Below are 57,671 nucleotides of genomic sequence, written 5' to 3' on the forward strand. Positions count from 1 at the left end.
GCTACACTGAACGGCAGCAACCAGTTACAGATAGATATCGAGGGCGGAACCTCGGCCACGGTCGACCTATCGAGTTTGGTGGGTACGGACGACCAGACGGCAGGCGAGGTGACCTATGACAACTCTACCTCCGGCCTAACGGCAGGTGACGTACAGTCTGCAATCGACGAGGTCGCCGCTGGAAGCACCGACGATCAGAACCTTACGGGAGCTACACTGAACGGCAGCAACCAGTTACAGATTGATATCGAGGGCGGGACTTCGGCCACGGTCGACCTATCAAGTTTGGTAGGCACCGACGACCAGAACATAAGCGGTTCCAGCTTTAACGGCGCTACGAACGAACTTACCATCGGCATCGAGGGAGGTACTTCCGAGACAGTTGATTTATCCGGACTTGTCGGCACGGACGACCAGACGGCTTCGGAGGTGACCTATGACAACTCCACTTCGGGTCTAACGGCAGGTGACGTACAGTCTGCAATCGACGAGGTTGCCGCTGGAAGCACCGACGACCAGAATTTAACGGGAGCTACACTGAACGGCAGCAACCAGTTACAGATAGATATCGAGGGCGGAACCTCGGCCACGGTCGACCTATCAAGTTTAGTAGGTACAGACGACCAGACGGCCTCCGAGGTGAATATCGCGGATGCCGGAGGCAATTTCACGGCTACTGACGTAGAGGGTGCTTTGTCGGAACTTGCTGCGGGTAGCACCGACGACCAGAACCTAACAGGGGCCACTTTGAACGGCAGCAACCAGTTACAGATAGATATCGAGGGCGGAACCTCGGCCACTGTCGACCTATCGAGTTTGGTGGGCACAGACGACCAGAACATAAGCGGTTCCAGCTTTAACGGCGCTACGAACGAACTTACCATCGGCATCGAGGGAGGTACTTCCGAGACTGTGGATTTATCCGGACTTATCGGCACAGACGACCAGACAGCAGCTGAAGTAACCGTTGCAGATGTAGGAGGAAACTTCGCAAATAACCAGGTAGAGGGAGTACTCGAAGAAATTGATGCACGTATAGATGCGCTTGTACTTGCAGGTGGTTCAGATGGGAACGACTTCGTTACTGGAGGTTCTTTATCAGGTACCGACCTTACATTGAACGTTCCAAACCAAATAGATCCTGTAATTGATCTGTCGGGACTTCAAGATGGTACCGGAACCGACGACCAGAATATCAGTGGTTCGAGTTTCAACGGCGCTACGAACGAACTTACAATCGGCATCGAGGGAGGTACTTCCGAGACAGTTGATTTATCCGGACTTGTGGGCACGGACGACCAGACGGCCGGTGAGGTGACCTATGACAACTCCACTTCGGGTCTAACGGCAGGTGACGTGCAGTCGGCCATCGACGAGGTAGCTGCTGGAAGCACCGACGACCAGAACCTTACGGGAGCTACCCTGAACGGCAGCAACCAGTTACAGATTGATATCGAGGGCGGGACTTCGGCCACTGTTGACCTATCAAGTTTGGTAGGCACCGACGACCAGAACATAAGCGGTTCCAGTTTTAACGGCGCTACGAACGAACTTACCATCGGCATCGAGGGAGGTACTTCCGAGACTGTGGATTTATCCGGACTTGTCGGCACGGACGACCAGACGGCCGGTGAGGTGACCTATGACAACTCCACTTCGGGTCTAACGGCAGGTGACGTGCAGTCGGCCATCGACGAGGTAGCTGCTGGAAGCACCGACGACCAGAACCTTACGGGAGCTACCCTGAACGGCAGCAACCAGTTACAGATTGATATCGAGGGCGGGACTTCGGCCACTGTTGACCTATCAAGTTTGGTAGGCACCGACGACCAGAACATAAGCGGTTCCAGTTTTAACGGCGCTACGAACGAACTTACCATCGGCATCGAGGGAGGTACTTCCGAGACTGTGGATTTATCCGGACTTGTCGGCACGGACGACCAGACGGCCGGTGAGGTGACCTATGACAACTCCACTTCGGGTCTAACGGCAGGTGACGTGCAGTCGGCCATCGACGAGGTCGCTGCTGGAAGCACCGACGATCAGAACCTAACAGGGGCTACTTTGAACGGCAGCAACCAGTTACAGATAGATATCGAGGGCGGAACCTCTGCCACTGTTGACCTATCGAGTTTGGTGGGCACGGACGACCAGACGGCTTCCGAGGTTAACATTACGGATGCCGGAGGCAATTTCACCGCTACTGACGTAGAGGGCGCTTTGTCGGAACTTGCGGCAGGCAGCACAGATGACCAGAACCTGACGGGAGCTACCCTGAACGGCAGCAACCAGTTACAGATAGATATCGAGGGCGGAACCTCGGCCACCGTTGACCTATCGAGTTTAGTAGGTACCGACGATCAGAATATCAGTGGTTCGAGTTTCAACGGCGCTACGAACGAACTTACCATAGGCATCGAGGGAGGTACCTCCGAGACAGTTGATTTATCCGGACTTGTCGGCACTGACGACCAGACGGCTTCCGAGGTTAACATTACGGACGCTGGCGGCAACTTTACGGCAACTGACGTAGAGGGCGCTTTGTCGGAACTTGCCGCGGGCAGCACGGACGACCAGAATTTAACGGGAGCTACCCTGAACGGCAGCAACCAGTTACAGATAGACATCGAGGGCGGAACCTCGGCCACGGTCGACCTATCGAGTTTGGTGGGCACAGACGACCAGAACATAAGCGGTTCCAGCTTTAACGGCGCTACGAACGAACTTACTATCGGCATCGAGGGAGGTACTTCCGAGACAGTTGATTTATCCGGACTTGTCGGCACTGACGACCAGACGGCTTCCGAGGTTAACATTACGGACGCTGGCGGCAACTTTACGGCAACTGACGTAGAGGGCGCTTTGTCGGAACTTGCCGCGGGCAGCACGGACGACCAGAATTTAACGGGAGCTACCCTGAACGGCAGCAACCAGTTACAGATAGACATCGAGGGCGGAACCTCGGCCACGGTCGACCTATCGAGTTTGGTGGGCACGGACGACCAATTAGCTTCTGAAGTGGATTCCGATACTCCTGTGGATGTAGACGGTGACGGGGTTACAGATGATACTGTAGAAGATGTAATTCAGGCTATTGCACCTATAACCTCAAAAGCAGCTAGGATTTTCTATCCACCATCTATAGCAATTGATGCTTCCGTTTTAGTGAATAATGTAACGGTGGACCTTTATCAGGAATATTTAGACCAGTACGGAGGTTCGGCTGCAAACTTTACGGCGAGTGCGGGTGCACCAGGGACTGTTCCAACCTATGGTAGAACAGAACTATATTACTACGTGACCTTTGCAGATCCGGCAGTTTTGAACATCGATTTTATTGATGCGAACGGTAACATGCAATACGATGTAATTGGTACACCTCCGGATTACAACTCTTTGATCAACGTGGTATTCGTAGTAAAGTAATCAGATAAAGACCCATATCGGTTTGAAAAAAATCAATCAATATAAATCCATACTCCTGGGCCTTGTTTTTACAATGTTCGGGATATTGGTATCCAATGCCCAGTTTTTACTACAGGCACCCAATTCCACCGATGAAAACAATTATCGCTGGTACGAGGCTTCGGATACCGGTACCGTTTTGGGAACGGATTTTTTCTACGAAGTAACCGCACCTGGTATTTACTTTGCCACCTATGATGGTACGCTTTGTGGATCTAATGCCACTGGTTATTTCATCGTTACAGATTGTAATAACCCGGATAATCAGGTAACCCTGGATATCACCAACAACGTAAGCGGAGGGGCTACGGTTAGCTGGTCTCCCGCAGTAAGTGGAGACCCCACAAGGCCTACCGTTACTGCTACGGATGCAGTAGTTAGGTATACGGCAACGGTGACCAAAGCTGGTAATGATTTTGCCTTGCCCAACTTTACCGTTGTTTGTTTGCCGCAGGCAGCGACCTTGGTAGACGATGTTGTCTCCCTGGATGAGGATACATCGGTCATTGTGGATATCTATGCAAATGATTCGGATTTACCCAATCCGGGTACTTTGACCACGACTTCACCATCCAACGGTACAATCACCATAGATGACAATGGCACACCCAATAATCCATTGGACGATGTGTTAACCTATACCCCGAACCCAGATTTTAATGGTGCGGACAGTTTTGATTACACAATCTGCAATAGTTTTGGCGACTGTAGTACGGCGACCGTGAGTATAGATGTGCTGCCTATTGTTGATACTTTTGACGATAGTATTGCCATTTTGGTGAACGAAATTAGGGTCATCGATGAGTGGACGTTGAACGATAACGATATACCAACAATAGGAACCTTCAGTATTACACAGCCAACAAACGGATCTGCTACCATTGATGATAATGGTACGCCCAATGATCCATCGGACGATACTATTACTTATTTCCCCAACAATGATTTTATAGGTTCGGATGCTTTCGAATATACACTATGTGACGATGCAGGAAACTGTAGTACGTCAACGATTACCATGATCGTGAGTCCGTCCAATACCGATTTGGATAGTGATAACGACGGCATACTCGATAGTTTTGAGGACCTTAACTTGGATGCGGACAACGATCCCGCAACAAATCCGACTGATACGGATTTGGACGGCTACCCGGATTATCTAGACATCGATAGCGATAATGATGGTATTCCCGATAATGTGGAGGCACAGACAACCTCTGGTTATATTGCTCCTAGCGGTACCGATGCCAATGGAAACGGTGTGGACGATGCTTATGAAGGTGGTGGTAATATTGGACTGTTCCCGATAGATACCGATGGCGATAGCCTTCCTGATTATTTGGATGAGGACAGTGACAATGATAACGTACCCGATAGCATCGAAGCGCACGATCAGAACCATGATGGTATAGCAGATTTCACCTTGTTCGGGTCCGATCAGGATGGAGACGGTCTGGACGACGGCTACGAAGGAAGCAATGTCAATGATATCGATGTGAACGATGAGCTTGATGATCCTTATGGCCAATTACCCAATACGGATAGTGATCTGGAATCCGATTACAGGGATACCGATGACGATGATGATGGCATAGAGACCATCGATGAGGATTTGAACGGTGACGGTGATTATAGCAATGATGATTCGGACGGCGACGGTACGCCAAACTATTTGGATTCCGATTTGGGCGAACTATCGGAACAGATAGAAGTCTTTAACGTTATCACACCTAACGGCGACGGTGTTCATGATGTACTGCGAATCGATGGTCTGGAAAATTATCCGAACAATACTATCAGGATTTACAACAGATGGGGCGTATCCGTCTTTACCACAAGGGCCTACAATACGGAGGGCAATGTTTTTGACGGAACTTCCCAAGGTAGGGTGACCGTTGATCAGAGCAACAAACTGCCGGTTGGAACGTATTTCTACATCTTGGATTACGAGGAGCCCAACGGTACTATGAAACAGCTTTCAGGGTATATATATATTAATAGATAGAAGGATGTTAGACATAAAATTTTTAAAACCGAACAGTGACTTTTTAATTAAAGTTCTATGCATCCTTGTAGTCTTTTGGGCCGGAACATCATTGTTTGCGCAACAGGATGCCCAGTATACCCAATATATGTACAATACGGTAAGCGTGAACCCTGGTTATGCGGGTTCTAGGGGGCAAGTAAGTATTGCAGCGTTACACCGATCCCAATGGTTGGGTCTGGAGGGCGCACCCACTACGCAAACATTCAATATCCATTCACCCATTGGTTATAAGGGAGTAGGTTTGGGACTTTCTATTGTAAACGATAGAATAGGTCCAACTTCTGAAACAAATTTTGATGTCGATTTTTCCTATACGTTGACATTAGCGGAGGAAAGTCGGTTGAGTTTCGGTTTGAAGGCAAGTGCCAATTTATTGGATATTCGTTTTTCGGAACTCAACCAGTTTACGACGGACCAAACCCTTCAGCAGGATATAGACAACAGACTTTCTCCCAATGTAGGTGCTGGGGTATATTATCATACCGATAAATTCTATGCCGGACTTTCGGTTCCCAGAATTTTGGAGACCTCCCATTTTCAGGAATCTTCATTGAGTACAGCCAAGGAACAAATGAATTTTTACTTCATAACCGGTTATGTATGGGATTTAAACCCTATGTTGAAATTTAAACCAACCTTGCTTACCAAGGTCGTACAAGGCGCTCCTTTGCAGGTCGATCTTTCGGCCAATTTTATGCTAAATGAACGATTCATTTTAGGGGCGGCCTATCGTTGGGATGCTGCCTTTAGTGGGATGGTAGGTTTTAATGTTAATGGCAACTTCTTGATAGGACTCGCTTACGATAGGGAAACCACGGAGTTGGGAAGTGCCGCATTCAATGATGGTTCTTTCGAGGTCATACTTCGATATGATTTTATATCCATTAAAAACAACCTAAAATCACCAAGGTTCTTTTAAGAATTATTTTTTCATTCATTCTTTCATCTGTTTATTTTATTGTTTTTCATAGGTCAGATGTAATTCGCTATCCCGATAGCTATCTGGAAATCTTGGTGGGCATCACGACTTTTGATGACTCATTTCTTATTTTTTTCATAAAGCCTTCGATTAAAATTGCCCAAAGGCCTTATTTTTACGTGATGAAGGAAGAAGAAGTAATTCTCGTAGACAAAAACGATATTCCAAGGGGAACCATGCCTAAAATGGAAGCCCATGAAAAGGCCGAGTTGCACCGGGCTTTTTCCGTTTTTGTCCTCAATGACAAAAATGAGATCATGTTGCAACAAAGGGCGGCCCATAAATACCATTCCCCGTTGCTATGGACTAACACCTGCTGTAGTCATCAAAGGGTAGGGGAGGCCAATTTGGAAGCAGGTAAGCGAAGGCTTCAAGAGGAAATGGGTTTTGAAACCGATTTAAAGGAACTTTTTTCATTTATCTACAAAGCGCCTTTTGATAATGGGTTGACGGAGCATGAACTTGATCATGTAATGATCGGATATTTCAATGATGTTCCAAATATCAATAAGGATGAAGTTGAAGATTGGAAATGGATGACTCCCAAGGCCATCAAATTGGATATGGAGGTGCACCCGGAAAACTATACGGCTTGGTTCAAAATAATATTTGAAAAATTTTATCAGCACTTAATCGATAATCTGGTAGAAAATGAGAGTTAAGGTAAGCAGAAAGGCACATTTTAATGCGGCCCATAGGCTTTATAGGCCGGATTGGGAAGATTCCAAAAACTGGGAAGTCTTTGGAAAATGTAACAACCCCAACTTTCATGGGCACAATTATGAATTGATCGTTAGTGTTACCGGTGAAATCGACCCGGAAACGGGTTTTGTAATGGATGTAAAGGTGTTGAAAGATCTTATCAAGGAAAAGATAGAAGATGCGTTCGACCACAAAAACTTGAACAAGGAAGTACCTGAATTCCAAGAATTAAATCCAACTGCTGAAAATATTGCCGTCGTTATTTGGAACAAGCTAAGGCCCAGTATTGAAAACAATAAGGAATTGGAGGTTGTGCTATATGAAACCCCCCGAAATTTTGTCACCTACAGTGGTTAATGGCCAAATATCTTGACAATTGATCGATTATCCGTTTTTGCACTAATTAGATATTTCCAATTGTTTGAAATATTATAGTTATTGCTTCCGTTAGGTAAATGACATGTTTATAAACAAAAAATGAATTTATACCCCTTAAAATTTAACCCGATACTCAAAGAACGACTTTGGGGAGGAACCAAACTAAAGGACCTTTTTGGAAAGCCAAGCACGAGTGAAATAACAGGGGAAAGTTGGGAACTTTCTACAGTTAAAGATGATATTTCAATCGTTTCGAACGGTGAACTGGCAAGTACTTCTCTACAGGAACTAATTGACAAATATCCAGTAGAATTATTGGGCAAGAGCGTGGTGGATAGATTTGGAACGGAATTTCCAATACTTATCAAATTCATTGATGCCAAACAGGATCTTTCCATACAGGTGCACCCTAATGATGCATTGGCAAAGGAAAGACATAATTCTTTCGGTAAAACGGAGATGTGGTACATTATGGACGCCGATCCCGGGGCCGAACTTGTCGTAGGCTTTAACAAGGATGTTTCAAAAACGGATTACAGGCAAAGTTTGACAAACGATACCTTGCTGGAGTTGTTGCATCATGAAAAAGTACATGAAGGGGATACATTTTTCATCAATACGGGTAAAATCCATGCCATAGGTGCTGGGGTTTTACTAGCGGAAATACAGCAAACTTCAGATATTACCTATCGTGTATTTGATTTTAACAGAAAGGACAAGGAAGGAAACTTAAGGGAATTGCATACTGAACTGGCATTGGAAGCCATAGATTACAAGAAGAAAGATGATTTTAAGGTGGGCTATTCGAAAAAAATGAACTCGGTCAATACCATGGTAGACTGTCCGTATTTCAAAACAAATTTTTTGGAATTGGACAAGAACTTTACTATCGATACCAATAATAGGGATTCCTTTACAATCTATATGTGTGTGGACGGTAGGGCTCTTATTGAAAACGAGTTTGGAAAAGTAAGCCTACAAAAAGGCGAAACGACCTTGATTGCGGCCATGTCACAAAAAATAATTATAGATACGGAGGGTGCCAAATTACTGGAAGTAACTATTTAGGCAGTATACATATTCAATGGTTTAATTGTACTTTTGTTCAAAATATAAAATATGGCAAGTATTAGAAATTTAAAAAAGGATATAAATAACGTCCTGGGTGATATTATTGAAGGGGTATATATAGTAGAAGCCACTAATGGAGGAGGTTCCTCAAAAGAAGGAACTGCCATTATCGATGGTGCTATCGAAACGTTTGATGAGTTAATCTCCAAGGTGAACCAAGATGGTGTCGAAAACAAAAGGGCCCATTTCAATGGTATTAGGACGGAACTTGAAACTAAGGCCAATAAATTGGTCGACCAATTGAACAACATGGCTGAATAAGTTTCTTCTAACTTAAATAAAAAAGCATCCTTAAAGGATGCTTTTTTTATTCATTCTCTTCCAATAATTGTTTTAAGTCCTTTCCGTATTTGGAATTGGCAACCTCTGGAGCAAGGCCCTTGTATATGGAGTCCAGATATTTAAGGTTGGCATCTGGAATTTCTTTTACCGCTATGTAGGGAGCAATATAGGAATCCTTATTGTTCAACGCATAATTTATGGAATAGGCGTATGCTCTTTGGGTATTTCTGGTTCCTATCCTTTCCAAGGAATCAATGGTGGCTGGATCCGAGTTTGCTTGCAATTGGGAAGCCTTGAGCATAATTTCCATATTCCTTAGATTGATGTTGGATAAGGCCTTCTGGTATTCTTCAAGCTTTTCCTGTGTAGGCGATCCCTTGATTTCTGCGGTTGTATCAAAAGTGTTCCAGTCTGTATTGATGGTTATGGTTCCCGGTTCCGCAAAAAAGGTAATCCGGTCATTGATTGCGTTGTTGTCCTTTTTATTCAAGTACAGATAAAATATTTCCGGACTTTCCAACTGGGCCGAAAGGCTAAACGTTCCGTCTCCGTCGATTTCTAGGGAATCTACAGTGATGAGGGTAGTGTCCATCAAATGCTGTAGATAGAGCGTTCCTTTTTTTAAACCTCGAACCTTGCCATTTACGACCAAGTTATCTTCTCTGTCGCTTCCGCAAGAAACTATTAAAAGTATAGTAAGGATAAAAGCTACTTTTTTCATTCAAATAATTTAGGGGGCAAATATCATTAAATTTTTAAAAAAAATACAATTCAAAAAATAAATACTATAAACTGGAGGCTACCTCCATGAGGTACGCACAAAATAAGGCCCCTGCCGTACCAACCACATAGCCTAAAACAGCCAATAATACACCAACCGATGTTAAGGAGGGATGGAATTCCGCCGCTACCACGGGAGCCGAAGCCGCACCACCCACATTGGCCTGGCTGCCTACGGCCAAAAAGAAGTAAGGGGCCTTTATGAGTTTGGCCACCAGGATAAGCAGCAAGGCGTGAATGCTAATCCAAACAAAACCTATCGCGATGAGACCCGGATTTTCCAAAACCTTTCCAAGGTCCATTTTCATACCAATGGTGGCCACAAGTATGTAAATGAAAACCCCGCCAATTTTACTCGCTCCCGCACCTTCATAATTTTTAGCCTTGGTGAATGACATGGCAATGCCCGCACAGGTTGCGAGTACCACCATCCAAAAGAATCCGGATCCCAAAAAGGAGAGAAAACTCTTTTTATCGCTGACCGCTTCAAAGTTTAGGTTCAGGTACTCACTTATATAATCCCCTAAAAAATGTGAAAGGCCTACTGCTGAAAAGGCCAGGCATAGCATGATCATATAATCTTGGAGCGTAGGTACCCTTGTGATTTTTTCAGTGAACTGGGTTACTTTAACTTTTAAGGTCTCAATGGCCGAGTTGTCTGCCTTGAGCCATTTATCGATTCTTTTTGTTTTACCTACACCCAAAAGAATAATGGCCATCCAAATATTGGCTACTACGATATCAATAAGAACCATTCCTCCATATTTTTCAGGATTGTATTTGAAAATTTCGAGCATTGCAGCCTGATTAGCCCCCCCACCGATCCAACTACCCGCAATGGTGGCCAATCCCCGCCAAACGGCATCGAAATCATTCCCCCCAACGGTTTCCGGAGAAATAAAAGAAACCAATAATATAGCAATTGGACCTCCAATAATGATTCCGAAACTTCCTGTCAAAAACATGATCAGGGCCTTTGAACCCAAGTTGCTTATGGCTTTTAGGTCAATACTAAGCGTCATTAATACCAAGGCGGCGGGCAAGAGATACCTACTGGCCATAAAATATAGGTTTGAGGTATCGTCCGATATCAATCCCGCACTTGCCATCAACGCCGGCAATAAATAACACATGAGTACTGCTGGAACAATGGAATAGAATTTTGTCCAAAAACCAGTTTTTAAACTGGAGGTATAAAATATAAAACCAAGGGCGAGGGCCAAAAGACCAAAAACTACAGTATCGTTTACGATCAATGGCTGGTTGACGGGGTTGTCCATATTGCTAGGTTTTCCTTTGAAACCAAATATACTTAAATAAGTAGATGTTGTTCAATATATAGGGCAACTCCGTGTTCTGTATTACTTGAGGTAATGGATTGGGCTATTTGTTTCACTTCTTCCCTGGCATTGGAGACCGCCACGCCCCAACCAACGTTGCTTAACATATCTATATCATTAAAATTGTCTCCAAAGGCAATGACATCCTGCAGGGCTTCCCCGGGACCCATTAGTTTTTGTATGGCCGTAAGTTTGGACACGGATTTAGGTGCAATTTCTATGAGTGTGTCGTTGGAACGGTACAAATTAACTTCATTTCCAAATTTCTTGTTAAGTAAGGGCATTAATTGATCCGCAGAGGCTTTGGTCCCCATAAGCATAACCTTATGTGCTCCGATTTTTCTTCCTTCCCATTCCTCCAACGTTCGTAAGGTCGATTTAAAAACCGGGTTCGTCTTGGTGTATTTTATTTCTTTCTCGACCCTTTCCGATGCTTTGGGTACATGCCATTCATCAAATGCGTATAGGCCCATATCCGTTTTAAAACCTTCACATACTTCATGGATTTGCTGAACGACCTTCAATGGAACGGTCACGGATAGTAGTTCCTTGGTACCATCCAGGACCAGTGCGCCATTATAACAAACAATGGGTTGGTCCAAGATTCCCAGGTCTCTCTGGATATAGTACATACCGTTGGGCATTCTGGCAGATACAAGAATGATTCGGGTGCTTTGCTTTATTCTATTGATCTGAGCAATGGTGTATGCTGAAACATCACTTTTAGTCGAGAGAAGTGTGCCATCCAGGTCTGAGCAGAGTAATTTGTATTTCATATTAAATATTCAGCCAATATGAAAGTTTCAGGTTGATAGATCGGAATCTTGGGGCAAATACATTTACCGAATAATTGTCATTATAAACAATGAATAGATCGGAAAGTGGAGCAAACCGCCATTGTAATCTAGAATTGATGCCCAAGTTATCCCGTTGGTTGCTGTATTGGACCAACGTGGACCAGAAGATGGATTTGCTAAAGGTAAGGTCCATTCTTGGGCTTACCAACCATATATTGGCACTTGAATAGGGTTCGGGGAGGTCTATTTGGTCATAATTAAACTGAAGTGAGATGGACGCTTTAGGTTGAAACCGCATGGTCATCGAACCTTCCATAGAAAATCGGTTTCCATTAAAAAAATGACCCAATGTGGACCGGATATCATAAGAAAAAAGCTTTCGCTGATCAGACCTATACCCGGCTTGGACGCTATTGTAATGATAATTTTGATCAGCTGGGAGGGGTACCGCCCCTTCAGTGCGTGTCGGGTCAAAAGAATCGAACAGGAAGGTGTAAGTATTTGTGTATTCTATTCGCGCCTGCGATTGATTATTGAATTGAACTTCATAACTGTATTGAAGGTCATAATCCGTATTTTTAAAATCCATGCTGGGGCTCCAGCGTATATTGGTAAAAGACCTAAGCGCGTGGTTTTGGACAATTCCTTTTCTTGGCCAGAAAACCCGTTCCAAGCTTAGGAGTGTTTTAAAAAGATCTGTTCTTCGCACAAAGCCTAAATCTGAACGAAAATCTTCATCTATAAAGGTTCCTTTTGCAAATACGTTGAGTTTTCTTGTGTTATATCGAATCAACGCGCTTGAGGCAAAGTTTCCCACATTATCGTCCGGTTGAAAGGATTTGTGGGTGATGAACGATCCATTCCATGTGTTATCCTTAGAGGCCAAGTTATAATCAACACCTACAACGCGATTGTATTCATCTTCCCGATCTACAAAATCATAATTTTTGAAAGATTCCTTGTTGATAAAAAAAACACCAATGTTGGACCGTGAGAAAACACGCTGCTGAACTGCCAACATAGTATTATTATTCGATGGGATCCTATTATCCAAATCCTCTGCCGTCTGGATGTTCAGCAAGCCAATCCTGGTATCATTGGTTAGCTTGCCACTTAGGCGAACGCCACCAATTATATTATTTTCAATGGTATTCCCTACGGTGTCCCTCGCGATGCCAATACGTCTTGAGAAAAATGGACTAAAATCAAAGCCGTTGCCAAAACTTGCAAAAAGATCATTGTTATCTATGAAAAATTGACGGCGCTCCGGCAATGCAATTTCAAAACGGGTTAGGTTGGTGATGAAATTATCTACTTCTACAGTAGAAAAATCTGGATTTAATGTAAGGTCAAGATTTAAACTGTTGCCTATAGAAATCTTGGCATCTGCACCTACTTTAAAATTATCCAGATTTTCATTATTGTCAAAGTCCCTGGCGTTAATTCCGTTTACGTATGGTATAATCGCGAAAGGGGTTCTAGATTTGCCAAGAGGCTTCTCAAAAAGGATGTCACCCATAAAGGCAAGATTATAAATGAGCTGATTTTGAGGTATCCTTGTCCAGGTACTACGTTCGTTAGATTGAGTTTCAATGCGATAGCTATTAAAGCGCCATTTGGTACCACCCTCCTCGAATTTTAAGGAGGTAAGGGGAATGATCATTTCAGCGGTGAAGTAGTCGTCATATATTTTGGCATCCCCTTTCCACTTTACGTCCCAAGAAAGTGTAAAGTCATCCTCGCCGGCGCCGCCGTTTGCAATCAGTGCTTCACGGCGAACGCCATAAGGGTTTATCCCAAATAAAAAAGCATTGGTGCCATCGTTAAAGGTGTCAAAAACAAGGGAGAAACTATCACTTCCACTACCTCTAAAATCCCGTTGAAGTGATTGGGTAGCATAATTTTTTCCGCTAGAATAGGCCTTAATACCTACATACAAATTTTTGTCATCATAAAGAATTTTTATTTCGGATTGCTTTCGGGCTTGAACGGAATCCAATGGAAAATATTCCCAATAATCTTTAGCACTTTCGGCTGTTTCCCAAGCACTTTCGTCCAAAATTCCGTCCGCCATTATTTTTTCGGTAGTAAATTTTACAGTGAAGGATTTTTTTTCTGCCTGGGCCTTCCCCAAAAAATGAGAGAACAGGCAGAGCACCAACAAATGATATGCTAAGAAAGGGGTAAATGTAATTTTTTGTTGATGGAGCTTATGGGGCATTGCTTTTGACTTCTGGTTTTAAATATTTAACCAATAGGTGAATTTAAGGTTTATGGACCTGTATTTGGGCTCAAACTGATTTACCGCATAGTTATCATTGTAAACTATAAAAAGGTCGGATAGTGGTGCAAAACGCCATTGTAACCTAGAATTAATTCCAAGATTATCCCTTTGATTACTATACTGAAAGAGTGTTGTCCAAAAAACGGACTTACTGAAAGTAAAGCCAAACCTGGGACTTACCAACCAAAGATTTGCACTTGGATAGGGGTCAGGTAAGCTAATTTTATCATAATTCACATTGAGGCTTATCCTTACTTTGGGCTGAAGTCTCAGCGTAGCCTCACCACCAATCGAAAACCGTTGCCCATTAAAAAAATTACCAATGGAGGTTTCGCCTTCAAAGGCAAAAACGTTGGCCAAATTGGATTGATATCCCATGGTAAAGGTGCCAAACCTGTATTCTTGGTTTCCTGGCAGTTCAACGGCACCTTCCGTACCCGTAGGATCAAAGGGTTCAAAGAGGTATACATAGCTGGTAGAATATTCCGCACCAAACTCCGTAAAGTCCTTGAGTATAAAATTGTATCGGCCACGTACATCATAGTCTGCCAACTGATAATCCAATGAGGTTCTCCAATTTGAAATACCAAATACTTCAACTCCATGGTTGTTGATGTTTCCATTTTTTGGCCAAAACAAGCGTTGTACCGAACCTACCGTTTTCACGATATCCGTCCTTGGTATAAAACCTAGGTCTGACTGAAAATCCTCATTGATATACGCAAGATCAACAAAGGAATTCCAGTATCTTGAATTATAGCTCAATAATGCTCCTGCCGATATATTTCCTTCCGTATCACCTGGCTGAAAGGATTTATGCAGATAGTACTTTCCGGACCAAACGTTATCCGCACTCGCTAAATAATAGTCCAAACCCAAAACTCGGTTGTATTCTTCATCCGCAGTAGCGAAGGGTTCATCTCCAAAAGCCTGTCTATTTATGAAGAACATGCCAATATTGGAACGGGCAAATACCTTATGCTGTAGGGCCAACATTAGATTATTGTTGGATGCTACCTCCTGATCCTCATTTTTGGCCGTTTGGATATCCAAAAAGCCCAACCGTAGGTTTTTGTTCAGTTTTCCACTTAGGCGGAGTCCACCTAAGATATCGTTCTGAACGGAGTTTCCAAGTCGATCCGTTGCAATGCCTATTCGTCTAGAAAAGAAGGGATTGGAATGCCTTATACTTCCAAAGCTTCCAAAGAGGTCGTTGTTGTCTATAAAAAATTGCCGCCTTTCGGGCAGGGAAACCTCAAAACGGGTCAAGTTGGTGATAATAGCATCCACCTCCACATTTGAAAAATCCGGATTGATGGTGACATCCAAGTTCATACCGTTACCAATGGCAATTTTAGCATCGCCCCCTACTTTAAGTTTGTTGTTAGTTTCGTCCGTAGTAAAATCCTTATCGGATATGGCATTGATGTAAGGAATCAGTGCCACAGGTGTTCTGGACCTACCCAAGGGTTTTTCAAAATACATATCTCCCATGAAGGCCAAATTGATCACACTTTGGTTTTGAGGGATGACAAACCAATTGCTACGCTCATTGGATTGCATATCAAACCGGTAGCTCTGGAATCGCCATTTGGTTTCTCCTTCGGCGAATTTTAGGGAGGTCAGGGGTATGGCTATTTCTGCAGTGTAGTACTTATCATAGATTTTGGTTTCGGCCTTCCATTTGACGTCCCATGAAGTCGTGAAACCGCTTTCAACATCCTGTCCGCCCCCAGATATAAGTACTTCCCTTCTAACGCCGTAGGGATTGATTCCAAACAAAAAGGCATTGGTACCATCATTAAAAGTGTCAAATACCAAACTGATGTTATCATTGCCACTCGCCCTAAAATCCCGTTCCAGGGAGGGTATTATGTAATTTGGGCCGGGTGTATGCACGGTCATACCAATGTATAACGTAGTATCATCGGTGAGCATACGGATATCCGTTTGATACTGAGCTGGGACCTTATCCGATGGAAAATACTGTTGAAATTCCCCTGCGCTTTGGGCAAAGGTCCATACAGGCTCGTCCAAAACACCATCCAAAAGGATTTTTTCAGTGGTATATTTTACGGTAAAGGATTTTTCAGGTATTTGAGCGTAAAGGGAACAGCCTGCAAGAAACAGTACTACAATACTGATTAATTTGGTCATTTTGGATTGGAAACTTTAACCAACAAAGTTAGAGTTTTGTTCCGTTAAAAAAACCTTAAAAGACTATTCCTTTTTGTTTTTGGGTTCTCTTTTGGCATCTTTCAGACTTTTCATCAACATCCATTCAATTTGGCCATTAGTGCTGCGGAATTCATCCGCGGCCCATTTTTCAATGGCCTTCAACATGTCTTCACTGACCCGCAATGCAAACGCTTTTTTCTTACCCATAGTCGTGTTTCCTCTCCCTCTGTTATGGTAGTAATGAAATACGAAATTTCATTATTTATCGGTTTCTGTCCCTTTCGAATACGATACGGTTCCGATCATGGTCCAAATCTATGGCCTTCCATCCCTGTCTGCCATATTCGTTCAATGTGTCCTCCAGCCGTTGGTTGTTATTGGTGAGGCCTACGGTCCAACTGACTACCTTATATTCTTTCATCTTCCTTTAAATATCTGTTGATGGTTTGTTGTGCTTCCTTGGGTCTTTGGGTGCCAATTAAGAGCATGTTTCCTGTTTTAAGCGCAATTTGTATACCCTTGTTGCCACGTATGTTATACGCTTTTTTCTTTCGGCCGATACCCCTGTAGCCCCATCCACCGAATTCTTTAATAGGGCTATACGTTTTAGTATAGCACTTATCCATATCGGTCCAAAGAATAACCTTATAGTTTATTTGAAAAGGAAAAAATCTAAAATGAATGCCCTTTTCATCTATTTGGGTTGTAAGCCTTATGGAATAAACCACACCGAGAACAATCAAAACGGTTATAAAGGTCAAAATTAGGATATTTCTTTCTGGGGTATCCAAATTTTTGGTGGCAAAGGCTTTATATGTGGAGAAAACCGAAATACCCAGAACAATCAAATTCAGCAGGTGAAGCCACCACTGGTCAAATCGCTGTGTTTCCTTAAAAAAACGCATATCAATGGTTTAAAGTACCTGCATTGACAATGGGAGATGCATCTTTATCGGAACACAATACAACCATCAAATTACTTACCATGGCCGCTTTGCGTTCCTCGTCCAAATCTACCAATTCCTTTTTGCTCAACTCGTGCAAAGCCATTTCTACCATGCTTACCGCCCCTTCCACGATTTTGTGCCTTGCCGCTACAATGGCCGTTGCCTGTTGTCTTTTTAGCATGGCATTGGCAATTTCCTGGGCGTAGGCCAGGTAACCGATACGTGCCTCCAACACCTCGATACCGGCCATGGCAAGACGTTCCTGGACCTCGGCCTCTAGGGCTTCGCTTACTTCGTTCACGCTTGACCGCAGGGTGATATCCTCGTCCAAACCTTCATCGGCAAAGTTGTCATAGGGATACATACTGGCCAATTTCCGTACGGCGGCATCGGTCTGTACCCTAACAAAGTTTTGATAATCGTCCACATCAAATGCGGCCTTGTAGGTGTTCGTTACCCGCCATACCAAAATTGTGCTAATCATAATGGGATTCCCTAGTTTGTCGTTGACCTTTAATCGCTCGCTATCGAAATTACTTGCCCGTAACGAAATCTTTTTCTTGGTGAAAAAAGGATTTACCCAAAAAAAGCCATTCTTTTTTATGGTCCCAACGTATTTTCCGAATAGCAACAATACCCTTGAACCATTGGGGTTGACCAGAACAAATCCGGCGAGACTTATAACTCCCAAAAGAATCAAAAAAATACCCAAGTAAATTCTCAATAGGGCAACACCGCCTATAATAAGCCCTAGAACAACTAAAATCATCACGTAGCCATTGATCGGGCTATAGTTTTTTTCGTTTGACATGGTATATGATATTAAAATGATATCATAAATATATCAATAAAAAATTAAAACTTACCAGAAAATGAGGATATTAGTTCTGACTTTTAAATTTTCGGGTCTTTTTCTTATTCGGGTTTTTGAAAAGTCTTTTGAAGAAGCCATCCCTTTTTATCGGTTCACAATCCAACATTTCTTGAACCCGATCGCTTGGTGCGGGAAATCTTGCTCGGGTTATGTAGTTGAATTGTTCGTCCTTGTTCATTTTTTGCAATAATAGGGCGTACATGGGCAATGCCGCATTGGCACCTTGGCCGATCGATGTATTTCTGAACCCAATTTCATGGTTGTCCAAACCTACCCAGGTTATATGCAGTAGGTTTGGGGAAAGGGCTACAAACCAAGCATCCTTATTGTTTTGGGTGGTTCCTGTCTTTCCCGCAATGTCATTGGGCAATTTATAGGTAGACCGAATCCGTGAGGCGGTCCCGGAATTTATGGTCGATTTCATCATTTCCAACATAATTTGTCCGTTTTCCGCAGAAAATGCGGCATTTTCACTTTTTCTAGGTTCAAATGTTGCCAAAAGGGAATCATTTTTTGTGGTAATATATTTTATAAGAAAAGGTTCTACCGACCTACCTTCGTTTAAATAGCTTGTATAAGCTTTTGCTAATTCGGTCATTTTTATTTCCCCTGTACCCAAGGCAATGGAGGGTTCCATTGGGAGTACTTCCTCAATTCCCATTTTTTTCGCAAGGTCAAGTACTTCATCGATACCTGTTTTTTCCATAACCTTAACCGCAATGGTATTTACGGATTTGCTAAGTCCTTCCTCCATGGAATAGTTGAGGTAGGCTTCATCCTTATCTCCTGAATTACTTGGGGACCAACCTTCCAAATTTTCATACGCAACTTCTTCCGCGGAAAAATAAGTACAAGGTTCAATTCCCCGTTCCAAGGCTGCCGTGTAGACGATAGGTTTAAAGGTAGAACCAACTTGACGTTTGCTTTGGGATATATGGTCATATTTGAACTGTTTAAAATCCACCCCGCCGATCCAGGTCAGTACTTCACCGGTTTTGGGATCAAGGGATATGGAGCCTGTGTTTAAAAACTTCATGAAGTGCTGTATGCTGTCCATGATACTTAGTTCCCGTTCCTCTTCTTCATCCCATGATTTTAAAATCATTTTTCGTTTGGTTCGTTGCAGGCTGTCAAAAATATCATCATCGCTTAGGCCAATTTTTTTAAGGTTTTGATATGCCGGACTTCTTCTTGCCACTGTTTTAATAAGATTTTTATTGATAAGCCATGGTGCGTTTTTTCCATAGCTTTTTTCAAAGTCCCTTTGTAGCTTACCCATATGCTCTACCATACTCTGCTCCGCCAATTGTTGCATTTTATAATTTAGGGTGGTATATACTTTTAGGCCCGATGTGTAAATATTATATGACTCGCCTTTCTCATTTAGTTTTTTGGTCCATTCCAATAATTGTTTTCGCACTTCTTCCCTGAAATAAGGGGCAAGCCCCGAATTATAATCGTAATCCCTATAATCCAACTCGATTTCTGTTATTTTTAAAGAATCATATTCGGCTTGCTCCAAAAAACCGTTGTTTACCATCGTGAACAATACCAAATTCCTACGTTCCTTACTTTTTTCCGGGAATATCCTAGGGTTGTAACCGTATGTGGCCTTGAGCATCCCGACCAAGGTGGCGGCCTGCGCCACAGTAAGATTTTTTGTTCTTGTATTGAAAAATTTTAAAGCCGCACTTTCAATGCCAAAGGTGTTGTCGCCAAAGGAAACTGTGTTGAGGTAATGGGTAAGTATTTCGTTTTTATCGTAGATATCCTCTAATCTACCGGCAATAATCATTTCTTTGATTTTATCGACCACGATATTTGTTTGCTTCCTGTCCCTCCTAGGATACAGGTTTTTCGCCAATTGCTGACTGATGGTACTTCCTCCTCCGGACGATTCGTCCCCCATAAGTATGGTCTTTAGACCCACCCTGAACAGACTTGGGTAGTCCACGCCGGAATGCTCGTAAAAGCGCTGGTCCTCAATGGATATTAAGGCCTGTATCAGGTGTTCCGGGAAGTCTTTAAAAGTAATAGGTTGTCGGTCGTTGAGGTAGTATTTTCCTATCAATACACTATCGGCCGTAAACACCTCGGAGGCTACTTGATACTGGAAATTGGAGAGTTCCTGTTTATTGGGGATTTTCCCCCAGGCACCTATGTATATGGTGCCTACAAAAACTATCAGTAATAAAAGGAGCCCAACGATTCCCACGGTGAAATACCTGAGAAGAGGTGGTTTGATTTTACTAAGTATCCTTTTTATTTTTTGCATATGCGCAAGTTCCTATTAATATTTAAGCTGACCTGAGTTTTAACAATACCTTAAAACTTGTTGTCCTATTTTTGTCCAAAACCTTTTCCATGAAGAAACTTACACTGATTTTCCTACTTATAGTTCAATGTTCCTTTGCTAATGATGAAATCTGGTCAAAAACTGGTCATCGGGTCATAGGTGATGTAGCCCAAGAGTATTTAAGTAGAAAGACACGGAAGGCGATAGGGGAACTATTGGACGGACAAAGTTTGGCATCGGTCTCCAATTTTGCCGATGAAATAAAGGCCGATAGAAAATACAGTGAATTCAGTGCTTGGCATTATGTCAATTTTCCAGCCGATAAGGATTACAAGGATGTGGAACCCAGTGAATATGGCGATCTGGTTATTGGAATCAACAAATGCATCGAAATAATCACCGCAACGGAAAGTTCCAAGGAGGACAAGGCATTCTACCTAAAGTTTTTGGTACACCTCATTGGGGATTTGCATCAGCCCATGCATATTGGTCGGCTGGAAGACAAAGGAGGGAACGACATCCAATTACAGTGGTTTGGAAGGGGCAGTAACCTGCATCGGGTATGGGATTCCAATATGATCGATGATTATGGTATGAGTTTTACCGAACTTTCAAACTCCCTACCAAAGCTTACCAAGCAGCAAGTAAAACAAATTCAGCAGGGCGATATTTATGATTGGATCGAGGAAACCCAGGAAATCACCAATGAGGTTTATGATTCCGTGGAAGTTGGGGAGAAACTGGGGTATCAATATAGTTATAGATGGTGGGGTACGGTTGAAAACCAATTATTAAAAGGGGGCATACGGTTGGCTGCGGTGCTGAATGATATTTTCAAATAGAACTAAACTATCTTTTTGAAATCTTGTTCCCGCTGATATTTTTCTGTCGGGAGCACTTGAACCTTCCGGAAACATTTTCGCGTAAATTTCTGTGCTTGGTAGCTCTTCCTTGAACCCTTTTCCGCCACATTCGAAAACTGCTGGGCTTCATTTCCCTTCGCATGATCTCTATGGTTTCCTGTTCGCTGATACCAAACTGAAAGGTTATGGCTTCAAAAGGGGTTCTGTCCTCCCAGGCCATTTCTATGATTCGGTCCAGTTCCCTTTCTGTAAATTCTTTTGTCATAACAATACAAATATACAAAGCTTAGAGTAAAAAGAGTTTGGCATGACCTTTGAAAATATGTTGCTAACGTAGAATCCCGACAAGCAGATTATTATTGGTGTGCCCTGGTAATAAAGATGGTCGGACTACAAAAAGGCATAAAAAATCGGTTCTAACGACCGATTTTTTTTATTTGATTATCCTAAACGTCAGGTTTATCCGTTCCCCTACCGGCTTTGCCGTTTTTGGAACCTGATGCTTCCAAGTATGTTGGGTCTCACCCTGCATCACTAACAAACTGCCATGCTCCAATATCATTTTGTGCTTTGCTAATGGGTTTGTATTGTGTTTGAGATGGAACATACGTTCCACTCCCAAACTTACGGAAGCAATTACAGGGTTTATGCCTAGTTCCTTTTCATTATCTGCGTGCCAACCATTACTATCCCTTCCGTCTCTATATAGATTTAAAAGGCAGGTGGTAAATTCGTTAGGAACATACTTTTCTATTTCCGATTTAATTTCCAGGAGAACCCCGTTAAACACATTTGGCCACATGGTAATGTTGGAATAGGAGTAGGGTTTGTCATTGTTTGCGTATAAAGCCGTAAGTCTTGGCTGGGCATACACTTTTCCGAAAACCTTTATGTCATCCTGTTGCCAATGTGTTTTGGTCCTTAGCTTTTCAAAATAGGCATCAGCAACCTCTTGAGAAAAAAAATTAGGATAATATCGTATGTCACAATCGGGCAAATCCAATTGTTTAAAATTCTTTTCTTCAGGCATTAGACCAACACGGCTTTTAGCTCATTCCTGTATTCACTGGGGTTTTGTCCTGTAAACGCTTTGAACGACTTGTTAAAGTGGGAAAAGTTGTTGAAACCACATTCAAAACAGACTTCCGTGATACTCATGGGTTTTTCCGCCAATAGTTTAGATGCATGCACCAATCGGTACTCGTTTACAAATTGGACAAAGGTTTTATTGGTCAGCTTTTTGAAGTATCTGCAGAAGGATGGAATGGTCATACTTACCATGGATGAGATTTCCTCCAAGGTAATCTCCTCCTTAAAGTTGTTTTTTACATGATTGAAGACGATATTGATCCGGTCATTGTCCTTGACATCGGTAGCCAACGAAAAACCATCCGCATTTAGAAGTTTCATTTCTTGTGAACCTCCCAACTCGTTCAGGATGTTCAAAATGCTCAAAAGGCGCTGGAAATCGGTTTGGTATTCCAGCACTTCCATTTTATCGCCTATTTTTCTTTTGGTTTTTCCATAAAAGGCGATTCCACCACTGGCGATTTCAAAAAGTTTTTTGATTTTCTTCATTTCAGGAATGGTGAAAAAGTCGGTTCCCAAAAAATCGAGCTTCATTTGTACGACCGTTTCGCTTGTGTTTCCCGTAAGTGCATCGGTAAATCCGCAATGGGGCAGGTTACTACCTATTAATATAAGGTCGCCATCGGTATAATACGAAACATGGCTTCCTATTTGCCGTTTACCAGAACCGCCGTTTACATAGACCAATTCCAGTTCTGGATGGTAGTGCCAAACATTGTTCTTGTTCACCCTGTGCTCATCAAATCTTTGATAGGTGAAGGAATGCCCAAAATCCGGTTCAATGGCTTCAAACGTAGGTTTTTGTGTAATCATCTTTGTGGTGTTTACTTATGTAAAGTTAGATAACCTTTTTTGGAGGTCACTTTGCAAAATTAACCCAATTATGTGGAATATTAACATAGCTGCCTTAAAAGTGTGTTGAGGTTGGTAAAATAGCACATAAATTGGAAAAATCAGCTGTAGTGGTGGCGACAAAACGGGAGTATGTTTGTAATGTAAGTTATTAATTAATCCTTTAAAGTAATTTATTATGAAAACAATTGTAAAAATCACAACAGTAGTTGCCTTTATGTTCGCTACAGTAGCGGGTATGGCAAGAGAGCCTAAATTGGACGTTGTTACCCTTGGCAATTCCAAAAGTGTCCTTTTGACCTTGGATGCACCAGATCAAATCGTAACAATCCAGCTTTTGGACTCAGATTCTAATAGCATCTATTTCGAAAAACTTTCAAAAGGTCGTTTCAGTAAAAAACTGAACATGAAAGACTTGGTAGATGGGTATTATTATTTGGTGGCCGAAAGTGGTCTAAAAAGTAACATGTACACCATTTCCTTGAAGGACGGTGTCATCAACATCATTGATTCTGAGGTAGATGCAAAACCATTCTTTAGAAAGACTGAAACTAGGGTTTTCATGAATTTTTTAAACTTGGATAAATCCGAAATAACCTTAAAAGTTTATGATCAAAACTATAGATTGGTGTTTTCCGAGACCGTATCCGATGAAATGATTATAGAGAAGGCCTTCAACTTTGAAGGGGCTTACTCAGGAAGTTATATGGTTGTAGTATCCGATGATACCAAAACCTACAGTGAAGAATTTGTTGTTAATTAAGTTGGTTTAAGTTAATTTCAAGAAAAGGGGGCTGGAGAGCCTCCTTTTTGCATTTATAGGGGTAGGTAAACATAGGCCCAATACATCAACAGAAATTGGAGCGGAATACGCAAGATCAATATCCATTTTGGAATACCCGCAGATTCCTTTTCTCCCTTGAGCATATAAAAGTGCACCAACAAAAACACGGACAACATAGCTATGATTCCATAAATAGCTTCATTTTTGGTTTCCTGAAAGCATAGCCCAATGCCTAAAAGAATTTCAAAAACACCACTTACAAGTACCAAAAATTTAGGAAAGGGCAAATACTTTGGCATGATTCGCATGTAAACCTTGGGTCGGATAAAATGCATGATGCCGGCGAATACATACATAATCGCCATAAGATATAGGTGCCACGGATAATTGAAGTCCATTAAAGATATTTTTGCATTCGGTCCTTTTTGTACTGGGGCACCGCGGGGTTTTCCATAAAACGTTGCAGTAATTCCTTGGGTTTTTCCTTTAGGAACATGAGTTCATAGAATTCCTGGACCGTTAAGGTATTCTCCGATAGTTGTATCAATTGAAGTTCGTCCCCAATTCCTACTTCGCCCTCCTCTAATATTTTCACATAGGTTCCTGGATGGTTTTGATCTATAAACTGCTTTAAAATTTCTTGGGTCCCAAAACGTATTCCCAATTTATAACAAGGTTCCCTAGGTTGTGAAACCTGAACCAAGGCATTTCCCAATTTATAGATATTTCCGACCCTAATTTTTGATTCGTCCAGGCCTTCTACCGTTAAATTTTCCCCAAACATGCCCCAATTCCAATCATGGTTTGGATATTTTTTCTTCCAAAACGGATATTGATCCTCTGAAAACAAGTAGCACGCCTTGTTCTCTCCACCATGATGAACCCTATCAATAATACTGTCCCTTTGAACATCGCTTTTGGTCAGGAACAATTTTTCTTTCGTTGGATATTTAAAAATACCGGTTTGTTCTTCTTTGCCGTTCCAAACAAAGGTTTTGGGCTCGTTGCAGATATTGGTGGAGATAATCTTCATAAGGTGAAGATAGAAAAAACCGTTTTAGGAAAATTGACGGTTTAATATTTTGTTTGGAATTCTTTCTAGTTTCTTTTTCAATTTTTTGGTGAGATAAAATCGAGATAATGGCCCAATTCCCGCTATAAGGAATAAAGTTCAAGGATAGGTGACGCCATCCTCCAAGTCAAAAAAAATGGTACAACTAATAAGGATGAATTATTGGACAAAGGGCTATTTATTGGTAAAAAAGCCATGAATGAACTATAAATCCCAAGTTGAATCAATAGCAACATAATGAAAAATAATAACTTATGGATTTTAAAGAAACCAATTTGGAGGTTCTGAAAACCAAACTTCAAAAAAAAAGAGGATTATGCAGTTGCTGACTTGATGTAGAATAACATGAGTAGTGTTTTTGCCCTACGGATGGTTTATGAAATTAAATGGGTTGGATGCATTATTTCATATGTTTCCAATTGCTTTTGTTTTCTATATCCTAGTCTTGGATAAAAGGTATAAAAAAATAATGCAGAATAAGAATTTAGGAGGTAAGTTGACTTCCTGCAAAAAAATTCATTGACAATAAATATGTTAAGAATATAAAAGGGCCAAGTTACCTCGGCCCTTTATATCAATATTTCCGCATATACCTCTCCCTTGGAGAAGTCAGAACTGCATTGCAGTTTTGGCTGAGGCTCTTATTTCACCATTTCGTAACTACGCTTAATAAAGTTCGTTAACTCCGCGCCTTTAAGCAAACCTTTGGAAAGTTTTGCCAAATCCAGGGATTGGTTGATCAATCGTTTCTTTTTCTTCGCGGTTTTTGTATTCAGGATTTCGCCTACCAATTCATGATTGGTGTTTACTATGAGGTTGAACATTTCCGGCATATTGCCCATACCGAACATACCTCCACCACCTGTTTGTTGCATCTCTTTCATACGGCGTAAAAATTCCGGCTCTGTAATCACAAATGGGGAAGCATCGCTGTCCATGGCTTCCAATTGTATTGTGTAATTGCTTTTTTCACCAAAAACAGCCTCCAAATCGGCTTTTAGCTTTTCCTTCTCCTCATCGGATAACTTGGAGATTTGGGTATCCTCTTTTTGGATCAGCTTGTCGATATGGTCCGCATCCACCCTGGCGAAGGATATTTTCTCCTTGGTAGTTTCCAGTTTCTGCATTAGATGGCCGATAATGGGCGAATCCAACAGCAATACTTCATAGCCTTTGGACTTGGCTGTTTCTATATAGCTATGCTGCGCTTCTTTATCGGAAGCATACAAAATGACCAATTTATCGTCCTTATCCGTTTGGTTGCCCTTGATTTTCTCCTGTAGCTCCTCAAACGTATAAAAGGCACCATCAACTGTTGGATAAAGTGCAAACTTGTCAGCTTTTTCAAAGAATTTGTCTTCGGAAAGCATACCATATTCAATAACGATTTTGATATCGTTCCATTTCTTTTCAAAATCCTCACGGTTGTTCTTGAAAAGAGACGTCAATTTATCAGCAACCTTTCTGGTAATGTAAGTGGATATTTTTTTGACCGCTCCATCGGCTTGTAGATATGATCTGGACACGTTCAAAGGAATATCAGGGGAATCGATGACACCGCGCAACATGGTCAAAAATTCCGGTACGATACCTTCTACATTGTCCGTTACAAATACTTGGTTCTGGTACAACTGAATCTTGTCCTTTTGAATATTCAGGTCGTTCGTAAGCTTCGGAAAATAAAGAATCCCCGTTAGGTTAAAAGGATAATCTACATTCAGGTGGATATGGAACAAAGGCTCCTCGAACTGCATTGGGTAGAGTTCCCTGTAAAAATTCTTATAATCCTCGTCCTTTAAATCCGTTGGTTGTTTTGTCCAGGCCGGATTTGGATTGTTGATGATATTGTCCACTTCCTTGGTAGGCGCTGGATCTTCTTCCTTGGCACCTTCCGGTTTGGGAAGGGTCTCCGTTTTGGTTCCAAACTTAATGGGGACCGGCATAAATTTGTTATACTTTCTAAGTAGTTCACGTATTCTGCTTTCTTCCAAAAACTCCGTGGAGTCATCGGCTATATGCAGAATGATTTCGGTACCACGTTCCTTTTTATCGGATTCCTCAATGGTGAAATTTGGTGAGCCGTCACAAGTCCAATGGACCGCAGGTTCGTCCTGAAAACTTTTGGTGATGATCTCCACTTTGTGGGCGACCATAAAGGCAGAGTAAAATCCAAGGCCAAAATGCCCAATGATCCCGGCATCCTTGGCGGAATCTTCATATTTGTTCAGAAATTCCTCTGCACCAGAGAAGGCAACTTCATTAATATACTTTTTGACCTCTTCTTCCGTCATCCCCAAACCTTGGTCTATGACATGAAGTTTTTTCCCTTTTTTGTCAACCTTTATTTCAATTAAAGGATTGCCATACTCCACTTTTGCCTCACCTATTGAGGTTAGATGCTTTAATTTAAGGGTTGCATCCGTAGCATTGGATACCAATTCCCGAAGAAAAATTTCATGATCGGAATACAAAAACTTCTTTATGAGTGGAAATATATTGTCTACCGAAACATTTATTTTACCTGTAGCCATTACTTAGAATTTTAAATTAGTACAAAACCACTAAGTCAAAAAAAATACCATACTGATAGAAAGTGACAAACTGACACATATCTCGCTATACAAAACTTTAACAAAACTTTTGTTTAATATTTTTTTATAAACATTAAACATTATTTAATTTTACATGTGATTAGGAAAAAAAATGCTATGAAAAAGTTTTAATCATAATCACGTTTGATTATTTATTGGTTAGGTTGTTTGAAAACGTGCTTTCCCTCCGAAAGCACGTTTTTTAGTCTAAATCCGCATATTTTTGTAAGAAACCCTAATACTCAAAGAATTAAGATATGGCTACGAAGAACAAAAAAATTACGAAGGAGGAAATCATTTCAAAATACATGGACTATGTGCTTGAGCATGAAAAGGAACCCAAAACGGTATATAAATTCTGCAAGCAACATGAAATCCCAGAATCCGATTTTTATAAATTCTTTGCGTCCATCCCCGCTATTAAGAAAGGTATTTGGAACACCTTTTTCACTAATACCATTGCATTGATGAAAAAGAACAAGGACTACGAATCCTTTGCAAACAGGGACAAATTATTGACATTTTTCTATACGTTTTTCGAGATGTTGACCCTCAACAGAAGTTATGCCCTCTTTACGTTGAACCAAGGCGGCAACCAGCTTAAGAACATGGAGCAACTAAAGGAATTGAGAAAGCACCTGAAAGAGTTTGCCAAAGAATTGATCGTGGATGGAAACCAGCAAAAAACCAGTAAGATTACCAAACACAATCCTTCCATTTTCTCAGAAGGAGCTTGGCTGCAATTTCTGTTCCTTTTAAAATTCTGGATGAACGATGAATCTCAGGGATTTGAAAAGACAGACCTCGCGATTGAGAAATCCGTCAATACCGTATTTGACCTATTCGACAATACTCCATTGGACAACCTTGTCGACTTTGGAAAATTTCTTTACAAGGAGACCTTTGCCTAATATTAAAAGAATTCAACATTGAAGACACTTGATAAAATCCCTACGGGAAAAATCGAACGCGCCAGTAAATTGTTCAAGACGGGCGTGAAAATAGGAGGGAACTATGCCAAATATTATGGTAAGAAAATAGTAAATCCGGAATTAACAAGGGATGAATTGGACAATGACAACGCAGGCGATATCTACGACGGACTTAAAAGTCTAAAAGGCAGTGCACTGAAAGTTGCCCAAATGTTAAGTATGGAGAAAAACCTGCTTCCCAATGCCTATGTAGAAAAGTTTTCGCTTTCGCAGTTTTCCGTGCCACCCTTATCGGCGCCGCTAGTGCGAAAAACTTTCAAAAAATACCTGGATAAATATCCAGAGGAGGTTTTCGATACTTTTGAAAAGGACTCCGTAAATGCTGCAAGTATCGGACAGGTACATCGTGCCACTAAAGATGGCAAGGATTTGGCCGTTAAAATACAGTATCCCGGCGTGGCTGAAAGTATCAGCAGCGATCTCGCCCTGGTGAAGCCCGTGGCTTTGCGCATGTTCAACTTGCAGGGAAAGGATTCCGATAAATACTTTAAGGAGGTAGAGGATAAATTACTCGAAGAGACCAATTATCTTTTGGAAATTCAACAGAGCAAGGAAATTACCAACAAGTGTAGCCATATAGAAAACTTACGATTTCCCAATTATTACGAGGCTCTTTCCAGTGATCGGATTATTACCATGGATTGGATGACCGGTAGCCATCTAAGCGAGTTCACTAAGACTGGTTTTTCACAGGAAGTAGGGAATAAGTTGGGTCAGACCCTCTGGGATTTTTATATGTTTCAAATACATGGGTTAAGAAAGGTGCATGCAGACCCACATCCCGGTAATTTTTTGGTCAATTCCAATGGGGAGCTGGTCGTCATCGATTTTGGATGCATCAAGGAGGTGCCCGATGATTTTTACAATCCCTACTTTGAACTGGCCAAAAAGGAGAATATTTTCAACGATGCCATTTTTACCGAAAAGCTATACCAGCTTGAAATCTTGACCCCCTCTGATACCCAAAAGGAAATAACATTTTTTAAAAACCTTTTTCATGAAATGTTAAGCCTGTTCACATCCCCGTTCCATGAGGAGACCTTTGACTTTGGCAGTGCCGATTTTTGGGGGAAGATTGCGGCCTTGAGCGAGCAATATGCATCGGATAAACAAATACGTAAAATGAACGGAAACAGGGGTTCCAAGCACTTTTTATACATGAACAGGACCTTCTTCGGACTATACAATTTGTTGAACGACCTAAAGGCCGAAATTCAGGTGAATCATTTTCAGAAGTATCTGTAAGTGCAACAAGCTTTTTTAAAATGGATGTGAAATTCGTAATTGTTGCTATATTGCACTGCTTGTATGGGCAATAAATACGGCTAAAATTCACAATATGTACAATTCAAAAATTACAGGTCTGGGCTATTATGTCCCGGATAATGTGGTAACCAACGATGATCTTTCCAAAATAATGGATACTAACGATGCTTGGATCCAAGAGAGAACCGGTATCAAGGAACGTAGGCATGTCATCAAGGGCGAGGACACCACTACCACAATGGGAGTAAAGGCTGCCAAGATCGCCATTGAGCGCGCCGGTATTGATAAAGATGATATCGATTTTATCGTTTTCGCCACCCTAAGCCCTGATTACTATTTTCCAGGACCCGGCGTACTGGTACAGCGGGATTTGGATATAAAAACCGTGGGGGCCTTGGATGTCAGGAACCAATGTTCCGGGTTCGTATACGCTATTTCCGTGGCGGACCAATATATTAAAACAGGGATGTATAAGAACATACTGGTCATTGGTTCCGAGCTGCATTCCCATGGATTGGATATGACAACAAGGGGCAGGGGCGTTTCCGTAATTTTTGGAGACGGTGCCGGTGCTGCCGTTTTGAGTAGGGCAGAAAATGAGGAAGAAGGAATCCTTTCCACCCATTTACATTCCGAAGGGCAGCATGCCGAAGAGCTTTCCTTGATAGCTCCCGGTATGGGAAAACGATGGGTATCGGATATCATAGCGGATAATGACCCTAACGATGAATCCTACTTCCCCTACATGAACGGGCAATTTGTGTTTAAAAATGCCGTAGTCCGATTTAGCGAGGTGATCATGGAAGGTCTAAAGAAAAACGGCTTGCAACCAACGGATATTGATTTGTTGGTGCCACATCAGGCCAATCTTAGGATTTCACAGTTTATTCAGAATAAATTCGGCCTTACCAATGATCAAGTATTCAACAATATTATGAGTTACGGAAATACCACGGCCGCTTCCATTCCCATAGCATTGACCGAAGCTTGGGAAGCTGGAAAGGTAAATAAAGGGGACTTGGTCGTACTGGCAGCGTTTGGTAGTGGATTTACTTGGGGCAGCGTCATTATTAGATGGTAAGCAAATATACCTTGAAGTAATCCTAAATTCTTTTGACAATTAAGGGAAGCAACGGGATTTGTGTCCCATCATATATAGAGGTAATACTATACTCTTTAATCAGTAAAAAACCCGCGGCCTAAACCACGGGTTTTCCTCAGGATAAAGTCTAAAGGGAAAACCAACCAATTCCCAAATAGAGAACTTTCTCCCTAGTATGATAGACTTATAAAAGAGGCTAATGTTACAGGTAGAATACCGTTTAACATTTTTTTGATGCCTTAAAAAGCGAAACCCGGACAAAAGCCCGGGTTTCTTGCTGATAAGCTATACTAAACACTAACCATTAACTATAAATATATAGCACTATCAACTTTTTATATATTTTACCAAAAATAAAAATAGACCTTCCTGTAATACTTATAACAATATAAAGACTATTATTCCTGAAAATAGTTACAGAACTTATAAAATTTAACACCCTGATGAAAATGGATACAACGCTGGTATTTGGTGCATCCTTAAAACCAAACCGTTACAGTAATTTAGTCATTCATAGATTGGTTGGTAACGGAATTAAAACCGAAGCATTCGGTTTAAAATCTGGAGTTATCGGGGGGGTGCAAGTTAAAACCAATATCGAAGATTTCCAAAATATTCAGACCATAACTCTCTATTTAAACCCACACAATCAAAAAGGGTATTACGATACGATTATTGGGTTACGACCAAACCGGGTTATTTTTAATCCGGGTACAGAAAATCCTGAATTTCAGAACTTGCTTGAATCCAAGGGAATAGAGGCTCAAGTTGCCTGTACCTTGGTCTTGCTGGCGACCGGTCAATATTAACATTTTTCTTAATCGGAAGTAGATTCGGTTTAGGGACTTTTTCTAATTAGCCAAAGGCCGATGAATGTAATTAACCCGTTAAGGGGTAGAAGTTCGTACCCAAATTCATAGCCTCCTATCAACTCCGTCGGAATTTTTGCCAATCCGAAAATAATCAATACCGAAACTAGGGCAACTACCCATGAAAGACCATCCTTAATTTTATGTTTAGTGAAAATTCCAAAGGCGAACAACCCCAAGAGTGGTCCGTAGGTGTACGAAGCAACGGTCAGTAGGCCATCGATAACATTTCGGTCCAATACATATTTAAAGGTTATGACTACTAGAATGAGTAGAACACTCATGCCAATGTGGGTGCGTCTTCTAAGCTTTTTGGCCTCTTGCTCCGTTTTCTTGCCAGTTCCCAAAAAGTCGACGCAAAAAGAGGTCGTCAAGGACGTTAGGGCACTGTCCGCACTACTGTAGGCCGCAGCAATAAGGCCCAGCATAAAGGTGGCGGCTACCGTAATACCTAATCCGCTGTTGAGGGCAATTTCCGGAAAAAGAAGGTCCGTCTTGGGTTGGCCTTCCATTAAAGGCATCCCAATTTGATATTTGTCCGCATAGATAAATAATAGCGCTCCCAAGAGCATGAACAGAAAGGTTACGAAAACAAGCACAAAACTGAACGATACCATATTTTTTTGGGCATCCCCTAAATTTCTGCAGGTAAGGTTTTTTTGCATCATGTCCTGGTCCAATCCGGTCATACAAATGGTTACGAACATGCCTCCTATAAAAGACTTTAGAAAATGGTTTTTGGCAAAGAAATCATCCATTACAAAGGTTTCGCTATAGGAGGCAAATTCCTTTGAAGTTAAAAATTCGCCCATGGACCAATCCAACTTGTCCAAAATGAAATAAATGGAAAGGCCAACGGATATCAACATGAACAAGGTCTGTAGGGTGTCCGTCCATACAATGGTCTTGATGCCGCCTTTGAAGGTATATATCCAAATCAAGAGAATTGAAAGTGTCACCGTGATTTCAAAAGGAACGTTCCATGCGTCGAATACGAATTGCTGCAAGACGATTGCCACCAGAAAAAGTCGGAATGCGGCACCCAACACTCGGGATACGAAGAACGATATCGCTCCCACCTTATAACTGACAAAACCAAAGCGTTCGTCCAAATATTCGTATATGGAGGTCACATTTTGGCGATAGTAGATGGGAAGCAGGACATAGGCCGTCACAAAGTATCCCACCAAATAACCAAAAACGACCTGTAGGTAACTGAATTTGGATGCTTCCACCCATCCTGGAACCGATATAAAGGTTACCCCGGATAACGAAGCGCCTACCATCCCAAAAGCTACCAAATACCATGGGGATTGCTTCCCTGCCTTAAAGAAATCCTCATTGGAATCGTTTTTTCCGGTGAAGTAGGAGATTAAGATTAGCACTGCAAAATATCCCCCAATAAGAAGAAGAATGTGTGATGCGGTCATGGTAAATTATTTGTGGTCAAAGTACAAAAAGTAAAAATAGTGCGTAATTTTACCGGAAACGCAAAGCAATGGATTTTTCTTCCAAATTGTTGGAAAATGCCGTAAATGAAATGTCCCAATTACCAGGTATTGGTAAGCGGACCGCACTACGTTTGGTCCTTCATATCTTAAAGCAACCGGAGCGGCAGACCGAAGATCTGTCCAATGCCCTGATGAAATTGAGGAACTCTGTTCAGTTTTGTAAGAAGTGCCATAATATTTCTGATACGGAACTATGTGAAATCTGTTCCAACCCAAAACGGGATGCTTCCTTGGTCTGTGTGGTAGAGGATATCAGGGACGTTATGGCCATAGAAAATACCGGTCAATATAGAGGTCTATACCACGTTTTGGGAGGGAAGATATCGCCTATAGAAGGCATGGGGCCGCAGGACCTGACTATCTCCTCATTAGTGCATAAAGTGAAGCAAGGGGAGGTAAAGGAACTGATTCTCGCATTAAGTTCCACGATGGAAGGGGACACCACCAATTTCTATATCTTTAAACAATTGGAGGGAACTGGGGTAAAGACTTCCACCATAGCTAGGGGCATTGCCGTTGGGGACGAATTGGAATACGCAGATGAAGTCACATTGGGTCGTAGTATTTTGAACAGGGTACCTTTTGAAGGAAGTTTCAATAACAATTGATTCCGATCAAAGTTGTTACAAAAACATAAAAAGGTATTGAATTTTATTATTTTTGCAAAAAAAATACACGAAAAGGACGTTAGATTGTTGATATGTCAAAATTCGAATTAAAATTACCAAGAATGGGTGAAAGCGTGGCGGAAGCTACATTAACATCCTGGTTAAAGGAGGTAGGGGACAAAGTGGAAATGGATGAGGCCATCTTTGAAATTGCTACGGACAAAGTGGATAGTGAGGTTCCTAGTGAGGTGGATGGGGTTTTGATCGAAAAAAGATTTGATGTCGATGATATCGTCAAAGTGGGACAGGTTGTAGCCGTCATAGAAATAGAGGGTGGTTCTGGAAATGACATTGGGTTAACAAGGGATACTGAGGAAACTGCTGAGGAGGAAATGGCCTCCATAGCGGAGGAGGCTGTGGTAAAGGCCCAGGAAACGGTTGGCGGTCCTGTTCCGGACTATGCGGCATCTGAAAGGTTCTATTCGCCCCTAGTGAAAAATATAGCAAAGGAGGAAGGAGTTTCTTTTTCCGAGCTGGAATCCATTTCCGGTACCGGAAAGGAAGGTAGGGTCACCAAAAACGATATTCTCGATTATATTGCCGGAAGAAGCAACGGGGCCCAAGTAAAAACCGAGCCCAAGAAAACCCCCGATGCTTCTCAGCCCGTACAAAGTAAAATAGAGGAGGTATTAACGCCCACAAATAATTCTATAAAGGAGGAGACCCAGATTAAAATAGGGGCCGGGGATGAGATAATACCCATGTCCAGAATGGGCAAATTGATTGCCAAGCACATGACGGAAAGTGTTTCCACTTCGGCACATGTTCAAAGTTTTATTGAGGTGGATGTGACCAATATCGTCAACTGGAGAAACAAGGTAAAGGATGCCTTTGAAAAGCAGGAAGGTGAAAAACTGACATTTACCCCAATTTTCATGGAAGCTGTGGCGAAGGCCTTGAAAAAATACCCCATGATGAATATTTCCGTGGATGGGGACAATGTCATAAAAAAGAAAAACATCAATATAGGTATGGCGGCGGCCCTTCCAGATGGTAACCTGATAGTGCCAGTAATAAAGAATGCGGACCAATTGAATTTGGTGGGCATGGCCAGGGTTGTGAACGATTTGGCGGAGCGATCTAGAAAAAATGCCCTAAAACCGGACGAAGTTAAAGATGGTACCTATACGGTAACCAATGTAGGTACTTTTGGAAGTGTTTTTGGCACTCCAATCATCAATCAGCCGCAAGTAGGAATCATGGCGTTAGGGGCGATTAGAAAGATTCCTTCCGTGATAGAAACGGAGGAAGGGGATTTCATTGGTGTAAGAAGTAAGATGTTCCTGTCCCACAGTTATGATCATAGGGTGGTCAATGGTGCCTTGGGCAGCATGTTTGCCAAGGCCGTGGCAGATTATTTGGAGGCATGGGATGTGAATAGGGAAATTTAATGCTTGTTTTAAAAAAAAGATCTTTATAGAACTAGCCCCATCCTATTACTAAAACCTTAAAAAAGACAAAGGCTGTAAATTCTGCGGCTTCGCACATTAAACCTATATTTGCCATAAATTGGAATCCATGGAGCTAAAGCTTACCAGACCTATTTGTTTTTTTGATTTGGAGACGACAGGAACCAATGTGGCCAAAGACCGAATCGTGGAAATATCCATATTGAAGGTTTTTCCCAACGGCAACAAGGAGAGTAGAACATGGTTGGTAAATCCTGAGATGGATATTCCTGAAGATGTGGTGGCCATCCATGGCATTTCAAATGAAAAAGTTGCCAACGAACCCACTTTCAAGGAGCTGTCCAAGGAAATCTATAGGATGATAAAAGACAGCGATTTGGCCGGTTTTAATTCCGATAGATTTGATATCCCTTTGCTGGCAGAGGAATTGTTAAGGGCGGATATAGACTTCGATATGAAGAATACAGTTTCCGTTGATGTGCAGACCATATTTCACAAAATGGAGAAAAGGACATTAGAGGCCGCCTACAAGTTTTACTGTGACAAGGACCTTACGGACGCCCATAGTGCCGAGGCCGATACAACAGCCACGTATGAGGTATTGCTTTCGCAGTTGGAACGTTATCCAGACCTTGAAAACAACATAAAAAAGCTGTCCGAATTCTCAAAAAGAAAACAGTTCGTGGACTTTGCCGGATTTATTGCATTGGATGAGGAGGGCGATGAAGTCTTTTCCTTTGGGAAACACAAGGGAAGAAAGGTACACGATGTTCTGGAAAAGGAGCCGGGGTATTTCGGATGGATCTTAAATGCCGATTTCCCGTTGTACACCAAAAAAATTCTTACCCAGATAAAGCTGAGTAAACTAAACAATAAACTTAGTTAGCAGTAAGAGTATGAAGATAATCTGTATCGGTAGAAATTACACCGAACACATCGAGGAACTTAAGAACGAAAAACCATCGGAACCCGTTATTTTTATTAAGCCGGATTCTGCGGTCCTGCCCAAGGAACAAGATTTTTACATCCCCGAATTTTCCAATGACGTGCATTATGAGGTCGAGGTGCTGATAAAAATCAAGCGGGTTGGAAAGCACATTAAGGAGGAATTTGCAGGAACCTATTATGACGAGATAGGCTTGGGAATCGATTTTACGGCAAGGGACCTTCAGTCCAAATTAAAGGAAAAAGGACTGCCGTGGGAAAAGGCAAAGGGTTTTGATGGCGCTGCGGTGATTGGTCAATGGTTACCAAAATCCAATTTTAAGGATCTTAACAGCCTAAATTTTGGTTTGTTTAAGAATGGTGAGGCCGTACAAAAGGGAAACACCTCTTTAATGTTGTGGAAAATAGATGAAATAATATCCTATGTGTCCACGTTCTTTATGCTAAAAAAAGGGGATGTTATTTTTACGGGAACACCAGCAGGAGTTGGGAAAGTTAGTGCAAATGACTACCTTACGGGGTACTTGGAGGATAAGGAACTTTTTAACGTCAAAATAAGGTAATGATATATAGTTTGGACAAAATCAATGAGATGGCGGAGGGGGATCAGGATTTCATACTATCCGTCATTTCCGTTTTTTTGGATGAGGTTCCAGAAGATCTGGAAGGACTCGAAGCGGCCATACAGGAACGTGACTATGAAAAGACCTACCAGCTGGCCCATAAAATAAAGCCCAACGTGGATTTATTGGGAATGGAACAGACCAGGGCTGCTGCTTTGGAAGTGGAGACCCTTGGAAAGCTAAGTGCCGGTTGGGAACAGATCGAGAAAACCTTTCCCATTCTTAAAACCGACATCCATCAAGTAATTGGCGAGCTTAAAAAAGACTTTCATATATAATGTTCGCAGATATAATTACCATTGGCGATGAGATTCTCATAGGCCAAATTATTGATACCAATTCCGCCTTTATTGCCCAGGAACTCAATAAAATTGGCATCTCCGTATATCAGATAACCTCGGTGCAGGACGATCGCGAGCATATTCTCACAGCATTGGAGGAATCCAAGGCCCATGCTGATATTGTAATCGTAACCGGGGGTCTGGGCCCCACCAAGGACGATATTACAAAGCACACATTTTGTGAATTTTTCAATGATCAACTTGTTGAAAACAAGGAAGTGCTAAGGCATGTGGAGCATCTTTTTGCAAAACATATTTCCAATACCCCTATTTCAGACCTAAATAGAAAACAGGCTTTGGTTCCCAGCAAGGCCAAAGTGTTGCACAACGAAAATGGAACGGCTCCGGGCATGTGGTTTTATGAGGATGGTACTATGTTCATTTCGTTGCCGGGGGTGCCATTCGAGATGAAACATCTTATAAAGGAAGTGGTGATTCCGGAGTTGGTCACGTTTTATGAACGTCCGCATATTATCCATAAGACCGTGCATACCTATGGCATTGGCGAAAGTGCCATTGCCCAAAAAATAGAGGATTGGGAGGATAACCTACCCAGTTTCATCAAATTGGCCTATTTGCCAAGCTTAGGCAAGGTACGATTGAGACTGACCGCCAAAGGAACAGACTATGAAAAACTTTCCAAGGCCATTGACGAGGAATCCCAAAAGCTATTTCCTTTACTTGGTGATATAATTTTGGGAACGGAAAGCGATGAAAATATTGAGGAGGTCATTGCCAAGTTATTGACAAAAAAAGGAATGACCTTAGCAACCGCAGAAAGTTTTACAGGTGGTGCCATTGCCACTCAAATTACGGCAGTTCCGGGAGCTTCGGCTTATTTTAAGGGCAGTGTGGTATGCTATGCCACGGAGGTTAAAGTGCAGGTATTGGGGGTGTCCCAAGAATTGGTGGACACCTATTCCGTGGTGAGCGAGCAAGTAGCCATGGGCATGGCCAATGGTGTAAAGAAATTATTGGATACGGATTTTGCTATCGCTACCACCGGCAATGCAGGGCCTGCCAAAGGTGATTCCAACGCGGACGTGGGAACGGTATACATTGGGATTGCGTCCCCCTCTAATGTTTTTGCCCTTAAATTCACCATGGGAAGTCAGCGCGAAAGGATAGTGCAAAAGTCTGTAAATAAGGCATTTGAATTGCTTCAAAAAGAAATTTTAAAAATGTGAGGAGGATTGTTGGACGTAAGATAAAAATGATATAAATTTGCACCCTGTTTAAAAGAAAAAATTCGGCACGATGTCAAAAGTTTGTGAAATTACTGGAAAGAAGGCGATGGTCGGTAATAATGTTTCCTTCTCTATCAACAAGACTAAAAGAAGGTTTGATGTAAATCTTTCCAAAAAGAGATTTTACATTCCAGAGGAAGACCGGTGGATAACCTTGAAGGTTTCTGCACGAGCGGTGAAGATTATCAATAAGAAAGGAATTTCTGCCGTGTTGAAGGATGCAAAAGCTAATGGGTTGGTAAAGTAACCTATAATTATAGAGTACAATGGCAAAAAAAGGCAATAGAATACAAGTAATATTAGAGTGCACTGAGCACAAGGAGTCCGGAAAACCTGGAACTTCCAGATATGTTACTACAAAGAATAAGAAAAATACTCCTGAGAGATTAGAGATTAAAAAATTCAATCCTATCTTGAAGAGAATGACAGTTCATAAAGAAATTAAATAAGTAAGTCATGGCAAAGAAGACGGTAGCAAGTTTACAAACAAGTTCGAAAAGATTGACGAAGGCCATAAAAATGGTCAAGTCACCAAAGTCCGGCGCGTATGTTTTTGTGGAATCGGTCATGGCTCCAGAAATGGTTAATGAGTGGTTGGACAAAAAATAACCAGGTTTTGAAAAGTTTTAAAAGCCCCTTTCCGTACGAAAGGGGCTTTTTAATTTTTATATTTGATGAACTATTGATAACAAGATGAGCTTATTTAAAAAGATATTTTCTTCAGAAAAAAAGGAGACCTTGGACAAGGGACTTGAAAAGTCAAAAGCAAGTTTTTTTACCAAGTTGGGAAAGGCCGTTGCCGGAAAATCCAAGGTGGACGAAGATGTACTAGATAACTTGGAGGAGGTTTTGGTTACCTCGGATGTAGGTGTTAATACAACTTTAAAGATTATAGAACGTATTGAGGCGCGGGTAGCCAAGGACAAATACATGGGTACCGACGAGCTGAACACCATCTTAAGGGAAGAAATAGCCGGATTGTTGTCTGAGACCCATTCCGGTGAGGAATCTGAAGTTCATGTACCATTGGGAAAAAGGCCTTATGTCATTATGGTAGTAGGTGTAAACGGCGTTGGGAAGACCACCACCATTGGAAAATTGGCACATCAGTTTAAAAAACAGGGCTTAAGTGTGGTCCTTGGCGCTGCAGATACCTTTCGAGCTGCGGCCATTGATCAATTGCAGGTGTGGGCCGATCGTGTTGGCGTACCTATTATAAAACAACAAATGGGCAGTGATCCCGCTTCGGTTGCCTTTGATACATTGAGTTCCGCGGTAAAACAAGATGCGGATGTGGTCATTATCGATACGGCTGGTAGACTGCATAATAAGGTGAACCTCATGAACGAGTTGAGCAAGGTAAAAAGAGTCATGCAAAAAGTGGTGGAAGATACCCCACATGAAGTCCTACTGGTGTTGGACGGTTCCACAGGGCAGAACGCCTTTGAACAGGCCAAACAGTTTACAAAAGCTACCGAAGTGACTTCATTGGCCGTTACCAAATTGGACGGTACGGCAAAGGGAGGAGTGGTTATTGGAATATCCGATCAATTTCAGATTCCGGTTAAATATATTGGGGTAGGGGAAGGAATTGAAGATCTTCAGGTTTTCAATAAGTACGAATTTGTAGATTCTTTTTTTAATATAAATAATTGAAAGTAGTAGGGTTATTTATTCTTCCATTAGTATGGACCACGATTGGTTGGTCACAAATTACACACCCTAAAGCAAGTCCGTTTACCAAAACAGAGCAAGTCATTGGTCTCTCCAAGATTTCTTTGGAGTACTCCAGACCGGCCGTTAGAAAAAGAAAAGTTTTCGGTCTTCAAGCAGATGGAACGCCAGCGTTGGTACCCTATGGACGAATTTGGCGCGTAGGTGCGAATGAATCCACAAAAATAACTTTTGATTCTGATGTCAAAATAGAAGGCAAAAACTTGCCCAAAGGGACCTATGCACTCTATATTTTCCCCTATGAAAACCTATGGGAAGTCGTTTTTCATAAAAATACCTCGCATTGGGGGGACGGAAGGGATAATTATAACCCGGAGGAAGATGCGCTGAGGGTTTCTGTTATTCCCCTTAAAACTTTGGCTTTTCAGGAAAATCTTTTGATATATTTTGATGAACTTCAGCATGATTCGGCCCAAATGATAATCCACTGGGCAAGCACAAAAGTTCAAGTTTCCCTGTCCTTGGATACTACGTCCATGATGGACATGGAAATCCAACAGAAATTAGAGGATAATCCATCTGCCCAAACCTATTACGAGGTTGCCCGTTATTATCAGGAGCAAGGAATACGCCTTGAGGAAGCACTATCCTATTTGGAAAGGGCCCTGGAAAAAGGGGGCGACACCTATTATTTCTTTAGGGTAAAGGCGCTTGTTGAAGCCGATTTAGGTAACTATGAAGCTGCTATCGTTTCGGCGGGAAAATCCCTTATACTGGCCGATGCCGAGAACAAGGATGAGTTCGTACGGCTCAACCAAAAAAGTATAGCGCTTTGGAAATCCAAGCTATATTAAATATAAAATAAAGAGAAATATGAAAAAGTTAATAGGACTATTTTTAATGGGACTGCTGTTTTCTTGTAAAACGGATACGCCAAAGCAAGAACCAATCGTATTATGGGAGCCTTATAAGGATTCTGCCGAAGTAGCTGCCAATGCCGATCATGAAATTAGCAGGATGCGCTACAAACTCATCCAATCCAAAGTATTGGATAAAAATGCCGTTTTTCTCCCGTTGTATGATGAGGTGGTAAAAATGAAGGAAGACGAATATGAATCGTTAAAACCTTTGATCCTGGAGCGGGATATCTTTTCAATACGTAATAGTATTGAGCAAGACAAGCTGACCTACGAACAACTGGTGTTGTTCTATCTCTACAGGATCTACAAATATGAACTGAACAATGAAACCACTTTAAATACGGTAATCGCCCTAAATGAAGAGGTGTTGGCAGCTGCCAGAAAACTGGATGAACAGAGGCGGGAGGGTAGCTTGCCGGACGTCCGTCACCCTATTTTTGGTATGCCGATACTTTTAAAGGACAATATCAATACTGCTGGTATGAAAACCACGGCAGGAAGTATTGCGCTGATGAATAATGAAGTAGGGGATTCATTTATCGTGGAGCGGCTAAAGGAAAACGGAGCGCTCATTTTGGGGAAAGTCAATTTAAGCGAATGGGCTTATTTTTTATGCAGTGGATGCCCTGTAGGCTATAGTGCCGTTGGTGGACAAACCTTAAATCCCTATGGAAGACGAATATTTGAAACGGGAGGCTCCAGTTCTGGGAGTGGAACTTCGGTAGCCGCCAACTATGCTGTGGCCGCCGTGGGTACGGAAACTTCGGGTTCTATTTTGTCGCCTAGCAGTCAGAATTCCGTGGTGGGATTAAAACCAACGATCGGGCTTTTGAGTCGGTCTGGAATTGTACCTATTTCAAGTACCTTGGATACACCGGGTCCCATGACCAAAAATGTGGTGGACAATGCGATATTGCTGTCGGCCATGATGGGGTACGATGCAGCCGATTCCAAATCCGTAAAAGAGGAATATTCCGGGATTTTATCGGCAGGTTTAAACCCAGAACCATTGAAAACAATGAGATTGGGCGCTATGACAACGCTTATGGAGCGCGATAGTTTATATAGGGAAACGGTTAAGGAATTAAAGCAAGCTGGAGTGGAAATCATAGAATTTACGCCTCCAGAGGTTGAAATGGATGGGTTTTTAAGTATCCTGAACATAGATATGCGCAATGACTTACCCGCATACTTAAAGGCGTATTCAAATCCAGAATCTGTATCAATTACCTCCATTGCCAATGCTGTTGATTTCAATAATGCCGATTCTCTGGTCCGAATTCCCTACGGTCAGGCGCTGTTTGAGGGTATTTTGGCCGACTCCACCACGGCGGAAGGTTTGGAGGAAATTAAGGCCAAATTGGAAAATAGCGGACGCACCTTTTTTGATACAGCTCTGGACGCACATGATTTGGATGCTGTGCTATCCATCAATAATTATCATGCAGGATATGCCGCTGTAGCCAAATATCCGGCCTTGACCGTTCCTATGGGATACAAGAAAAGTGGGGAGCCTATAAGCCTTACCTTTGTAGGGAAACCATTTTCCGAGGCACACTTGTTACGTATGGGAAAGGCTTTTGAAGATGCATTTCCTAAAAGGAAAATGCCCAAGGATTATCAATAAACAGGCCTCTTTATGAAACTTAGGATTTTTATACTACTTTTTCTAATTCAAGTCGGCATCATGAATGCACAAAAACGAATACGGGATTACGGAATCGAGATCGGTGTATTGAAAACCGGAAAATTCAATGCCATTACGGATGTAGATGGTATTTTAGTGGGGCACGAAACCTTGATCGAAGGTGATAATATAAGGACCGGAGTTACGGCAATTCTTCCCCATTCCGGGAACATCTTCCAATCAAAGGTTCCAGCAGCGATTTACATTGGCAATGGCTTTGGGAAACTAGCGGGTTACAGTCAAGTAAGGGAATTGGGAAATATTGAGACCCCTATTATATTGACCAATACGCTAAGCGTTCCTGCAGCATCCGAAGCCTTGATTTCATATACCTTGGATTTAACCGGCAATGAGGACGTACGCTCCGTAAATTCGGTAGTAGGAGAAACAAATGACGGTTGGTTGAACGACATTCGGGGTAGACATGTAAAACAGGAGCACGTATTGAGTGCCATAAGAAGCGCCACTTCCGGCCCTGTTAAAGAGGGAAATGTGGGTGCTGGCACCGGAACGATTTGTTTTGGATATAAAGGCGGAATCGGGACTTCTTCAAGGGTGCTTCCAAACTCTTTGGGCGGATTTACCGTCGGGGTTTTGGTACAATCGAATTTTGGCGGAGTGTTGGAAATCAATGGAGCACCTGTGGGGAAGGAACTGAATACATATCCATATCAGGATAAAATTCTGAACGATGCCGATGGTTCCTGTATGATCGTCATTATGACAGATGCACCACTGGATGCGAGAAACCTGGAACGTTTGGCCAAGAGGGGTATAATGGGGTTGGCGAAAACGGGTGGCATCGCATCTAATGGAAGTGGGGATTATGTGATTGCCGTCTCCACCCATGAAGCTGTAAGGATAGCCCATACTAGCAAACTTCAGTTCAATACCATGGAATTGTTGCGGAACGATGAAATGTCGCCCTTATTTTTGGCCGCCATAGAGGCAACGGAAGAAGCCATACTGAATTCCTTATTTACGGCCGGAACCATGACAGGAAGAGATGGACATCAAATAGAGGCATTACCCCTTTACGAAGTATTACCTATTCTCAAAAAGTACGGGAAAATAAAATAATTGGTCCTTAACTACTATTCTATAATAGCATTGATTGCCTCCCAAAGGGTATTGTCAAAACTGGAAGGCCCCAAAGCCGCTTCGCCCGTATCCTGACCCATGCGTACGACCACCATGTTTTTACTAGGAATTATATACAGTTTTTGGTCGTCTTTTCCAAGTCCGGCGTAAAGATCGCTGGGAGCATTTGCCATTAATGGAAAATTGAAAACAGCTTGGGATTGCGGTACCATAGCACTTTCCTTGCCGTTGAGCCACCAAAGGTAACCGTAGGATTTGTTCAGCTCCTGGGAGGTATTTTTCATATTGGCGATATAGTCTTGGTCTCCCAAAATCACTTGAGCATCCCAAACCCCTTCGTTCAAATTCAAAAGTCCAAACCGGGCCATGCTCCTTGCGGTGCTCCAATACACGTTATTGTCTCCATTGCTGGAGAGCCAGGTACCGTTCATACCAATTTTATCCTTAAGCGTATTGGCAAAATAAAGTTCAAAATCCTCACCGGTCGCATTTGTGATAACTTCCTGAACTAAGGTGTAGGGAGCGTTGTGGTACGCCCATCGGGTGCCTGCATCCGCGATATACGTTAGGCAATCCGGGGTTTTGCAATCTCCTTGGGTGTCATCCAAACCTGTGGTCATGGTCAATTGATTCCAAACGGTAATCAAATTTTCTTTTTCTGTAGGAAGCGAGGTCCAGCCTGACCCTAAGTAATCTGAAGTTGGATCGTTCAATTCTAAAAAGCTTTCTTCAACGGCAATACCGGTAACGAAAGATGTTAAGGTCTTTCCGGCCGAGGCCCAGTACCATGGCGAATTCATATTAGAGTCGGATGCGTACCATTCAACGGCTATGCGGCCATTTTGAAGTATGATGAACGCCTTGGTTCCTGATTGTTCTAAAACATCGTACAGTTCAGGAAGGGAATCTTCGTTCCATTGCAAAGTTTCCAGTGAGACGGTTTCCCAAGCATCCGAATTTAAGGGAGGGAAGTATAGGGAGTTGGTCTCGATTTCGGTTACCCTTTCATCTTCCAAATCAATTTTGTCCGTGGAACAACCGTTTGAAATGAGGATTAACGGTACTAGTAAAGAGAAAATCTGGCGCATATTTTTTTATTTTAAGACTAAAACTTAAGGCTTTGGTTTAACGTAAAATCCAAAGAAATAGTCTGTTAAAGTAAATTTATTGCCATGCAAATTGTACTTTTGCACCCGCCTTGGAAATAGGTATAAAGCAGGATATTAGATGCGGACAAAGACACGTAAAAAGAATAAAATCAATGTGGTCACCTTAGGTTGCAGCAAAAATGTGTACGACTCGGAGGTGCTAATGGGGCAATTACGTGCCAATGACAAGGAAGTGGTCCACGAAGAGGAAGGCAATGTGGTGGTCATCAATACCTGTGGTTTTATTGCCAATGCAAAACAGGAGAGCGTAAATACCATTTTGGAATATGTTCAAAAGAAGGAGGCTGGCATGGTGGATAAAGTCTTTGTAACAGGATGTTTGAGCGAACGCTATAAGCCCGACCTGCAAAAGGAAATTCCCAATGTGGACGAATATTTTGGGACCAGTGAATTACCCAATCTTTTAAAGGCTTTGGGGGCCGACTATAAGCATGAGCTTATTGGCGAACGCTTGACAACGACCCCAAAAAATTATGCCTATTTAAAAATTGCGGAAGGTTGTGATAGACCGTGTTCCTTTTGTGCCATCCCCTTAATGCGAGGTAAGCACAAGAGTACCCCTATAGAGGATTTGGTTACAGAAGCGGAAAAATTGGCAAGTAATGGCGTTAAGGAACTGATTTTAATTGCCCAAGACCTTACCTATTATGGGCTGGACCTCTATAAGAAGAGAAATCTTGCGGAACTTCTTAGGGCTTTGGTTAAGGTTGAAGGTATTGAGTGGATCCGGTTGCATTATGCCTTTCCAACAGGATTCCCCATGGATGTATTGGATGTTATGCGGGACGAACCCAAGGTCTGCAATTATCTGGATATTCCTTTGCAACATATTTCCGATAGTATTTTGAAGAGTATGCGTAGGGGTACCACAAAGGAAAAGACGACCCAATTACTTCAGGATTTTAGGAAGGCCGTTCCGGGTATGACCATTAGAACCACCTTGATAGTGGGGTATCCCGGTGAAACCCAAGAAGATTTTGAAACTTTGAAATCGTGGGTGGAAGAGATGCGGTTCGAACGTTTGGGATGTTTTACTTATAGCCACGAGGAAAATACGCATGCCTACAATTTGGTCGATGATGTTCCCGAAGAAGTAAAACAGGAACGTGCCAATGAAATCATGGAGATACAGTCCCAAATTTCATGGGAACTGAATCAGGAAAAAATAGGCAAAATCTTTCGATGCATTATTGACCGAAAGGAAGGTAATTACTTTGTGGGTAGAACGGAGTTCGATTCCCCGGATGTGGACAATGAAGTATTGGTGGATGCCACCAAACACTATCTAAAACAAGGGGAATTCGTCAATCTTAAAATAACTGATGCAGCGGATTTTGACCTTTATGGGGAGCCTGTTTAATTCACTAATTTCAAAATTATTTCTCAAAATAGAGATAAACGTAAATCGCGGCCCCAAAACTAACGGCATCCGTAGAAGAGAGTCGCCAACCCTCTTTTGCGTGTTCATTCAATTTTTCCTGAATTTCCTTTTGTGAGGACTTTGCGATATGCTTGCTGTCCAAGGTTAGTTTACTGTAATAAATGAGGGTCTCAACCTTATATTCCGCCATATTTGTCTTGTTTTTGGACTAATTCACCATGAACAATGCATTGGCAAAAAATAATTTACCGTTCTCCCAAAAACCTCTAAAAAGAGGATTGTCTATCATATAAATCACATGGCCCCTGCCCATTCGTTCCGTACCAAAGATAAGGGTTTCCGCAATTTTCTTCTTGGCGTCGCTACCTGCAAATCCGGATACGGGATTGTTCTCGCCTTTAGCGAGGTACACGGCATTTCCACCTTCTAGATAATTATAGGAACGGTCTCCCAATTTAAGCGTAAAATAAGGTTCCTCATATCCATAGGCCAAGGGATTCGTAGTGTCAACGGTGGTCTTAAATATGGCGCCTGTAATGGCGGATTTTATATACTCACGTTCCGAGGTATCGAATGCCTGTAATTGGCTGGTAGAATCCTTTTTTTGTTCCTTTTCCTTGATGCCAAACCCTTTTTGTTTCGCCAGGCCGTCCACTGCGCCGCCCATGGCAATCAACTTACCACCTTTGTTCACCCAGTCCTTTATTTTGTCGGCCACTTTTTCGGTAAAAAAACTGTAATATCCCCATCCATCGGGCAAAATGAGGATATCATATTTTGAAAGGTCTACCCGGTTAAAATAGCTTTCGTCCAATACAGAAATAGGATAGTTCAATTGTTGCTCAAAGAAGTGCCATATTTCGCCAAATCGCAACGTAGAGGTTGGCTCTCCAGATAAAACCGCAATTCTTAGTTCTTGGAGTACTTCAACATAACTGGATCCAAAGTCCTTTCCGCTATCCACAAATCCCGTACTGGCCGGTGTTAGCTTTTTTAAATACTTCTTAGAGGCACCGTCCAAAATTTGTATGAAGTCATCGATATTTTTATTATCAGCCTTGGTAATTATCAAACTTCCCCTATCATAGTTGATACCATCCAAACTAAACGGTTTTTGAGCATACCTTACGCGAACTTTTTTGTTTAAAAGTTCCGCCAGGAATTTGGCATCCTTCATACTGTTCCAATCCGCTAAATACCCATAGCTGTTGGGGTTGGTTATACCATAGGTCTCATTGGAGGATTCATACGGTGTCTGTTGTACGCTGCTTTCGGTAGCCAGGGCATCCAGACCATAAGCATAGGGCAAGGACCATGCGGTAATATCGTAGGTGACGGAATCGCTTAACTTGGCCTTGGGTTCGAATAAAACTTTTGCCAGGGTTCCTTTTGTCTGGTCCGTGGAAACCACTAGACTATTTTTTGAGGCCCTGAGACTGCCCGAAGAGGATGTTGAGTAATTAAAGCCCTTATAACTGGCGTTGCTCCCCGTATTATATTCTATCCCGTGTTGATCTAATAAATTAGCCAGCGCTTCCAGTTTATCTGGATTGCCGTTGAGGATAAAATGCTGAGGTCTAAAATTCTTTTGCTGGTAGAATTTTCTGAATTCCGTGTTCAATCTCCCTATATTTTTACTAGCCACTTCTACCGTTGAAAGTCCCGTTGTATGATGATGGGCGATTCGGTCTTTTAAGGTAAGGGTATCACCAATACTGTTTATAATTCCCAATCCGGCCCTGCCGCTACCTCCTTGTTCGTAGGTCATACCTATACCTCCATTGTAGGTTGGGTAGGTATCGCCATAGCTAGGATATAGCAGGTCAAAAACCTCCTTTGTAAAATAAAACCAGCCGTTGGCATCAAAATACTTCGCATGGTTTTTACCGATGGTCTCCTGGAACTCCCGTTGGAAATCCGTAATTACCTCATGATAAGGTTCCGCTGCAGGTGCAAAGTAGTAAGGATTGTCCACCCCTTGCTCATGGAAATCTACATGTACATGCGGTAGCCATTTATTGTACTGTTTTAATCGTTGCTGACTTTCCACTTGGGTAAGCCAGGCCCAGTCGCGGTTGAGGTCGAACATATAATGGTTACTTCTGCCGCTCCACCAACCTTCGTGGTGTTCCTTGCTGTTTGGGTCCACATTGAATGGCGAGTTTTTATATTGGTTGTACCAGTTTACGTATCGGTCTCTACCATCTGGATTTATACATGGGTCCATTATTACCACTAAGTCTTCTAAATAGTCCTTTTTGCTCGTCAATAAGTCGTAAATGGTTTGCATGGAAGCTTCCGTACTTACACTTTCGTTTCCATGGACATTATAGCTAAGCCAGACAATTGCCTTGTTTGGAGCTCCTTCCCCTTTGATGTTGTCTAAATGCGCATTCCTGATTTCCTCCAAATTTTTCATGTTGGATTCCGTCGATATAAAGGCCAACATTAATGGCCTTCTTTCATTGGTCTCCCCATATTGCAACAATTGCATTCTGTTTGGTTCTTTCTGTGCCAAATACTGATAGTAGTCCACCACTTGGTGATGCCTGGTAAACTGGGTACCCAAATCATAGCCCAAAAACTCAGAGGGTGATTTTAACTGGGCAAGCAATACGAGGGGAAGTAATAGAAATAAAGAAGATAGAAATTTTTTCATCTGATGCTATTTAGTTTTTATCGGGTCAGATGCAATTCGCCAAAATCATCTTGGTAGATATCAAGATTTGATAGGGCTCATTTCATACAGTGTCGATATAATGTTCAAAAGTCTCAAATCTACCAAATTATTGATAACTTTTATCATGCTAAATGGGGTTTTCGACGATAATATAAACTATTTCATCTAGGCTAATTAACGTATTTTTAGGAACTGTAAGGAAGGAGTGTTTTATATTTACGTGGATTAACTTTTTTATATGGATATTGATTGTTTGCCTTTTCGAAAAACAGGCTATTTTTCTAAATTGATTTGTGATTATATTGAGGAAAAAGAAGCACTTGTACCATTATACGATCAATTTCCCAAACTGGAAAATTTTGAAACCCAAATAAGGGGTAAGAAGGCAAGTTTTTCCGTGGCCAATAGAAAGACTTTGGTAAAAAGCTTGGAGCATCAATATAAAGATGTAAAAATCTCCAAGCAGACCTCTACAAACATACAATCATTAAGCTCCCATAATACCTTTACAGTCACCACCGGGCATCAACTCAACCTCTTCACGGGACCCCTCTATTTTCTTTATAAAATCGTATCCACGATCAACCTTGCAAAGGTTTTAAAGGAGAACTATGCCGATTACCATTTCGTTCCGGTTTATTGGATGGCAACGGAAGACCATGATTTTGATGAAATAAATTACTTCAATTTTCAGGGAAAAAAAATTCAATGGAACAAAGAGGTCTCGGGAGCTGTTGGCCGATTGTCAACTCAAGGTTTGGATGAAGTATTTGAAATTTTTTCGCTCGGCGTTGGGGGTAGTAAAAATGCCACGTATCTAAAGGAGCTTTTTGCTAAGGCTTACTTGGAGCATGAAACATTAACCGCAGCCACTCGATTCTTGGCCAATGAACTTTTTAAGGAACAAGGTTTGGTCATTGTGGATGGGGATGATAAAAGCCTTAAAAAACTGTTGGGGCCCTACGCAAAAAAGGACATTTTTGAACAGGTATCGTTTGAGAAAGTATCGGATAAAATATTGGAAATTCAGCAAATTGATGCGGATTATCCTATTCAGGTAAACCCTAGGGAAATCAATTATTTTTATTTAAAAGACAATATTCGGGAAAGAATAATTGAACAGGATGGTACTTATTTTGTAAATGATACCCAGTTATCGTTTTCCAAAGAGGAATTGATTGCCGAGTTAGAGGAACATCCTGAGCGATTTTCTCCCAATGTGGTAGCAAGGCCATTGTATCAAGAAGTGATATTGCCGAATATATGTTACATTGGAGGCGGAGGGGAATTGGCCTATTGGCTTGAGCTAAAATCGTCCTTTGAAGCGATGAACGTACCATTTCCCATACTTTTACTCCGTAATTCGACCTTGATAATTACCGAAAAACAAAACGAAAAATTGCAAAAATTAAATGTTTCCCATGCAGACATTTTCTTGAAGCAACATAGTCTGATTAATAAGAAAATCAGGGAAATATCCAATATCGATATCGATTTTACACCTCAAAAAGAGCTTTTAAAGGAACAATTTAAGGGAATGTACGAGCTTGCGGAACAGACGGACAAATCCTTTCTAGGTGCGGTAAAGGCGCAGGAGGTGAAACAAAAGAAGGGTCTTGATAATCTGGAAAAAAGATTGCTTAAGGCCCAAAAAAGAAAATTGGAAGACCATGTGGTACGTTTGAGCGATATACAGAATCAATTGTTTCCCGGTCAATCCCTTCAGGAACGACAATTAAACTTCTCCGAACTCTATTTGGAATACGGAGAGGAATTGATTCCTATGCTTTTAAAATCCCTTAGTCCTTTGGATTTAACGTTCACGATAATCACAAAAAAATAAGTAGTTTGTTACAAGGTCTGTGGCCAAAAAGGATAATTATACTTGTCGTTTTATCCGTTTTGGTGATTGCGGCAAGTACTATTTTTAAGGCAGCCGTAGAATTGGAAGACGCTGAACAGGCCTATTATTCGCAATGGTTACGTTGGGGATATGATGACCAGCCGCCTTTATATACTTGGATACAATATTTCTTTAACCAGGTACTTGGATTCAACAAATTGTCTTTTTCCTTTTTACGGGGAATTATATTCGGGGGTATTCTGTTGTTGTTATACCAATTTGCCAAGAAAATGCACAAAGATGTTCAAAAGGCCGGAATCACGGTTTTTATGATGGTCTTGATACCTGTTTTTATTGATTTCACCTTTAGGCGGCTGTCCCATACTTCTCTTTTGTGTTTTTCAATATTGGCAACGTACCTCATATTGGAAAGGCTGCTTACTAAGAAAACAGTTTGGAATTATATCCTTTTTGGTGTTTGTATCGCTTTTGGTCTATTGTCCAAATACAACTATGTCTTGTTTTTATCGGCCTTTGCCATAGTCGTTCTATTTGATGGACAACTTAGGAAGGTAGTTTTCAATGGGAAAATATTAGCAACGATTCTATTGGCCATGGTTCTTGTGGCACCCCATTTCTACTGGCTTTTTGGGCCAAATGAAAATTGGTCCATGGTACGGGAAAGTATACAAGATAAAACTGGGGATGGTACTGCAGATTATTTATTAGGAATTACACCGGTAATCTTGATAATTAAGGGTTTAATAGCTTTAATGGCACCATTACTTCTGGTTTTCTTGGTTTTGGTCCTATTGAAAAAAGTGACTTTACAACGATCTAAATGGGATTGGTTTTCGAAGCTTTTTGTAGTTCAAATTTTGATTTTATTGCTATTTTTCTTGCTAGTAAAGGCACAAAAGGTTGAGGTAAGATGGTTATTGCCCTTATTGCTACCTTTCATAATACTGTGGGCCAAATCATTTCAATTTGAAAATATTATAAAAATCAAAAGGTATGCTTTTGTGACCTTTATTGTAATAATAGGCTTTCAGTTCTTAAGAACGCCCATGGAAAAAGTATTGGGCATTCCGTCTTCCGTTCATTTCGGGTTTGAACCGATTTCCAATATATTACGTCAGAATTATTCCGGCAAAGAATGGGTATTACCCAACGTTACCTACGCTGGAAATATTAAATTGCTAAACCCGAACAGGTTGATTATTTCCAATGACGACTTTTCCTTTGGGACAAGCATCAATGGCAAGAACAGAGTTTTTGTGTATATAGGGAAGATCCCAGATGAATGCAGAAAACCTACCGACAGTATATTAGGTTTTGGTAGGGAAAAGGACACCTTATTTTTTGTGCCGAATCTAAATGAATTGAATTAAAGGATTAAAAAATGCACGATATAGATATAGACATGGTTGAAATGACCCTTGACGTGGTCAAATATGCCATCAACAGAATCACCCAGACCAATCCAGAGCTGGGCAAGCCAAAAACTGAGGCCGAACTTCGGAGATTGGTCGGGGAAACAGTCACTAATAGTGGAATAGGAGGGGAGAAGGCTTTTGAGCTGTTTAGGCAGGTTCTGGTCAAGGCCACGGTGCCTATTGACCACCCAAGACATTTGGCTTTTGTTCCTGCATCACCTACCAGAGCCGCCATTTTATTCGATTTGGTGACCTCGGCATCGAGCATCCACGGGGCCTATTGGATGGAAGGTGCAGGGGGAATTTTTTGTGAAAACGAGGCCATGAAGTGGTTGGTTTCACTTACGGGTATGCCAGAACCTGCTTTTGGCGTGTTCACCAGTGGGGGAACTGCCGCCAACTTATCGGCTATAGTCGTGGCCAGGGAAAAATGGAGAAAAAATCCAAGGAACATAAATCATAAAGGAATTTTAATTACTTCCATTGGAGCGCATTCCTCCATCAAGGCCATGGCCAAGGTGATCGATGCAGATGTTTTGCTGGTAGCGTCCGAAGATGCCATGAGTCAATTGGCCTTGGAAGCGTTTTACAACAAATTACCGGAAACTGAAAAAGCAAGGGTTTTTGCCGTTGTGGCCACAGGGGGCACTACAAATGCCGGGATTATTGATGAGTTGGATGGAATTGCAAACTTTTGTCGCTCCAAAAATCTCTGGTTTCATGTGGATGCTGCCTATGGTGGCGGTGCGCTTGCCGCAAAATCGGTACGTCATTTGTTCAAAGGAATAGAACTTGCGGACAGCGTTACCATCGATCCCCATAAGTGGTTGTTTTCTCCCTATGATTGTGGTGCAGTCATATATAAAAACCCGGAGGAGGCAAAGGAAGCCCATGCTCAGGAAGGTTCCTATTTGGAAATTTTTAAGGATGAAGGTGCGCATGGATTTAATCCGTCCGATTATCAAATCCAATTGACCAGACGTTTAAGAGGTCTGCCACTTTGGTTTTCCTTGGCGACCCATGGTACTGAAAAATACGAGTGGGCTGTAGAGCAGGGTATCAAATTAGCAAAAATAGCTGGAGAGCTCATAGAAAAGAATCCATTAACGGAATTGGTCAGGGAACCCAGTCTTTCCTGTGTATTGTATAGGAGAATTGGCTGGTCCGCAGATGATTATAGAAACTGGACCTATAGGAACCACGAAGCTGGCTTTGCATTGGTAACGCCTACCAAATGGAAGTCTGCCAAAGGTTACGAAACCGTATCCCGATTTTGTTTCATCAATCCGGATACAATGCAAAAGGATATTGAGGATATATTAAAAAGTATGGAGTAGCGGGGAAACTAGGGAACCAAAAACTCACCCTTCCAATCATCTTCTTTTGCATAGGCTATTCGTAAGTGATGCGGTCTTTTTAACCTAAGGTATTCGATTCTGAACGGTTCAATTTCAATCATACAAAAGAAATGATCTCCAGTTAGATATTCTAGGTTATCGGGATTTTTCAAGGTGCTTCCCGGAGCGGTCTCCGTAGTGTAGTCCTTCTTGTTACTTTCGGGGATTTCCTTCCACATGGTCTGAAGTTTGCTTTCATCGGTTACTACCGAAGCAAGTCCTTCAATTTTCACTTGCAATAGTTTCTCGGGATGATAGAACAAAAGACTTACGTTAGGGTTTTCCGTAATATGCATCACCTTTTTGGAGCGCTTGTCTGTATAAAAACAAAGGTGTCCATTTTCGAACACATGTCTAAGGACTACGGTCCGTAATCGTGGTAATTTGTCAACTCCCACCGTGGCAAATGTGCCAAATCTAAACGGGTGTCCTTTTTCGTCAACACCTTTTTTCAGTTCTTCGTGAAGTTCGTTCCAAAAACTGTCTGTCATTTTTATTTATAAAAATACAAAAACAAGGTAGGGTTTTTTACGGCTTGGTTGTTATTAATACAAATTGCTATGAAAAAGAAAGTTTAGTTGATGATTCATTATTAGGTTGGTTTTTGATTTTAATTAGTAAGCTCGGGGTGGTTCCCGAGCTTTTCTTTTTTTTAATGTAAGGTTTGGAAGTTTTTTCGACCAATTGATCAGGAATACAAAATGCTATGAAAAAGAATTTTTTCAGTATTGTATTCCAATTACGTTGGTTGAGAAAGCCCGGTATTCGCCGGGCTTTTAATTGTTTGATTCATAATTTTAATTACAAATTCAATTGGTAGGAATTAATTTAAAATGTTTATTTCCAGTAATTTAAAATTATATATCTAAACTGTTAATTTAATCACCTCACCTTATAGTCCAAGCGCATAGTTATAGAAGCTGTCTTGTTTTTTGAGTCGGTATTATAGGCGCCGCCCCAAGAATAATCCTCCCCGGAATTTTGTCCGGTAATTTGAAATACTCCCATTTTGGCCGATACCAAATCGCCTAAATTACTACCAGAATTTTCCGCAATTTTTTCGGCTCTCAACCGGGCATCCTCGGTCGCCTTGGAGATCATTTCAATTTTAAGATCGGCCAATTTGGTATAATAATATCTTGGCGGGTAACTATTGAACTGCACCCCTTTATTCAAAAGTTCGGTTATTTCCCTTGATACGTTTTCTACCAGACTTACATCCTGGGACTCAATTTTAACGGTTTGGGTAAGTTGATACCCCCTAAAGATACTTCCTACATAATTGCCATTTTCATATTTATTGTCTCTCAGCTCGGTAGTCTGGACGCTATTGAAAATGATCTGTTCGGCCTTGATGCCTTTTGAGGTCAAGTATTCCTTGACAATGTTTTTATCGCTATTCAGTTGGTCAAAGGCCGATTTTAATACGGTATTAGTGGTTGAAAAATGACCTTCCCAAACAATAAGGTCCGATGTAAAGTTTTCATTGCCCAAACCGGTAACCGAAATTATCTGTGCAGGGCTGGCACGCCTAACATAGGCATTGCCCAGGAAATAGGCAGCAATTACGATGGCGGCCCCAAAAATTATAGCTGAAATATGTTTCAAAACAATTGTTTTTAAATAATGATAAATATACCAAAAGATAGTTTTCAAAAAACTTCAAATTGCTATTTTTGCCCATGCAAAATAATGTTCTGATACTAGATTTTGGCTCCCAGTACACACAACTCATCGCTAGAAGGGTTAGGGAACTGAATATTTTCTGTGAAATAAAACCTTTCAATAAGCCACCGGATGATTTATCCGAGTACAAAGCAGTAATCCTTTCGGGGTCGCCTCATTCCGTGAGGGCGGAGGATGCCCCACACCCCGACCTGAGCAACATAAAAGGGAAAAAGCCACTTTTGGGGGTTTGTTACGGGGCCCAGTATTTGGCCCATTTTAATGGCGGCAATGTTGAAAAATCCAATACAAGGGAGTATGGCAGGGCCAATTTGGCCAAAATACAGAAAGAGGATCCTTTTTTGAACAAAATTGGGGTTGGAAGCCAAGTATGGATGAGCCATGCAGATACGATAAAAAGTCTCCCGGAGAACTCAACTTTATTGGCCAGTACACACGATGTTGAAAACGCTGCGTTCAAATTTATAGGGGAGGATACCTACGGAATACAATTTCACCCAGAGGTGTATCATTCCACAGACGGAAAACAGATCCTGGAAAACTTCTTGGTGAACATTGCCAAAGTAGAACAGACCTGGACGCCTGCCGCCTTTGTAGAAACCACGGTTGCGGAACTAAAAGCCAAGATTGGGGATGAAAAGGTGATTCTGGGACTTTCCGGTGGGGTGGATTCTTCCGTAGCTGCTGTGCTTTTGAACAAAGCTATAGGTGATAATTTACACTGTATTTTCGTAAATAACGGCCTTCTTAGAAAGAACGAGTTTGAGGATGTACTGCATCAGTACAAGGATATGGGCCTAAATGTAAAGGGGGTCGATGCTTCGGCACGCTTTTTGGACGCTTTGGAAGGGGAAAGTGACCCGGAAAAGAAAAGAAAAATTATAGGAAGGGTTTTTATAGAGGTTTTTGACGATGAGGCACATAAGGTCGAAAATGCCAAATGGTTGGCGCAAGGAACCATTTATCCAGATGTGATAGAATCGGTTTCCGCTACAGGGGGTCCGTCGGCAACAATCAAAAGTCATCATAACGTGGGAGGTTTACCAGATTTTATGAAACTGAAGGTGGTTGAACCTTTAAAGATGCTGTTCAAGGACGAGGTTCGAAGAGTAGGTAAAAGTATGGGATTGGAACCAAACTTGTTGGGAAGACATCCATTTCCCGGTCCTGGACTGGCAATACGTATTTTGGGAGACATAACTCGGGAAAAAGTGGCAATTTTACAGGAAGTAGACCATATTTTTATACAAGGTTTAAAGGAATGGGGACTTTATGATCAGGTCTGGCAGGCCGGAGCTATGCTTTTACCCGTAAATAGTGTAGGGGTGATGGGAGATGAGCGCACCTATGAAAAGTGCGTTGCCCTGAGAGCTGTGGAAAGTACGGATGGTATGACCGCGGATTGGGTAAATTTACCGTACGCATTTTTGCAAAAGACCTCGAACGATATTATAAACAAAGTACCCGGTGTAAATAGGGTGGTGTACGATATAAGCTCTAAACCCCCGGCGACCATAGAATGGGAATAATATGAAAAATTTAGTCAAGGTATTTTTTACCGTTTGTTTTAGTGTTTTTTTGGGATGCAAGGCCCTTGGCCAAAAATTTACGACCCATGCTGTAAAGCAGAATGAAACGTTGTACAGTATTGCCAAACAATACGGTGTTTCCCAGGAAGAAATTCTAAAATATAACAAGGAACTTAAAAGTGGGGAATCCTTGGGAATCAACACCATATTGGTAATTCCAAGTGCAAATGGTAAAGTGGTCGATACAAAGCCAAAGGGACCCGAAAAGGGCCAACCAGTAAATGGTGAAGTAGCGGAACTGGTCAACAGGATCATGAACGATTCCGTTGTCAAAAGGGAACCCATTGGATTCGTGGAACATAAGGTGAAGAAAAGGGAAACCTTGTACGGTATTGCAAAGGAATATGGCGTAACGGAAGAGGAAATAAAAAAATACAATACACAATTGTATGCCGCCCAACTGG

At 41.8% G+C, this 57,671-nt stretch carries 54 protein-coding genes (1 of these 54 running past the window's edge); 32 read left to right on the forward strand and 22 right to left on the reverse strand.

Translation table 11 applies throughout. The features are described from left to right. The 7 genes from DZC72_RS17855 to DZC72_RS16220 all read left to right on the forward strand — a co-directional run. Positions 1-3,426 (forward strand): beta strand repeat-containing protein (locus tag DZC72_RS17855; RefSeq protein WP_394340660.1); only part of this gene is annotated, 3,426 nt, incomplete at its 5' end. A 73-nt stretch (positions 3,427-3,499) separates the two neighbouring features. Further along, positions 3,500-5,470 carry a T9SS type B sorting domain-containing protein gene (locus DZC72_RS16195; protein WP_125224101.1) on the forward strand — a complete coding sequence of 657 codons (1,971 nt, stop codon included), beginning with the start codon at positions 3,500-3,502 and terminating at the stop codon, positions 5,468-5,470. 4 nt (positions 5,471-5,474) lie between these two features. Beyond that, on the forward strand, positions 5,475-6,431 hold the full coding sequence (locus DZC72_RS16200) for a PorP/SprF family type IX secretion system membrane protein (protein ID WP_125223974.1): 957 nt from the start codon (positions 5,475-5,477) through the stop codon (positions 6,429-6,431). Between the two features lie 182 nt (positions 6,432-6,613). Next, positions 6,614-7,153 (forward strand): isopentenyl-diphosphate Delta-isomerase, encoded by a 540-nt coding sequence (gene idi / locus DZC72_RS16205; RefSeq protein ID WP_125223975.1) that lies wholly within the window; start codon positions 6,614-6,616, stop codon positions 7,151-7,153. Further along, entirely contained in the window at positions 7,143-7,550 is a 408-nt protein-coding gene (locus DZC72_RS16210) for a 6-pyruvoyl trahydropterin synthase family protein (RefSeq protein ID WP_125223976.1), read from the forward strand. Before idi ends, DZC72_RS16210 begins: the two co-directional genes overlap by 11 nt. 120 nt (positions 7,551-7,670) lie before the next feature. Further along, a complete protein-coding gene (locus DZC72_RS16215; RefSeq protein ID WP_125223977.1) occupies positions 7,671-8,639 on the forward strand; it encodes a type I phosphomannose isomerase catalytic subunit in 969 nt (322 codons plus the stop codon). Positions 8,640-8,690: 51 nt separating this feature from the next. Beyond that, positions 8,691-8,963 carry a hypothetical protein gene (locus DZC72_RS16220; protein ID WP_125223978.1) on the forward strand — a complete coding sequence of 91 codons (273 nt, stop codon included), beginning with the start codon at positions 8,691-8,693 and terminating at the stop codon, positions 8,961-8,963. A gap of 46 nt (positions 8,964-9,009) precedes the next feature. Here the strand turns inward: DZC72_RS16220 and DZC72_RS16225 are convergent, their stop codons facing one another. The 10 genes from DZC72_RS16225 to DZC72_RS16270 form a co-directional block, all read right to left on the reverse strand. Then, positions 9,010-9,705, reverse strand: coding sequence for a DUF4369 domain-containing protein (locus DZC72_RS16225; RefSeq protein WP_125223979.1), 696 nt, complete (start codon positions 9,703-9,705; stop codon positions 9,010-9,012). A gap of 64 nt (positions 9,706-9,769) precedes the next feature. Then, positions 9,770-11,044 (reverse strand): DUF819 family protein, encoded by a 1,275-nt coding sequence (locus DZC72_RS16230; protein ID WP_125223980.1) that lies wholly within the window; start codon positions 11,042-11,044, stop codon positions 9,770-9,772. Positions 11,045-11,076: 32 nt separating this feature from the next. Then, positions 11,077-11,880: a Cof-type HAD-IIB family hydrolase gene (locus DZC72_RS16235; protein ID WP_125223981.1), complete on the reverse strand. Its 804-nt coding sequence runs from the start codon at positions 11,878-11,880 to the stop codon at positions 11,077-11,079. Between the two features lies 1 nt (position 11,881). Next, positions 11,882-13,975, reverse strand: coding sequence for a DUF5916 domain-containing protein (locus tag DZC72_RS16240; protein WP_243641766.1), 2,094 nt, complete (start codon positions 13,973-13,975; stop codon positions 11,882-11,884). Between the two features lie 165 nt (positions 13,976-14,140). After that, the gene (locus DZC72_RS16245; RefSeq protein WP_125223982.1) at positions 14,141-16,342 is read right to left on the reverse strand and encodes a DUF5916 domain-containing protein; all 2,202 of its coding nucleotides are present in this window, start codon (positions 16,340-16,342) and stop codon (positions 14,141-14,143) included. Between the two features lie 63 nt (positions 16,343-16,405). Continuing rightward, positions 16,406-16,570: an Arc family DNA binding domain-containing protein gene (locus tag DZC72_RS16250; RefSeq protein ID WP_125223983.1), complete on the reverse strand. Its 165-nt coding sequence runs from the start codon at positions 16,568-16,570 to the stop codon at positions 16,406-16,408. A gap of 55 nt (positions 16,571-16,625) precedes the next feature. Further along, the gene (locus tag DZC72_RS16255) at positions 16,626-16,784 is read right to left on the reverse strand and encodes a DUF4177 domain-containing protein (RefSeq protein ID WP_125223984.1); all 159 of its coding nucleotides are present in this window, start codon (positions 16,782-16,784) and stop codon (positions 16,626-16,628) included. Then, entirely contained in the window at positions 16,771-17,268 is a 498-nt protein-coding gene (locus tag DZC72_RS16260) for a hypothetical protein (RefSeq protein ID WP_125223985.1), read from the reverse strand. Before DZC72_RS16260 ends, DZC72_RS16255 begins: the two co-directional genes overlap by 14 nt. Position 17,269: 1 nt before the next feature. After that, complete coding sequence (locus tag DZC72_RS16265; protein WP_125223986.1) at positions 17,270-18,121, reverse strand: SPFH domain-containing protein; 852 nt, start codon at positions 18,119-18,121, stop codon at positions 17,270-17,272. 70 nt (positions 18,122-18,191) lie between these two features. Then, complete coding sequence (locus DZC72_RS16270; RefSeq protein ID WP_125223987.1) at positions 18,192-20,459, reverse strand: transglycosylase domain-containing protein; 2,268 nt, start codon at positions 20,457-20,459, stop codon at positions 18,192-18,194. An 89-nt stretch (positions 20,460-20,548) separates the two neighbouring features. Between DZC72_RS16270 and DZC72_RS16275 the strand changes: the two genes are divergently transcribed. Continuing rightward, positions 20,549-21,322 (forward strand): S1/P1 nuclease, encoded by a 774-nt coding sequence (locus DZC72_RS16275; protein ID WP_125223988.1) that lies wholly within the window; start codon positions 20,549-20,551, stop codon positions 21,320-21,322. A gap of 7 nt (positions 21,323-21,329) precedes the next feature. Here the strand turns inward: DZC72_RS16275 and DZC72_RS16280 are convergent, their stop codons facing one another. The 3 genes from DZC72_RS16280 to DZC72_RS16290 form a co-directional block, all read right to left on the reverse strand. Next, positions 21,330-21,608 carry a TIGR03643 family protein gene (locus tag DZC72_RS16280; RefSeq protein WP_125223989.1) on the reverse strand — a complete coding sequence of 93 codons (279 nt, stop codon included), beginning with the start codon at positions 21,606-21,608 and terminating at the stop codon, positions 21,330-21,332. A gap of 168 nt (positions 21,609-21,776) precedes the next feature. Then, a complete protein-coding gene (locus DZC72_RS16285) occupies positions 21,777-22,373 on the reverse strand; it encodes an alpha-ketoglutarate-dependent dioxygenase AlkB family protein (RefSeq protein WP_125223990.1) in 597 nt (198 codons plus the stop codon). Continuing rightward, positions 22,373-23,245, reverse strand: coding sequence for an AraC family transcriptional regulator (locus DZC72_RS16290; protein WP_125223991.1), 873 nt, complete (start codon positions 23,243-23,245; stop codon positions 22,373-22,375). Before DZC72_RS16290 ends, DZC72_RS16285 begins: the two co-directional genes overlap by 1 nt. Positions 23,246-23,462: 217 nt before the next feature. On the opposite strand from DZC72_RS16290, the gene DZC72_RS16295 reads away from it, so the two are divergent. Next, positions 23,463-24,047, forward strand: coding sequence for a hypothetical protein (locus tag DZC72_RS16295; RefSeq protein WP_125223992.1), 585 nt, complete (start codon positions 23,463-23,465; stop codon positions 24,045-24,047). A gap of 53 nt (positions 24,048-24,100) precedes the next feature. Here DZC72_RS16295 and DZC72_RS16300 read toward each other — a convergent pair whose 3' ends face one another. The 3 genes from DZC72_RS16300 to htpG form a co-directional block, all read right to left on the reverse strand. Continuing rightward, a complete protein-coding gene (locus DZC72_RS16300; protein ID WP_125223993.1) occupies positions 24,101-24,466 on the reverse strand; it encodes a DoxX family protein in 366 nt (121 codons plus the stop codon). Beyond that, positions 24,466-25,101 (reverse strand): MOSC domain-containing protein, encoded by a 636-nt coding sequence (locus DZC72_RS16305; RefSeq protein WP_125223994.1) that lies wholly within the window; start codon positions 25,099-25,101, stop codon positions 24,466-24,468. The genes DZC72_RS16300 and DZC72_RS16305 overlap by 1 nt, the downstream gene beginning before the upstream one ends. A gap of 680 nt (positions 25,102-25,781) precedes the next feature. Further along, positions 25,782-27,671 (reverse strand): molecular chaperone HtpG, encoded by a 1,890-nt coding sequence (gene htpG, locus DZC72_RS16310; RefSeq protein WP_125223995.1) that lies wholly within the window; start codon positions 27,669-27,671, stop codon positions 25,782-25,784. A 317-nt stretch (positions 27,672-27,988) separates the two neighbouring features. Between htpG and DZC72_RS16315 the strand changes: the two genes are divergently transcribed. The 4 genes from DZC72_RS16315 to DZC72_RS16330 all read left to right on the forward strand — a co-directional run bounded on the left by DZC72_RS16315 (position 27,989) and on the right by DZC72_RS16330 (position 31,900). Continuing rightward, a complete protein-coding gene (locus DZC72_RS16315; RefSeq protein WP_125223996.1) occupies positions 27,989-28,642 on the forward strand; it encodes a TetR family transcriptional regulator C-terminal domain-containing protein in 654 nt (217 codons plus the stop codon). A gap of 18 nt (positions 28,643-28,660) precedes the next feature. Further along, entirely contained in the window at positions 28,661-29,968 is a 1,308-nt protein-coding gene (locus DZC72_RS16320) for an ABC1 kinase family protein (RefSeq protein ID WP_125223997.1), read from the forward strand. A gap of 94 nt (positions 29,969-30,062) precedes the next feature. Beyond that, the gene (locus DZC72_RS16325; RefSeq protein WP_125223998.1) at positions 30,063-31,070 is read left to right on the forward strand and encodes a 3-oxoacyl-ACP synthase III family protein; all 1,008 of its coding nucleotides are present in this window, start codon (positions 30,063-30,065) and stop codon (positions 31,068-31,070) included. A gap of 470 nt (positions 31,071-31,540) precedes the next feature. After that, positions 31,541-31,900, forward strand: a complete 360-nt coding sequence (locus DZC72_RS16330; RefSeq protein ID WP_125224103.1) for a CoA-binding protein — start codon at positions 31,541-31,543, stop codon at positions 31,898-31,900. Positions 31,901-31,929: 29 nt separating this feature from the next. Here DZC72_RS16330 and DZC72_RS16335 read toward each other — a convergent pair whose 3' ends face one another. Further along, positions 31,930-33,390, reverse strand: coding sequence for a sodium:solute symporter (locus DZC72_RS16335; protein ID WP_125223999.1), 1,461 nt, complete (start codon positions 33,388-33,390; stop codon positions 31,930-31,932). A 68-nt stretch (positions 33,391-33,458) separates the two neighbouring features. Here DZC72_RS16335 and recR point away from each other — a divergent pair, with 68 nt between their 5' ends. From recR to DZC72_RS16400, 13 genes are all read left to right on the forward strand, one after another. Next, positions 33,459-34,079, forward strand: a complete 621-nt coding sequence (recR, locus tag DZC72_RS16340) for a recombination mediator RecR (RefSeq protein WP_125224000.1) — start codon at positions 33,459-33,461, stop codon at positions 34,077-34,079. Positions 34,080-34,171: 92 nt separating this feature from the next. Then, positions 34,172-35,530, forward strand: a complete 1,359-nt coding sequence (locus DZC72_RS16345) for a dihydrolipoamide acetyltransferase family protein (protein ID WP_125224001.1) — start codon at positions 34,172-34,174, stop codon at positions 35,528-35,530. Positions 35,531-35,657: 127 nt separating this feature from the next. Then, on the forward strand, positions 35,658-36,434 hold the full coding sequence (locus tag DZC72_RS16350; RefSeq protein ID WP_125224002.1) for a 3'-5' exonuclease: 777 nt from the start codon (positions 35,658-35,660) through the stop codon (positions 36,432-36,434). Positions 36,435-36,444: 10 nt separating this feature from the next. Continuing rightward, complete coding sequence (locus DZC72_RS16355) at positions 36,445-37,056, forward strand: fumarylacetoacetate hydrolase family protein (RefSeq protein ID WP_125224003.1); 612 nt, start codon at positions 36,445-36,447, stop codon at positions 37,054-37,056. After that, on the forward strand, positions 37,056-37,394 hold the full coding sequence (locus DZC72_RS16360; RefSeq protein ID WP_125224004.1) for an Hpt domain-containing protein: 339 nt from the start codon (positions 37,056-37,058) through the stop codon (positions 37,392-37,394). Before DZC72_RS16355 ends, DZC72_RS16360 begins: the two co-directional genes overlap by 1 nt. After that, positions 37,394-38,644 carry a competence/damage-inducible protein A gene (locus tag DZC72_RS16365; protein ID WP_125224005.1) on the forward strand — a complete coding sequence of 417 codons (1,251 nt, stop codon included), beginning with the start codon at positions 37,394-37,396 and terminating at the stop codon, positions 38,642-38,644. Before DZC72_RS16360 ends, DZC72_RS16365 begins: the two co-directional genes overlap by 1 nt. Before the next feature lie 70 nt (positions 38,645-38,714). Continuing rightward, the gene (rpmB, locus tag DZC72_RS16370) at positions 38,715-38,951 is read left to right on the forward strand and encodes a 50S ribosomal protein L28 (protein WP_099545870.1); all 237 of its coding nucleotides are present in this window, start codon (positions 38,715-38,717) and stop codon (positions 38,949-38,951) included. A gap of 19 nt (positions 38,952-38,970) precedes the next feature. Next, positions 38,971-39,153 (forward strand): 50S ribosomal protein L33, encoded by a 183-nt coding sequence (gene rpmG, locus DZC72_RS16375; protein ID WP_125224006.1) that lies wholly within the window; start codon positions 38,971-38,973, stop codon positions 39,151-39,153. A gap of 7 nt (positions 39,154-39,160) precedes the next feature. Continuing rightward, on the forward strand, positions 39,161-39,313 hold the full coding sequence (locus tag DZC72_RS16380) for a DUF4295 domain-containing protein (RefSeq protein ID WP_125224007.1): 153 nt from the start codon (positions 39,161-39,163) through the stop codon (positions 39,311-39,313). Between the two features lie 84 nt (positions 39,314-39,397). Continuing rightward, positions 39,398-40,360: a signal recognition particle-docking protein FtsY gene (gene ftsY / locus DZC72_RS16385; protein WP_125224008.1), complete on the forward strand. Its 963-nt coding sequence runs from the start codon at positions 39,398-39,400 to the stop codon at positions 40,358-40,360. Next, positions 40,357-41,232 (forward strand): DUF2911 domain-containing protein, encoded by an 876-nt coding sequence (locus tag DZC72_RS16390; protein ID WP_125224009.1) that lies wholly within the window; start codon positions 40,357-40,359, stop codon positions 41,230-41,232. Before ftsY ends, DZC72_RS16390 begins: the two co-directional genes overlap by 4 nt. Positions 41,233-41,251: 19 nt before the next feature. Then, on the forward strand, positions 41,252-42,925 hold the full coding sequence (locus DZC72_RS16395) for an amidase family protein (RefSeq protein ID WP_125224010.1): 1,674 nt from the start codon (positions 41,252-41,254) through the stop codon (positions 42,923-42,925). A gap of 12 nt (positions 42,926-42,937) precedes the next feature. Next, positions 42,938-44,065 carry a DmpA family aminopeptidase gene (locus DZC72_RS16400; RefSeq protein ID WP_207891765.1) on the forward strand — a complete coding sequence of 376 codons (1,128 nt, stop codon included), beginning with the start codon at positions 42,938-42,940 and terminating at the stop codon, positions 44,063-44,065. A 14-nt stretch (positions 44,066-44,079) separates the two neighbouring features. Here the strand turns inward: DZC72_RS16400 and DZC72_RS16405 are convergent, their stop codons facing one another. Next, complete coding sequence (locus DZC72_RS16405; protein WP_125224011.1) at positions 44,080-45,174, reverse strand: serine hydrolase domain-containing protein; 1,095 nt, start codon at positions 45,172-45,174, stop codon at positions 44,080-44,082. Positions 45,175-45,313: 139 nt separating this feature from the next. Between DZC72_RS16405 and rimO the strand changes: the two genes are divergently transcribed. Then, on the forward strand, positions 45,314-46,615 hold the full coding sequence (gene rimO / locus DZC72_RS16410; RefSeq protein ID WP_125224012.1) for a 30S ribosomal protein S12 methylthiotransferase RimO: 1,302 nt from the start codon (positions 45,314-45,316) through the stop codon (positions 46,613-46,615). Between the two features lie 16 nt (positions 46,616-46,631). Here rimO and DZC72_RS16415 read toward each other — a convergent pair whose 3' ends face one another. Both DZC72_RS16415 and DZC72_RS16420 read right to left on the reverse strand, forming a co-directional pair. Next, entirely contained in the window at positions 46,632-46,826 is a 195-nt protein-coding gene (locus tag DZC72_RS16415; protein WP_125224013.1) for a DUF4177 domain-containing protein, read from the reverse strand. 18 nt (positions 46,827-46,844) lie between these two features. Continuing rightward, complete coding sequence (locus DZC72_RS16420) at positions 46,845-49,295, reverse strand: M14 family zinc carboxypeptidase (protein WP_125224014.1); 2,451 nt, start codon at positions 49,293-49,295, stop codon at positions 46,845-46,847. 259 nt (positions 49,296-49,554) lie between these two features. Between DZC72_RS16420 and bshC the strand changes: the two genes are divergently transcribed. From bshC to DZC72_RS16435, 3 genes are read left to right on the forward strand one after another with little or no spacing between them, the layout of a single operon-like run. After that, entirely contained in the window at positions 49,555-51,159 is a 1,605-nt protein-coding gene (gene bshC / locus DZC72_RS16425) for a bacillithiol biosynthesis cysteine-adding enzyme BshC (protein WP_125224015.1), read from the forward strand. A 5-nt stretch (positions 51,160-51,164) separates the two neighbouring features. Beyond that, on the forward strand, positions 51,165-52,550 hold the full coding sequence (locus tag DZC72_RS16430; protein ID WP_165869342.1) for an ArnT family glycosyltransferase: 1,386 nt from the start codon (positions 51,165-51,167) through the stop codon (positions 52,548-52,550). Between the two features lie 11 nt (positions 52,551-52,561). Beyond that, positions 52,562-53,932, forward strand: coding sequence for a pyridoxal phosphate-dependent decarboxylase family protein (locus tag DZC72_RS16435; RefSeq protein WP_125224017.1), 1,371 nt, complete (start codon positions 52,562-52,564; stop codon positions 53,930-53,932). Positions 53,933-53,940: 8 nt separating this feature from the next. On the opposite strand, the gene DZC72_RS16440 is transcribed toward DZC72_RS16435, so the two are convergent. Then, entirely contained in the window at positions 53,941-54,483 is a 543-nt protein-coding gene (locus DZC72_RS16440) for a pyridoxamine 5'-phosphate oxidase family protein (protein ID WP_125224018.1), read from the reverse strand. Between the two features lie 391 nt (positions 54,484-54,874). After that, on the reverse strand, positions 54,875-55,600 hold the full coding sequence (locus DZC72_RS16445) for an SIMPL domain-containing protein (protein ID WP_125224019.1): 726 nt from the start codon (positions 55,598-55,600) through the stop codon (positions 54,875-54,877). Positions 55,601-55,674: 74 nt separating this feature from the next. On the opposite strand from DZC72_RS16445, the gene guaA reads away from it, so the two are divergent. After that, entirely contained in the window at positions 55,675-57,207 is a 1,533-nt protein-coding gene (gene guaA, locus DZC72_RS16450; protein WP_125224020.1) for a glutamine-hydrolyzing GMP synthase, read from the forward strand. A gap of 1 nt (position 57,208) precedes the next feature. Continuing rightward, positions 57,209-57,671, forward strand: the beginning of a protein-coding gene (locus tag DZC72_RS16455; protein WP_125224021.1) for a LysM peptidoglycan-binding domain-containing protein. 1,760 nt of this gene lie beyond the right edge of the window; the window shows 463 of its 2,223 coding nt (coding positions 1-463); its start codon is at positions 57,209-57,211; the stop codon falls past the right edge of the window.

The sequence above is a fragment of the Maribacter algicola genome, from assembly GCF_003933245.1.
In the GTDB taxonomy this organism is placed as follows: Bacteria; Bacteroidota; Bacteroidia; order Flavobacteriales; family Flavobacteriaceae; genus Maribacter; species Maribacter algicola.

Bases quoted from the DNA above. Each gene is read 5' to 3' on its own strand.
- DZC72_RS16240 (WP_243641766.1), bottom strand. From the start codon at position 13,975: ATGGCGGACGGAATTTTGGACGAAAGTGCTTGGGAAACAGCCGAAAGT.
- DZC72_RS16355 (WP_125224003.1), top strand. From the start codon at position 36,445: ATGAAGATAATCTGTATCGGTAGAAATTACACCGAACACATCGAGGAA.
- DZC72_RS16195 (WP_125224101.1), top strand. From the start codon at position 3,500: ATGTTCGGGATATTGGTATCCAATGCCCAGTTTTTACTACAGGCACCC.
- DZC72_RS16420 (WP_125224014.1), bottom strand. From the start codon at position 49,295: ATGAAAAAATTTCTATCTTCTTTATTTCTATTACTTCCCCTCGTATTG.
- DZC72_RS16250 (WP_125223983.1), bottom strand. From the start codon at position 16,570: ATGGGTAAGAAAAAAGCGTTTGCATTGCGGGTCAGTGAAGACATGTTG.
- bshC (WP_125224015.1), top strand. From the start codon at position 49,555: ATGGATATTGATTGTTTGCCTTTTCGAAAAACAGGCTATTTTTCTAAA.
- DZC72_RS16315 (WP_125223996.1), top strand. From the start codon at position 27,989: ATGGCTACGAAGAACAAAAAAATTACGAAGGAGGAAATCATTTCAAAA.
- DZC72_RS16260 (WP_125223985.1), bottom strand. From the start codon at position 17,268: ATGCGTTTTTTTAAGGAAACACAGCGATTTGACCAGTGGTGGCTTCAC.
- DZC72_RS16330 (WP_125224103.1), top strand. From the start codon at position 31,541: ATGGATACAACGCTGGTATTTGGTGCATCCTTAAAACCAAACCGTTAC.
- DZC72_RS16300 (WP_125223993.1), bottom strand. From the start codon at position 24,466: ATGGACTTCAATTATCCGTGGCACCTATATCTTATGGCGATTATGTAT.
- DZC72_RS16415 (WP_125224013.1), bottom strand. From the start codon at position 46,826: ATGGCGGAATATAAGGTTGAGACCCTCATTTATTACAGTAAACTAACC.
- DZC72_RS16210 (WP_125223976.1), top strand. From the start codon at position 7,143: ATGAGAGTTAAGGTAAGCAGAAAGGCACATTTTAATGCGGCCCATAGG.
- DZC72_RS16235 (WP_125223981.1), bottom strand. From the start codon at position 11,880: ATGAAATACAAATTACTCTGCTCAGACCTGGATGGCACACTTCTCTCG.
- DZC72_RS16350 (WP_125224002.1), top strand. From the start codon at position 35,658: ATGGAGCTAAAGCTTACCAGACCTATTTGTTTTTTTGATTTGGAGACG.
- DZC72_RS16305 (WP_125223994.1), bottom strand. From the start codon at position 25,101: ATGAAGATTATCTCCACCAATATCTGCAACGAGCCCAAAACCTTTGTT.
- DZC72_RS16290 (WP_125223991.1), bottom strand. From the start codon at position 23,245: ATGATTACACAAAAACCTACGTTTGAAGCCATTGAACCGGATTTTGGG.
- DZC72_RS16230 (WP_125223980.1), bottom strand. From the start codon at position 11,044: ATGGACAACCCCGTCAACCAGCCATTGATCGTAAACGATACTGTAGTT.
- DZC72_RS16325 (WP_125223998.1), top strand. From the start codon at position 30,063: ATGTACAATTCAAAAATTACAGGTCTGGGCTATTATGTCCCGGATAAT.
- DZC72_RS16435 (WP_125224017.1), top strand. From the start codon at position 52,562: ATGCACGATATAGATATAGACATGGTTGAAATGACCCTTGACGTGGTC.
- DZC72_RS16280 (WP_125223989.1), bottom strand. From the start codon at position 21,608: ATGACAAAAGAATTTACAGAAAGGGAACTGGACCGAATCATAGAAATG.
- DZC72_RS16220 (WP_125223978.1), top strand. From the start codon at position 8,691: ATGGCAAGTATTAGAAATTTAAAAAAGGATATAAATAACGTCCTGGGT.
- DZC72_RS16365 (WP_125224005.1), top strand. From the start codon at position 37,394: ATGTTCGCAGATATAATTACCATTGGCGATGAGATTCTCATAGGCCAA.
- DZC72_RS16440 (WP_125224018.1), bottom strand. From the start codon at position 54,483: ATGACAGACAGTTTTTGGAACGAACTTCACGAAGAACTGAAAAAAGGT.
- DZC72_RS16360 (WP_125224004.1), top strand. From the start codon at position 37,056: ATGATATATAGTTTGGACAAAATCAATGAGATGGCGGAGGGGGATCAG.
- DZC72_RS16345 (WP_125224001.1), top strand. From the start codon at position 34,172: ATGTCAAAATTCGAATTAAAATTACCAAGAATGGGTGAAAGCGTGGCG.
- DZC72_RS16270 (WP_125223987.1), bottom strand. From the start codon at position 20,459: ATGCAAAAAATAAAAAGGATACTTAGTAAAATCAAACCACCTCTTCTC.
- DZC72_RS16405 (WP_125224011.1), bottom strand. From the start codon at position 45,174: ATGCGCCAGATTTTCTCTTTACTAGTACCGTTAATCCTCATTTCAAAC.
- rpmG (WP_125224006.1), top strand. From the start codon at position 38,971: ATGGCAAAAAAAGGCAATAGAATACAAGTAATATTAGAGTGCACTGAG.
- ftsY (WP_125224008.1), top strand. From the start codon at position 39,398: ATGAGCTTATTTAAAAAGATATTTTCTTCAGAAAAAAAGGAGACCTTG.
- idi (WP_125223975.1), top strand. From the start codon at position 6,614: ATGAAGGAAGAAGAAGTAATTCTCGTAGACAAAAACGATATTCCAAGG.
- guaA (WP_125224020.1), top strand. From the start codon at position 55,675: ATGCAAAATAATGTTCTGATACTAGATTTTGGCTCCCAGTACACACAA.
- DZC72_RS16215 (WP_125223977.1), top strand. From the start codon at position 7,671: ATGAATTTATACCCCTTAAAATTTAACCCGATACTCAAAGAACGACTT.
- DZC72_RS16380 (WP_125224007.1), top strand. From the start codon at position 39,161: ATGGCAAAGAAGACGGTAGCAAGTTTACAAACAAGTTCGAAAAGATTG.
- DZC72_RS16245 (WP_125223982.1), bottom strand. From the start codon at position 16,342: ATGACCAAATTAATCAGTATTGTAGTACTGTTTCTTGCAGGCTGTTCC.
- htpG (WP_125223995.1), bottom strand. From the start codon at position 27,671: ATGGCTACAGGTAAAATAAATGTTTCGGTAGACAATATATTTCCACTC.
- DZC72_RS16255 (WP_125223984.1), bottom strand. From the start codon at position 16,784: ATGAAAGAATATAAGGTAGTCAGTTGGACCGTAGGCCTCACCAATAAC.
- DZC72_RS16400 (WP_207891765.1), top strand. From the start codon at position 42,938: ATGAAACTTAGGATTTTTATACTACTTTTTCTAATTCAAGTCGGCATC.
- DZC72_RS16265 (WP_125223986.1), bottom strand. From the start codon at position 18,121: ATGTCAAACGAAAAAAACTATAGCCCGATCAATGGCTACGTGATGATT.
- rimO (WP_125224012.1), top strand. From the start codon at position 45,314: ATGCGGACAAAGACACGTAAAAAGAATAAAATCAATGTGGTCACCTTA.
- DZC72_RS16395 (WP_125224010.1), top strand. From the start codon at position 41,252: ATGAAAAAGTTAATAGGACTATTTTTAATGGGACTGCTGTTTTCTTGT.
- DZC72_RS16335 (WP_125223999.1), bottom strand. From the start codon at position 33,390: ATGACCGCATCACACATTCTTCTTCTTATTGGGGGATATTTTGCAGTG.
- recR (WP_125224000.1), top strand. From the start codon at position 33,459: ATGGATTTTTCTTCCAAATTGTTGGAAAATGCCGTAAATGAAATGTCC.
- DZC72_RS16200 (WP_125223974.1), top strand. From the start codon at position 5,475: ATGTTAGACATAAAATTTTTAAAACCGAACAGTGACTTTTTAATTAAA.
- DZC72_RS16275 (WP_125223988.1), top strand. From the start codon at position 20,549: ATGAAGAAACTTACACTGATTTTCCTACTTATAGTTCAATGTTCCTTT.
- DZC72_RS16295 (WP_125223992.1), top strand. From the start codon at position 23,463: ATGAAAACAATTGTAAAAATCACAACAGTAGTTGCCTTTATGTTCGCT.
- DZC72_RS16225 (WP_125223979.1), bottom strand. From the start codon at position 9,705: ATGAAAAAAGTAGCTTTTATCCTTACTATACTTTTAATAGTTTCTTGC.
- DZC72_RS16285 (WP_125223990.1), bottom strand. From the start codon at position 22,373: ATGCCTGAAGAAAAGAATTTTAAACAATTGGATTTGCCCGATTGTGAC.
- rpmB (WP_099545870.1), top strand. From the start codon at position 38,715: ATGTCAAAAGTTTGTGAAATTACTGGAAAGAAGGCGATGGTCGGTAAT.